Annotated in this window: 58 protein-coding genes and 1 other RNA gene (1 of these 59 running past the window's edge); 33 read left to right on the forward strand and 26 right to left on the reverse strand. The window is 62.7% G+C overall.

The window, feature by feature from the left end; all coding sequences use genetic code 11:
* Positions 1-5 precede the first annotated feature (5 nt).
* A complete protein-coding gene (locus CO655_RS06160; protein ID WP_097664240.1) occupies positions 6-989 on the forward strand; it encodes an NAD(P)-dependent oxidoreductase in 984 nt (327 codons plus the stop codon).
* A 202-nt stretch (positions 990-1,191) separates the two neighbouring features.
* Here the strand turns inward: CO655_RS06160 and ssrS are convergent.
* The 3 genes from ssrS to CO655_RS06175 all read right to left on the reverse strand — a co-directional run bounded on the left by ssrS (position 1,192) and on the right by CO655_RS06175 (position 2,089).
* A non-coding RNA gene (gene ssrS / locus CO655_RS06165) (6S RNA) lies at positions 1,192-1,350 on the reverse strand.
* A 69-nt stretch (positions 1,351-1,419) separates the two neighbouring features.
* Positions 1,420-1,797 carry a cell division protein ZapA gene (locus CO655_RS06170; RefSeq protein ID WP_097664125.1) on the reverse strand — a complete coding sequence of 126 codons (378 nt, stop codon included), beginning with the start codon at positions 1,795-1,797 and terminating at the stop codon, positions 1,420-1,422.
* A 16-nt stretch (positions 1,798-1,813) separates the two neighbouring features.
* Positions 1,814-2,089, reverse strand: a complete 276-nt coding sequence (locus tag CO655_RS06175; protein ID WP_009994078.1) for a DUF4164 domain-containing protein — start codon at positions 2,087-2,089, stop codon at positions 1,814-1,816.
* A gap of 334 nt (positions 2,090-2,423) precedes the next feature.
* Here CO655_RS06175 and tkt point away from each other — a divergent pair, with 334 nt between their 5' ends.
* From tkt to CO655_RS06215, 8 genes are all read left to right on the forward strand, one after another.
* Positions 2,424-4,397 (forward strand): transketolase, encoded by a 1,974-nt coding sequence (gene tkt / locus CO655_RS06180; protein ID WP_097664126.1) that lies wholly within the window; start codon positions 2,424-2,426, stop codon positions 4,395-4,397.
* 81 nt (positions 4,398-4,478) lie between these two features.
* Positions 4,479-5,489: a type I glyceraldehyde-3-phosphate dehydrogenase gene (gene gap, locus CO655_RS06185; protein ID WP_097664127.1), complete on the forward strand. Its 1,011-nt coding sequence runs from the start codon at positions 4,479-4,481 to the stop codon at positions 5,487-5,489.
* A 142-nt stretch (positions 5,490-5,631) separates the two neighbouring features.
* Positions 5,632-5,946 carry a hypothetical protein gene (locus CO655_RS06190; RefSeq protein ID WP_097664128.1) on the forward strand — a complete coding sequence of 105 codons (315 nt, stop codon included), beginning with the start codon at positions 5,632-5,634 and terminating at the stop codon, positions 5,944-5,946.
* Between the two features lie 132 nt (positions 5,947-6,078).
* Positions 6,079-6,258 (forward strand): hypothetical protein, encoded by a 180-nt coding sequence (locus CO655_RS06195; protein ID WP_097664129.1) that lies wholly within the window; start codon positions 6,079-6,081, stop codon positions 6,256-6,258.
* A 355-nt stretch (positions 6,259-6,613) separates the two neighbouring features.
* Complete coding sequence (locus CO655_RS06200; protein WP_097664130.1) at positions 6,614-8,488, forward strand: potassium/proton antiporter; 1,875 nt, start codon at positions 6,614-6,616, stop codon at positions 8,486-8,488.
* A 70-nt stretch (positions 8,489-8,558) separates the two neighbouring features.
* A complete protein-coding gene (locus CO655_RS06205; RefSeq protein WP_176539221.1) occupies positions 8,559-9,761 on the forward strand; it encodes a phosphoglycerate kinase in 1,203 nt (400 codons plus the stop codon).
* Positions 9,762-10,046: 285 nt separating this feature from the next.
* Positions 10,047-11,072, forward strand: coding sequence for a class I fructose-bisphosphate aldolase (locus tag CO655_RS06210; RefSeq protein ID WP_097664132.1), 1,026 nt, complete (start codon positions 10,047-10,049; stop codon positions 11,070-11,072).
* Positions 11,073-11,451: 379 nt separating this feature from the next.
* A complete protein-coding gene (locus CO655_RS06215) occupies positions 11,452-12,375 on the forward strand; it encodes a PhzF family phenazine biosynthesis protein (RefSeq protein WP_097664133.1) in 924 nt (307 codons plus the stop codon).
* Positions 12,376-12,397: 22 nt separating this feature from the next.
* Here the strand turns inward: CO655_RS06215 and CO655_RS33755 are convergent, their stop codons facing one another.
* Positions 12,398-12,562: a hypothetical protein gene (locus CO655_RS33755; RefSeq protein WP_097664134.1), complete on the reverse strand. Its 165-nt coding sequence runs from the start codon at positions 12,560-12,562 to the stop codon at positions 12,398-12,400.
* 173 nt (positions 12,563-12,735) lie between these two features.
* On the opposite strand from CO655_RS33755, the gene CO655_RS06225 reads away from it, so the two are divergent.
* The 3 genes from CO655_RS06225 (at position 12,736) to CO655_RS06235 (ending at position 15,264) form a co-directional block, all read left to right on the forward strand.
* Positions 12,736-14,016, forward strand: coding sequence for an MFS transporter (locus tag CO655_RS06225; protein WP_097580336.1), 1,281 nt, complete (start codon positions 12,736-12,738; stop codon positions 14,014-14,016).
* A gap of 151 nt (positions 14,017-14,167) precedes the next feature.
* Complete coding sequence (locus tag CO655_RS06230; protein WP_010031580.1) at positions 14,168-14,359, forward strand: DUF1192 domain-containing protein; 192 nt, start codon at positions 14,168-14,170, stop codon at positions 14,357-14,359.
* A 389-nt stretch (positions 14,360-14,748) separates the two neighbouring features.
* Entirely contained in the window at positions 14,749-15,264 is a 516-nt protein-coding gene (locus CO655_RS06235) for a DUF1465 family protein (RefSeq protein WP_004679442.1), read from the forward strand.
* Positions 15,265-15,401: 137 nt separating this feature from the next.
* Here CO655_RS06235 and rpmE read toward each other — a convergent pair whose 3' ends face one another.
* Positions 15,402-15,623, reverse strand: a complete 222-nt coding sequence (rpmE, locus tag CO655_RS06240; RefSeq protein ID WP_003566413.1) for a 50S ribosomal protein L31 — start codon at positions 15,621-15,623, stop codon at positions 15,402-15,404.
* Positions 15,624-15,815: 192 nt separating this feature from the next.
* On the opposite strand from rpmE, the gene CO655_RS06245 reads away from it, so the two are divergent.
* The 5 genes from CO655_RS06245 to CO655_RS06265 all read left to right on the forward strand — a co-directional run bounded on the left by CO655_RS06245 (position 15,816) and on the right by CO655_RS06265 (position 20,995).
* Positions 15,816-17,618: an ABC transporter transmembrane domain-containing protein gene (locus tag CO655_RS06245; protein WP_097664135.1), complete on the forward strand. Its 1,803-nt coding sequence runs from the start codon at positions 15,816-15,818 to the stop codon at positions 17,616-17,618.
* 141 nt (positions 17,619-17,759) lie between these two features.
* Complete coding sequence (locus CO655_RS06250) at positions 17,760-18,752, forward strand: tripartite tricarboxylate transporter substrate binding protein (protein ID WP_097603991.1); 993 nt, start codon at positions 17,760-17,762, stop codon at positions 18,750-18,752.
* A 207-nt stretch (positions 18,753-18,959) separates the two neighbouring features.
* Positions 18,960-19,148: a YegP family protein gene (locus tag CO655_RS06255; RefSeq protein ID WP_097603990.1), complete on the forward strand. Its 189-nt coding sequence runs from the start codon at positions 18,960-18,962 to the stop codon at positions 19,146-19,148.
* Positions 19,149-19,398: 250 nt separating this feature from the next.
* Positions 19,399-19,737 (forward strand): YciI family protein, encoded by a 339-nt coding sequence (locus CO655_RS06260; protein WP_097664136.1) that lies wholly within the window; start codon positions 19,399-19,401, stop codon positions 19,735-19,737.
* Positions 19,738-19,744: 7 nt separating this feature from the next.
* A complete protein-coding gene (locus tag CO655_RS06265) occupies positions 19,745-20,995 on the forward strand; it encodes a DUF6596 domain-containing protein (RefSeq protein ID WP_097603988.1) in 1,251 nt (416 codons plus the stop codon).
* Here CO655_RS06265 and CO655_RS06270 read toward each other — a convergent pair whose 3' ends face one another.
* The 12 genes from CO655_RS06270 to CO655_RS06330 form a co-directional block, all read right to left on the reverse strand.
* A complete protein-coding gene (locus CO655_RS06270) occupies positions 20,996-22,027 on the reverse strand; it encodes a peptidoglycan -binding protein (protein WP_097603987.1) in 1,032 nt (343 codons plus the stop codon).
* Between the two features lie 3 nt (positions 22,028-22,030).
* Positions 22,031-23,134, reverse strand: a complete 1,104-nt coding sequence (locus CO655_RS06275; protein ID WP_097603986.1) for a MotA/TolQ/ExbB proton channel family protein — start codon at positions 23,132-23,134, stop codon at positions 22,031-22,033.
* A 112-nt stretch (positions 23,135-23,246) separates the two neighbouring features.
* Positions 23,247-24,047: an inositol monophosphatase family protein gene (locus CO655_RS06280; RefSeq protein ID WP_097603985.1), complete on the reverse strand. Its 801-nt coding sequence runs from the start codon at positions 24,045-24,047 to the stop codon at positions 23,247-23,249.
* Between the two features lie 201 nt (positions 24,048-24,248).
* Positions 24,249-25,346 carry a chemotaxis response regulator protein-glutamate methylesterase gene (locus tag CO655_RS06290; protein ID WP_097603984.1) on the reverse strand — a complete coding sequence of 366 codons (1,098 nt, stop codon included), beginning with the start codon at positions 25,344-25,346 and terminating at the stop codon, positions 24,249-24,251.
* A gap of 116 nt (positions 25,347-25,462) precedes the next feature.
* Entirely contained in the window at positions 25,463-26,320 is an 858-nt protein-coding gene (locus CO655_RS06295) for a CheR family methyltransferase (RefSeq protein ID WP_097603983.1), read from the reverse strand.
* Between the two features lie 29 nt (positions 26,321-26,349).
* Complete coding sequence (locus tag CO655_RS06300; protein WP_003590275.1) at positions 26,350-26,826, reverse strand: chemotaxis protein CheW; 477 nt, start codon at positions 26,824-26,826, stop codon at positions 26,350-26,352.
* Positions 26,827-26,828: 2 nt separating this feature from the next.
* On the reverse strand, positions 26,829-28,625 hold the full coding sequence (locus CO655_RS06305; RefSeq protein ID WP_097603982.1) for a methyl-accepting chemotaxis protein: 1,797 nt from the start codon (positions 28,623-28,625) through the stop codon (positions 26,829-26,831).
* 422 nt (positions 28,626-29,047) lie between these two features.
* The gene (locus CO655_RS06310) at positions 29,048-30,757 is read right to left on the reverse strand and encodes a methyl-accepting chemotaxis protein (RefSeq protein WP_097603981.1); all 1,710 of its coding nucleotides are present in this window, start codon (positions 30,755-30,757) and stop codon (positions 29,048-29,050) included.
* 31 nt (positions 30,758-30,788) lie between these two features.
* The gene (locus tag CO655_RS06315) at positions 30,789-31,301 is read right to left on the reverse strand and encodes a chemotaxis protein CheW (RefSeq protein ID WP_097603980.1); all 513 of its coding nucleotides are present in this window, start codon (positions 31,299-31,301) and stop codon (positions 30,789-30,791) included.
* Entirely contained in the window at positions 31,298-33,346 is a 2,049-nt protein-coding gene (locus tag CO655_RS06320) for a chemotaxis protein CheA (protein ID WP_097664137.1), read from the reverse strand. The genes CO655_RS06315 and CO655_RS06320 overlap by 4 nt, the downstream gene beginning before the upstream one ends.
* Positions 33,343-33,711: a response regulator gene (locus tag CO655_RS06325; protein WP_010031191.1), complete on the reverse strand. Its 369-nt coding sequence runs from the start codon at positions 33,709-33,711 to the stop codon at positions 33,343-33,345. The genes CO655_RS06320 and CO655_RS06325 overlap by 4 nt, the downstream gene beginning before the upstream one ends.
* Positions 33,708-34,037, reverse strand: coding sequence for an STAS domain-containing protein (locus CO655_RS06330; RefSeq protein ID WP_097603977.1), 330 nt, complete (start codon positions 34,035-34,037; stop codon positions 33,708-33,710). The genes CO655_RS06325 and CO655_RS06330 overlap by 4 nt, the downstream gene beginning before the upstream one ends.
* 343 nt (positions 34,038-34,380) lie before the next feature.
* Here CO655_RS06330 and CO655_RS06335 point away from each other — a divergent pair, with 343 nt between their 5' ends.
* A complete protein-coding gene (locus CO655_RS06335) occupies positions 34,381-36,129 on the forward strand; it encodes a chemotaxis protein (RefSeq protein WP_176539226.1) in 1,749 nt (582 codons plus the stop codon).
* A 146-nt stretch (positions 36,130-36,275) separates the two neighbouring features.
* Here CO655_RS06335 and CO655_RS06340 read toward each other — a convergent pair whose 3' ends face one another.
* Entirely contained in the window at positions 36,276-37,358 is a 1,083-nt protein-coding gene (locus CO655_RS06340; protein WP_097664241.1) for a tetratricopeptide repeat protein, read from the reverse strand.
* 10 nt (positions 37,359-37,368) lie between these two features.
* A complete protein-coding gene (locus CO655_RS06345; RefSeq protein WP_097664139.1) occupies positions 37,369-38,022 on the reverse strand; it encodes a thiamine phosphate synthase in 654 nt (217 codons plus the stop codon).
* A gap of 108 nt (positions 38,023-38,130) precedes the next feature.
* Here CO655_RS06345 and CO655_RS06350 point away from each other — a divergent pair, with 108 nt between their 5' ends.
* Together CO655_RS06350 and CO655_RS06355 are read left to right on the forward strand one after the other, a co-directional pair.
* Complete coding sequence (locus CO655_RS06350) at positions 38,131-38,895, forward strand: sulfite exporter TauE/SafE family protein (RefSeq protein ID WP_097664140.1); 765 nt, start codon at positions 38,131-38,133, stop codon at positions 38,893-38,895.
* Between the two features lie 72 nt (positions 38,896-38,967).
* Positions 38,968-39,228, forward strand: a complete 261-nt coding sequence (locus CO655_RS06355; protein WP_003552646.1) for a metalloregulator ArsR/SmtB family transcription factor — start codon at positions 38,968-38,970, stop codon at positions 39,226-39,228.
* A gap of 198 nt (positions 39,229-39,426) precedes the next feature.
* Here CO655_RS06355 and CO655_RS06360 read toward each other — a convergent pair whose 3' ends face one another.
* Positions 39,427-39,600, reverse strand: a complete 174-nt coding sequence (locus CO655_RS06360; RefSeq protein WP_009996782.1) for a DUF465 domain-containing protein — start codon at positions 39,598-39,600, stop codon at positions 39,427-39,429.
* 228 nt (positions 39,601-39,828) lie between these two features.
* Here CO655_RS06360 and CO655_RS06365 point away from each other — a divergent pair, with 228 nt between their 5' ends.
* From CO655_RS06365 to CO655_RS06400, 8 genes are all read left to right on the forward strand, one after another.
* Positions 39,829-40,032, forward strand: coding sequence for a DUF465 domain-containing protein (locus tag CO655_RS06365; protein ID WP_010028538.1), 204 nt, complete (start codon positions 39,829-39,831; stop codon positions 40,030-40,032).
* A 43-nt stretch (positions 40,033-40,075) separates the two neighbouring features.
* A complete protein-coding gene (purE, locus tag CO655_RS06370) occupies positions 40,076-40,570 on the forward strand; it encodes a 5-(carboxyamino)imidazole ribonucleotide mutase (RefSeq protein WP_004679370.1) in 495 nt (164 codons plus the stop codon).
* The gene (locus tag CO655_RS06375) at positions 40,567-41,643 is read left to right on the forward strand and encodes a 5-(carboxyamino)imidazole ribonucleotide synthase (RefSeq protein ID WP_097664141.1); all 1,077 of its coding nucleotides are present in this window, start codon (positions 40,567-40,569) and stop codon (positions 41,641-41,643) included. Before purE ends, CO655_RS06375 begins: the two co-directional genes overlap by 4 nt.
* 164 nt (positions 41,644-41,807) lie before the next feature.
* Entirely contained in the window at positions 41,808-41,933 is a 126-nt protein-coding gene (gene ykgO, locus CO655_RS06380; RefSeq protein WP_003582204.1) for a type B 50S ribosomal protein L36, read from the forward strand.
* 108 nt (positions 41,934-42,041) lie between these two features.
* Entirely contained in the window at positions 42,042-42,656 is a 615-nt protein-coding gene (locus tag CO655_RS06385) for a hypothetical protein (protein WP_097664142.1), read from the forward strand.
* A gap of 120 nt (positions 42,657-42,776) precedes the next feature.
* Complete coding sequence (locus CO655_RS06390) at positions 42,777-43,862, forward strand: alpha/beta hydrolase (protein WP_097664143.1); 1,086 nt, start codon at positions 42,777-42,779, stop codon at positions 43,860-43,862.
* Between the two features lie 75 nt (positions 43,863-43,937).
* Positions 43,938-45,674 (forward strand): gamma-glutamyltransferase, encoded by a 1,737-nt coding sequence (gene ggt / locus CO655_RS06395; protein ID WP_097664144.1) that lies wholly within the window; start codon positions 43,938-43,940, stop codon positions 45,672-45,674.
* A gap of 120 nt (positions 45,675-45,794) precedes the next feature.
* Positions 45,795-46,769, forward strand: coding sequence for a threonine/serine dehydratase (locus CO655_RS06400; protein ID WP_097664145.1), 975 nt, complete (start codon positions 45,795-45,797; stop codon positions 46,767-46,769).
* Positions 46,770-46,773: 4 nt separating this feature from the next.
* Here the strand turns inward: CO655_RS06400 and CO655_RS06405 are convergent, their stop codons facing one another.
* A complete protein-coding gene (locus CO655_RS06405) occupies positions 46,774-47,667 on the reverse strand; it encodes a LysR substrate-binding domain-containing protein (protein ID WP_097664242.1) in 894 nt (297 codons plus the stop codon).
* Positions 47,668-47,784: 117 nt separating this feature from the next.
* Here CO655_RS06405 and CO655_RS06410 point away from each other — a divergent pair, with 117 nt between their 5' ends.
* Both CO655_RS06410 and CO655_RS06415 read left to right on the forward strand, forming a co-directional pair.
* Complete coding sequence (locus CO655_RS06410; protein WP_097664243.1) at positions 47,785-48,204, forward strand: tautomerase family protein; 420 nt, start codon at positions 47,785-47,787, stop codon at positions 48,202-48,204.
* On the forward strand, positions 48,201-48,752 hold the full coding sequence (locus tag CO655_RS06415; protein WP_097664146.1) for a DUF4865 family protein: 552 nt from the start codon (positions 48,201-48,203) through the stop codon (positions 48,750-48,752). Before CO655_RS06410 ends, CO655_RS06415 begins: the two co-directional genes overlap by 4 nt.
* Before the next feature lie 8 nt (positions 48,753-48,760).
* On the opposite strand, the gene CO655_RS06420 is transcribed toward CO655_RS06415, so the two are convergent.
* The 3 genes from CO655_RS06420 to CO655_RS06430 all read right to left on the reverse strand — a co-directional run bounded on the left by CO655_RS06420 (position 48,761) and on the right by CO655_RS06430 (position 51,445).
* Positions 48,761-49,396 carry a LysE family translocator gene (locus CO655_RS06420; RefSeq protein WP_097603967.1) on the reverse strand — a complete coding sequence of 212 codons (636 nt, stop codon included), beginning with the start codon at positions 49,394-49,396 and terminating at the stop codon, positions 48,761-48,763.
* 124 nt (positions 49,397-49,520) lie between these two features.
* On the reverse strand, positions 49,521-50,960 hold the full coding sequence (gene pyk / locus CO655_RS06425) for a pyruvate kinase (RefSeq protein WP_097603966.1): 1,440 nt from the start codon (positions 50,958-50,960) through the stop codon (positions 49,521-49,523).
* On the reverse strand, positions 50,960-51,445 hold the full coding sequence (locus CO655_RS06430; protein WP_012485172.1) for a DUF1036 domain-containing protein: 486 nt from the start codon (positions 51,443-51,445) through the stop codon (positions 50,960-50,962). The genes pyk and CO655_RS06430 overlap by 1 nt, the downstream gene beginning before the upstream one ends.
* Positions 51,446-51,647: 202 nt before the next feature.
* Here CO655_RS06430 and CO655_RS06435 point away from each other — a divergent pair, with 202 nt between their 5' ends.
* The 3 genes from CO655_RS06435 to CO655_RS06445 all read left to right on the forward strand — a co-directional run bounded on the left by CO655_RS06435 (position 51,648) and on the right by CO655_RS06445 (position 53,108).
* Entirely contained in the window at positions 51,648-52,436 is a 789-nt protein-coding gene (locus CO655_RS06435; protein ID WP_097604081.1) for an N-formylglutamate amidohydrolase, read from the forward strand.
* A gap of 15 nt (positions 52,437-52,451) precedes the next feature.
* Complete coding sequence (locus CO655_RS06440) at positions 52,452-52,757, forward strand: DUF1244 domain-containing protein (protein ID WP_010030106.1); 306 nt, start codon at positions 52,452-52,454, stop codon at positions 52,755-52,757.
* An 87-nt stretch (positions 52,758-52,844) separates the two neighbouring features.
* Positions 52,845-53,108 (forward strand): DUF2312 domain-containing protein, encoded by a 264-nt coding sequence (locus tag CO655_RS06445; RefSeq protein WP_003585771.1) that lies wholly within the window; start codon positions 52,845-52,847, stop codon positions 53,106-53,108.
* Between the two features lie 165 nt (positions 53,109-53,273).
* Here CO655_RS06445 and CO655_RS06450 read toward each other — a convergent pair whose 3' ends face one another.
* A complete protein-coding gene (locus CO655_RS06450; protein WP_097664147.1) occupies positions 53,274-55,115 on the reverse strand; it encodes a DUF882 domain-containing protein in 1,842 nt (613 codons plus the stop codon).
* Positions 55,116-55,294: 179 nt separating this feature from the next.
* Positions 55,295-56,102 carry the 3' portion of a sigma-54 dependent transcriptional regulator gene (locus CO655_RS06455; RefSeq protein WP_097664148.1) on the reverse strand. The gene runs 743 nt beyond the window's last position, so only the last 808 of its 1,551 coding nucleotides appear in the window; its start codon lies off the right edge, out of view; its stop codon occupies positions 55,295-55,297.

Here is a 56,102-nt window from a genome sequence, read left to right on the forward strand (position 1 = left end):
ATGCAATGACGATACTGGTGACGGGAAGCGCCGGCCACCTCGGCGAGGCGCTGATGCGCGTCCTGAAGGCGCAAGGCCGATCGGTGCGCGGCGTCGACATCAAGTCCTCGGATTTCACCGACGCGGTCGGCTCCATCGGCGACCGCGCCTTCGTCCGGCAGGCGATGTCGGGCATCAGCCACGTCATCCATGCCGCCACGCTGCACAAGCCGCATGTCGCCACTCACGACAATCAGGATTTCGTCGACACCAATATCGGCGGCACGCTGAACCTGCTTGAAGAGGCGGCCGCCGCACGCGTTGCAAGTATCGTCTTCACCAGCACCACCAGCACCTTCGGCGCGGCATTGACGCCGGCCGCCGGCCAACCGGCCGCATGGATCACCGAGGACGTGCTTCCGGTCGCGAGGAACATTTACGGCGTGACGAAGCTCGCTGCCGAAGGTCTGTGCGAACTCTTCGCCCGCAAATTCGCATTGCCGGTCGTTATTCTGAGGACGTCGCGTTTCTTTCCCGAAAGTGACGACGATCCCGACATTCGCAACGCCTATTCGCCGGCAAATGCCCAGGCCAACGAGTTGCTCCATCGCCGCGTCGATATCGCCGATGTGGTCGGCGCCCATCTGCTCGCCCTCGAAAGGGCGCGTCCACTTGGCTTCGGTCGCTACATCATCTCGGCCACCACGCCGTTTTCACCAGACGATCTCGCCGAGATCAGGCGCGACGCGCCTGCGGTCGTCGAGCGGCTCTTTCCGGGAGCCCGCGGCCTCTATGCCGAACACGGCTGGAAGATGTTCCCGGCGCTCGACCGCGTCTACGTCAACGAGCGCGCACGGCGCGAACTCGGCTGGCAGCCGCGCTATGATTTCCGCTTCGTGCTCGATTGCCTGCGCGAGAATCGCGAATGGCGCAGCCCATTGTCGCTCGACGTCGGCTCCAAAGGCTATCACGACGAGATTTTCGCCGAAGGCCCCTATCCGGTCGATTAATGACAACGACTTCCTGACGCAGGATGGTTTCCAGGTGGGCGCAGCCTACAAGGCGGAAGGCGGCGCCGACGTCGACACCATGTTCAAGGTCTTCCAGGTCACCCTTCCCGGCTAGAAGAAGTAGTCGCACCTGTTAAAAAAAAGGGGGACGCGCGCCGCGTTCGCCTATCGATCTGCTGCCTTTGCCGGCGATGGAGAGAAAGTGCGATCCACGACCACCGATGGATGTTTACGATCCTGGGCGCCTACAAACGTAGGTGGGCACCGTGTGTCCAGGCCCACGGGCCTGGCCAGGGACAGCTCCCTTTGGATCGAGTATGGCCCCAGGGATTGTGGTTCCTGTCGAGAGGCGCAGACCGCATCGCGATATATAAGGGCGTTTGCATCGACGCGCCAGTGGCGACGGCAGGCCGCGCCGATTTAATTGAGGTCAATTGAGCTCGGGGGCGGAGCGGCCATTCAGCTTGTCGGTGATGCCGCGGATGCGGCTCGACACCTCGCCGAGCGCTGCCGCCAGCGTTTCCTCGGTGCGGGCGGTCGCCGCAAGCACCGTGTCGCGGTTGCCGCGCAGCGACTCCAGCTCGGATTCCAGCCCGGCGATGCGGCGCGTCAGCTCGGCAATCTCGTCCATGATCATGATACCGGCCATGACGGTGATCCTGAGATCGCCGATCTCACCGAACTGACCCTTGAGATGGCCGACATAGCGATCGAAACGGATGGCAAGATCCGTCAGATGATCCTCCTGCCCTTCCTCGCAGGCCATGCGATAGGCCTTGCCGTCGATCGTTACCGTCACCTGCGCCATGTCATATTCTTTCTCATCAGCGATCCAGAACCGCGCGGATCGTTTCCATGGCCGTCACCAGCCGCCGCGATACTTCGCGATTGACCTCTTCCAGCCGATTGGCGCGGAATTCGGCCTGGTCGAGCTCCTGCGCCAGCCGGGAGCGGTCGGCATGCACGCGCCGCACCTCGCCCTCGATCTCCCCTTGCTCGCGCTGCCGCTCGATGCGCATGTCGACGGCGTTTTCGAGGCTCGAAATCGCCTGCCTCAGCTCGTTCAGCGCTGCTTCCATGGTTTTGCCTGTGGGCATCATGCCTTTCCGATTCCCGCGCAGGATCCGCGAATCGGCACTCTGCACCGATCCTGTGATTTCAAAAAGGATATGCAGCTCGCCAACGGCCCGTCAATAAATCCCCCCACCCGTCCGCCGGCCTATCTTGTGGATGAGCGTTTTATCGGTGCCTGCCGCATAAAATTTGTCATTTGTACAATCGCGCGAGCAAATGTCAAAAATCGCCGCAACCCCGCCGGATTCGGCCCGCCATTTATTGACTCGCCCGTCTTAACTGCTATGTCTCTGCCGCTTTCATTCGATGGTCTTGGAGGCTCGAGGCCATCCCCCGACACCCGGAGCTTGCGGAAAAGCCATGACCTCTCCCGAACAAAACGACCGGATGGCGAATGCGATCCGTTTCCTCGCCATGGACGCCGTTGAAAAGGCGAATTCCGGCCACCCCGGCATGCCGATGGGCATGGCCGACGTGGCAACGGTCCTGTTCACCAAATATCTGCGCTTCGATCCGAAGAAGCCGCACTGGCCGAACCGTGACCGCTTCGTGCTCTCGGCCGGCCATGGCTCGATGCTGCTCTACTCGCTGCTCTATTTGACCGGTTATCCCGACATGACGGTCGAGGACCTGAAGCAGTTCCGCCAGGTCGGCTCCAAGACTGCCGGCCACCCGGAATACGGCCATGCGACCGGTATCGAAACCACGACCGGCCCGCTTGGCCAGGGCATCGCCAACGCCGTCGGCATGGCGATCGCCGAGCGCAAGCTGCGCGAGGAATTCGGTGCGGACCTGCAGGATCACTATACTTACGTCATCAATGGCGACGGCTGCCTGATGGAAGGCATCAGCCATGAGGCGATCGCGCTTGCCGGTCACCTGAAGCTCAACAAGCTGATCCTCTTCTGGGACAACAACTCGATCACCATCGACGGCGCCGTCTCGCTGTCGGATTCGACAGACCAGATCGCCCGCTTCAAGGCCGTCCACTGGAACACCATCGAGATCGACGGTCACGATCAGGCCGCCATCGCCGATGCGATCGAGGCCGCCCACCAGTCCGACCGCCCGACCTTCATCGCCTGCAAGACGGTCATCGGCTTCGGCGCTCCGAACAAGGCCGGCAGCCACAAGGTGCACGGCAGCCCGCTCGGCGCCGATGAAATCGCCGCCACCCGCAAGGCTCTGAACTGGGATTACGAGCCCTTCGTCGTCCCTTCCGACATTCTCGAGGCATGGCGTTCGGCCGGCACCCGCTCCGACAATATCGTCAAGGCATGGGAAGAAACTCTGTCCAGATCGCCGGCCAGAGCGGAATTCTCCCGCCGTATGGCAGGCGACCTGCCGGAAGGTTTCGATGCCGCGATCAGCGCATATAAGAAGAAGCTCGCCGAGACCAGGCCGACGGTTGCAACCCGCAAGGCATCCGAGGACGCACTCGAAATCATCAACGGCTTCGTGCCGGAAACCCTCGGCGGCTCCGCCGACCTGACGCCGTCGAACAACACCAAGACCAGCCAGATGCACTCGATCACGCCGACGGATTTCGCCGGCCGTTACGTGCATTGGGGCATCCGCGAGCACGGCATGGCGTCCGCCATGAACGGCATTGCGCTGCATGGCGGCCTCATTCCCTATAGCGGCGGCTTCCTGATCTTCTCGGATTATTGCCGCCCGCCGATCCGCCTCGCAGCACTGATGGGCATCCGCGTCATCCACGTCCTGACGCACGACTCGATCGGCGTCGGCGAAGACGGCCCGACGCACCAGCCGGTCGAGCAGCTCGCCGGCCTGCGCGCCATCCCGAACCTGCTGGTCTTCCGGCCGGCCGACGCCACGGAAACGGCGGAATGCTGGCAGATCGCCATTAAGACGCACAACCGTCCGTCGGGCCTTGCCCTGACGCGTCAGAACCTCAGCCCGGCCCGCACCGAATACAGCGAAAAGAACCTTTGCGAACAGGGCGCTTATACGCTCGCCGGCAATGCCGATGCCAAGGTGACGATCTTCGCCTCCGGCTCGGAAGTCGAAATCGCCGTCGCCGCTCGCGCCACTCTTGAAGCCAAGGGTGTTTCGGTGCGTGTCGTCTCGGTGCCCTGCACCGAACTGTTCTTCGAGCAGCCGGACGCCTATCGCAAGGATGTTCTCGGCAACTCGCCGGTCAAGATCGCCGTCGAAGCCGCCGTCCGCGAGGGCTGGGACGCCTTCATCGGACCGGAAGGCACTTTCATCGGCATGAAGAGCTTCGGCGCGTCCGGCCCGGTCAAGGACGTTTACAAGCATTTCGGCATCACCGCCGACGCCGTCGTTGCGGCCGCGGAAGCAAAGCTTTAAAGAGGGCGCCTTGAGGCGCTCTCCATCTCCTCAATTCCAGGCCCTCTCTATCGGGCTCTATTCTATCGGGAGTGAATGCACATGACAGTCAAGGTTGCCATCAATGGTTTCGGCCGCATCGGCCGTAACGTCCTTCGCGCTATCGTCGAATCCGGCCGCACCGACATCGAAGTCGTCGCCATCAACGACCTCGGCCCGGTCGAGACCAACGCCCACCTGCTGCGCTACGACTCGATCCACGGCAAGTTCCCGGCAAACGTGAAGGTCGAAGGTGACACGATCACCGTCGGCAGCGGCAAGCCGATCAAGGTTACGGCGATCAAGGATCCGGCAACGCTTCCGCACCGCGAACTCGGCGTCGACATTGCCATGGAATGCACGGGCATCTTCACCGCCCGCGACAAGGCCGCCGCCCATCTGACGGCCGGCGCCAAGCGCGTCATCGTTTCGGCCCCTGCCGACGGCGCCGACCTGACCGTCGTCTACGGCGTCAACCATGACCAGCTCACCAAGGAGCACCTAGTCATCTCCAACGCGTCCTGCACCACCAACTGCCTGGTGCCGGTCGTCAAGGTTCTCGACGACGCCGTCGGTATCGACCACGGCTTCATGACGACCATCCACTCCTACACCGGCGACCAGCCGACGCTCGACACGATGCACAAGGACCTGTATCGCGCCCGCGCAGCCGCCCTCTCGATGATCCCGACCTCGACGGGCGCAGCCAAGGCCGTCGGCCTCGTCCTGCCGCATCTCAAGGGCAAGCTCGACGGCACCTCGATCCGCGTTCCCACCCCGAACGTTTCGGTCGTCGACTTCAAGTTCGTCTCCAAGAAGGCGACCACGGTCGGCGAAATCAACGAAGCCATCAAGGCCGCCTCCAACGGCGCGCTGAAGGGCATCCTCGGCTACACCGACGAGCCGCTGGTCTCCCGCGACTTCAACCACGACAGCCACTCCTCGATCTTCGCGACCGATCAGACCAAGGTCATGGAAGGCAACTTCGTGCGCGTCCTGTCCTGGTATGACAACGAGTGGGGCTTCTCCAGCCGCATGTCCGACACGGCCGTCGCCTTCGCCAAGCTCATCTGAGAGCCTGACGATCGAATCTTCGGAAACGGCCCGGGAAACCGGGCCGTTTTGTTATAGGTACCGCGCCGGATCGATTGCGAAACCTGATATGGTGCACCAAGCCCTGAACCGCTTCGCCGGCCGGGGAGATAGGGAGAGATGCATGGATTACTTTACCGTTGAGATCGCCGGCCGCGCCATTGCCAGCTTTCGTTCGAAAAACCATGAGGAAGCGACGCACTTCTTCGAGGCGGAAGATTTTCGCGACGACCTGACCATCCTGGAATCCGAAGGCAAGCCCCTGTGGGACCGTAAGGCCGCGCTCAGCCTGCGCAAGGCGACCGCCGAGGAAGCCAGCGAAGTCGAGCACGCCTATGAATTCGATGACGATCCGCAGAGGACCATCGACGACGAATTCGTCGTTTTCCTGGTTCCGGTCGAGGATCTGACCGGCGAGGGCGACGACACTGCAGACTGACAGCCGATCTGCCTCATCTTCCTGTTTTGAAAGCCGCTTCGAAGCGACGGGTTCGGGGTGGCCGCAAGAATCACGATTGGCAATCCACTGGCCAAGCGTGATAGATTGAGGAAATGCAAGTGGAGGCGATAAATGGCAGAGGCGCAAAAACGCTTGTCCCATACCACCCTCAAGCGGCGGCAGCGGTTTCATCGCAAGCGGGACGTCAGACCTGTCGTGCTGGCAAAGGCCAATCGTCTGGTCGTTCGGGCTGCCGTGTTCATCGGTCTTTCGTTTCTCGCCGTCATCACACTTCAGGCGGTGTTGGGATAGCACTCGCCCAAACCGCGGCTGCGATCCCTTCCTCTCGCCAGTGGACAAGACGAACGGGGGCGGCTCGCAGATACCGGCAGGAAAAATCGATCTTCCTGCCTTTCGCCCTGCTCTTGCCTGATTTGCTTATACATTCTTTGTAGAGAGTTTCTCCCGTAGCATTTCCGTGTCGGTGGCCGTCCGGCAGCCGTTCAGCAGCATGATGCAGCACGAGACGAGGTTAAGCCGCAAGGCCTACCCTTCTCTGCCGTTTTGCCGTTTACTGATGCATCGACGCGCGTGGTGGAGGGGTTGAGACAAGGCGGATCGGCCGGGGGTGGCCGCATCGGCAAGCATTCGATGGAAAGGGGTGGGCATGGAAGCGTTCTATATCGTAGTGCTGGTCGCGACGGCGCTCGTGCTTCTTGCCGCTTTTTCGAGCCTGCTCGCCTTCCGCTTCGGCGCCCCGCTGCTTCTGCTGTTTCTGATGATCGGCCTTGCCGCCGGCGTCGACGGTCTCGGCATCGAATTCAGCAACAACTATCTGGCCTATATTCTCGGCTCCATCGCGCTTGCCGTCATCCTGTTCGATTCCGGCTTTGGCACGCCGATGCAGGCTTTCCGGCTGGCAGCCGTGCCCTCTCTCACGCTCGCCTCCGTCGGCGTGCTGATCACCGCCTCGCTCTTTGCCTTCGCCGCCATGTGGCTTTTGAACTTCACCTGGCTGGAAGGACTGCTGCTCGGTTCGATCGTCGCCTCGACGGATGCCGCCGCCGTCTTCTTCCTGCTGCGCATCGGCGGCATCAACATCCGTGACAAGGTGCGCTCGACGCTCGAAGTCGAATCCGGCACCAACGATCCGATGGCGATCTTCCTCACCATCGCCCTTGTCGAGGTGCTGGCGAGCGGTGAGCGTTACGACGGCATCAATATCGGCATGCTCGCCATGTTCGTGCAGCAGATGGGGCTCGGCGTCATCCTCGGCCTGCTCGGCGGCATGATGATCGTGCTGATCGTCAGCAAGCTCGATACCGACCGCGGCCTGACGCCGATCTTCGTGCTGGCGCTCGCCCTGCTCGTCTTCTCCTTCGCCGGCACGGTCGGCGGCAGCGGCTTCCTGGCCGTCTATGTTGCCGGCATCTACGCCGGAAATCGCAAGATGCAGGCGATCGGCACCATCAAGCGCTTCCAGGACGGCATGACCTGGCTGGCGCAGATCATCATGTTCCTGGTGCTCGGCCTGCTCGCCACGCCGTCGCAATTTCCCGTCATCATCGTGCCGGCCATCCTGCTCGCCTTCTTCCTGATCTTCGTCGCCCGGCCGCTGGCGATCTGGCTGTCGCTGCTTCCCTTCGATTACACGCAGCAGGAAATCGGCTTCGTCGCCTGGGTCGGCCTGCGCGGCGCCGTCTCCATCCTGCTTGCCATCATGCCGATCCTCGGCGGGCTGGAGAACGGCCAGATCTATTTCAACACCGCCTTCATCATCGTGCTGGTCTCCCTGCTCGTCCAAGGCTGGACGATCAAGCCCGTCGCCAAGAAGCTCGGCCTCATCATTCCGCCGCGCATCGGCGCCGTCGACAAGGTCGAGGTCGACCTGCCGGGCGCCGCCAACCACGAACTGCTCTCCTATCGCGTCATCAAGGATAGTCCGGTGCTGCGCGGCGAGCGCATCCCGCGCTGGGCGACACCCTCGCTCGTCATCCGCGATGGCAAGTCGATGCGTTATCAATATGCCGGACGCCTGCGCGAGAACGACCTCGTCTACCTCTTCATCGTGCCGAGCTATTCGCGCCTGCTCGACCGGCTCTTCGCCAGCCGTGCGCCGGTCGATGAGGACGATGCCGAATTCTTCGGTGCCTTCGCGCTGTCGCCTGCCCGCCCCGCCGCCGATCTTGACGCCGCCTACGGTCCCGGCCTGCTCAACGAATCCGAAAAAGGCCTGACGATCGCCGAATTGATGCGGCAGCGCCTCGGCGGCAAGGCCGATTATGCCGACCGCGTCCGCCTCGGCTCGATCATTCTCATCGTCCGCGATCTCGACGAACACGACCACGTCACCTCCGTCGGCATGTCGCTCGAAGCGGTCGAACCGGCAATCACCCTGCCGATCTTCATCAATCTCAAGGACATCATCCAGCGCATCCGCGAGCGACTGAAGGGACGCCGGAATCGCGAAGCGGCAGCCTCCGAAGGCCCGCCGAAAGCATCGGCAGGAGGCGACGAAGCCAGGCGCGAAAACGGCCGTTGAACGCCTTGCGTCTCGAATGATCCTTGCTATGGTCGGCGCAACTTCCGCCAACCAAGACTGGATCCTCCCCATGCCTGCTTTCAAGACCCTCGACGATCTCACCGACATCAGCGGCAAGCGCGTTCTCATCCGCGTCGACCTCAACGTTCCGGTCAAGGACGGCAAGGTCACCGATACGACGCGCATCGAGCGTGTGGCGCCGACGATCCTCGAATTGTCCGACAAGGGCGCCAAGGTGATCCTGCTCGCCCATTTCGGCCGGCCGAAGGACGGCCCTTCGCCGGATCTGTCGCTGTCGCTGATCGCCCCTTCCGTCGAGGAGGTGCTCGATCACGCCGTGGCGACGGCTTCCGACTGCATTGGCGAGGCTGCCGCTTCCGCCGTCGCCGCGATGAATGACGGTGATATCCTGCTTCTGGAAAACACCCGCTTCCACAAGGGCGAGGAAAAGAACGACCCCGACTTCACCAAGGCGCTTGCCGCCAATGGCGATATTTATGTCAACGACGCCTTCTCCGCCGCCCACCGCGCCCATGCCTCGACCGAGGGCCTTGCCCATCACCTGCCGGCCTATGCCGGCCGCACTATGCAGGCCGAGCTGGAAGCGCTGGAAAAGGGCCTCGGCGCCCCGGCCCGCCCGGTGGTCGCGATTGTCGGCGGCGCCAAGGTCTCGACCAAGATCGACCTCCTGATGAACCTCGTGAAGAAGGTCGACGCGCTCGTCATCGGCGGCGGCATGGCCAACACCTTTATCGCCGCCCGCGGCACCCATGTCGGCAAGTCGCTCTGCGAGCATGACCTCGCTGAAACCGCCAAGCAGATCATGATCGAGGCCGCGACATCAGGCTGCGCCATCATCCTGCCGGAGGACGGCGTCGTTGCCCGCGAATTCAAGGCCGGTGCCGCCAACGAGACGGTCGATATCAACGCCATTCCCGCCGATGCCATGATGCTCGACGTCGGCCCGAAATCGGTCGAGGCCATCAACGCGTGGATCGAGCGCGCCGCAACGCTCGTCTGGAACGGTCCGCTCGGCGCCTTCGAAATCGAGCCCTTCGATACCGCAACGGTCGCTGCCGCGAAATACGCCGCCGAGCGTACGACAGCCGGAAAGCTCACCTCGGTTGCCGGCGGCGGCGACACCGTCTCGGCGCTCAACCATGCCGGCGTTGCCGACGATTTCACCTATGTCTCGACCGCCGGCGGCGCCTTCCTCGAATGGATGGAAGGCAAGGAACTTCCCGGCGTCGCCGTCCTCAACGCCGCCGGATAAGACCGAGCGCCTCGGCGCGAAAAAACGCATTCGGCGTCGCACCTTGCAATAGGCGGTGCGGCGCCGCAAACGCAATTTGGCAGATTTTACATGTGGATAGACCGCGGTGGCGAGAAGCCTTCCGCGGTCTTTTGCTCAAGGCTTGAAAAAAATCCCATTTTTTCAAACGATTGAATTGATTTCAATCGTTTCAATGACTTAGCCTTCCATTTTCCTCACTATAAACTTCTGTTATCGCCGTCCTATATTCTTAAACCGCCGATGTTAACGCTGTGGAGAGATCGAATGAGCGAACGACTGGAAGACATTGCAGTGCAGATGGTTGCAGGTGGCCGGGGGCTGCTTGCGGCTGACGAATCGACCTCCACCATCAAGAAGCGTTTCGACACGATCAATCTTGAATCGACCGAAACCAGCCGTCGCGACTACCGCGAGATGCTCTTCCGCTCCGACGAGGCGATGAAGAAATATATTTCCGGCGTCATTCTTTTCGAAGAGACGCTTTACCAGAAGGCCGCCGACGGCACGCCTTTCGTCGACATCATCCGCGCTGCCGGTTCGATTCCCGGCATCAAGGTCGATACCGGCGCCAAGCCAATGGCCAAATTTCCCGGCGAAACCATCACCGAAGGCCTCGACGGCCTCGGCGAGCGCCTTGCCCGCTATTATGAAGCCGGCGCCCGTTTCGCCAAGTGGCGCGGCGTCATCGCCATCTCGTCCTCGCTGCCGACCCGCGGCTCGGTCCGTGCCAACGCTCAGGCGCTCGCCCGCTATGCGGCTCTCTGCCAGGAAGCCAAGATCGTGCCGATCGTCGAGCCGGAATGCCTGATGGACGGCAAGCCGGGCGACCATAACATCGACCGTTGCGCCGAAGTCACCGAAGCCACGCTGCGCATCGTCTTCGAGGAACTGGCCGAAGCCCGCGTCAGCCTCGAAGGCATGATCCTGAAGCCGAACATGGTGATCGATGGCAAGAACGCCCGCAAGGCGTCGGTCGAAGAAGTTGCCGAGCGCACCGTCAAGGTTCTGAAAGCGACCGTTCCCTCCGCCGTTCCCGGCATCGCCTTCCTCTCCGGCGGCCAGACGACCGAAGAGGCGACCGCGCATCTTTCCGCCATCAATGCCACCGGCGACCTGCCCTGGCTTGTCACCTTCTCCTACGGCCGCGCCCTGCAGGACAGCGCCCTCAAGGCCTGGAACGGCAAGCCGGAAAATGTCGCCGCCGGCCAGCGCGAATTCACCCACCGCGCCGAGATGAACAGCCTCGCCGCCAAGGGCAGCTGGAAGAAGGACCTGGAAAAGGCCGCTTGACTTTTGGACTCGGGATTTGGGTGGGGGCGGCAACCACAACGTTGCCGCTCCCGCCAATCCCTTCGGCTCCCTCATTCCTGTGCTCGTCACAGGAATCCAGTGCGCCCAAGTCCTTGGGCGCACTAGTCCTTCCCCTCATGCGTTGATTCATTCACGGCGCAGACGCGCCATAGTTGGATTCCTGTGACATCCCTTGGGCGAAGTCCTGAGGCGCACAGGCATGAGGGAGTTCGGGGAGACGTTCTCCTCCACCAACGAGCCGGCGGATAAATAAGGCGCGCAGGCAAAGCCCGCACTCATTTGTCACGGCGACAAGAAACCGCTTCATTCCCTAAAAAACCATGCTTACTCATGACGGCCTGCCACAACAGGAGCCGCCATGAACACCATCTCCTACGTCACCGTCGACGTCTTCACCTCCACCCGCTTCGAGGGCAATCCGCTTGCCGTCATTTCCGATGCCCGGGGCTTGAGCGATGTGGCGATGCAGAAGATCGCCACCGAGTTCAACTATTCCGAAGTCACCTTCGTTCTGCCGCCCGAAGACGATCGGAATTCCGCTCGTGTGCGCATCTTCACTCCGACGATGGAGATCCCTTTCGCCGGCCATCCGAATGTCGGCACCGCCTACGTGCTCGGCCGGCAGGCCGAGATCTTCGGCAAGCCGGTCGGCGACAGGCTGCGCTTCGAGGAAAAGGCCGGCATCGTCGAAGTCGACCTGAAACGCAACGGCGGACAAATCGAGGCCACCGCCATCCGCGCGCCGCAGCCGCTGACGATCGGCGACACCATTGCCGAGGAAACCGTCGCCCGTTGCATCTCGCTCGATCCGCGCGTCATCGTCTCCACCACCCACGCGCCGGTCTTTGCCTCCGTCGGCCTGAACTTCGCCGTCGCCGAATTAAAGGGGCTCGAAACCCTGGCCGCCGCCCGTCCGAACCTTGCCGGCTTCCAGGCGGCCGCGGGCCGGCAGACGACGAGCGGCCACGACTTCTCGCTCTTCGTCTATGCCAGGACATCGGACGATCCGTGGCATATTCGCGCCCGCATGTTCGCGCCCCTCGATAACGTGCCCGAGGATCCAGCAACCGGCAGCGCTTCGGCAGCACTCGGCACCTATCTTGTCTCGCTTGCGCCGGACGCCGATATGGACGTCCGCATCACCATCGAACAAGGCGTCGAAATGGGCCGCCGCAGTATCATTGCCCTCGATGTCGTGAAATCCGGCGGGATCGTCACCGATGTCGTCATCTCGGGACGCTGCGTTTCCGTCATGCGCGGAGAAATCATCCTGCAGGACTGACGATCCGGGATGGAGTTCGGGCTTACATCAGGAAGTCGCGCGACAAGAGCGCCACGGCCCAGACACCGAAGGCGATGAGCGCGATCTTCCAGAAATCCATGCGCCGCCGGAGGCCGGGGAGCCCGAGCGGCTTGATCACCTGTATCGCCATGGCAAGCATGAGCAGCAAGGCTATCAGCTTTGTCATGCTTTATTTTTTCCATTTTTCGGAATGTCACAGGACGGACATTTTTCCGCGCGAACAAGAGCATCTCGACACGCCGTAAAGATATTCCGGGGCACAATCAATCATCTTGAGGCTGGCCAGGCGTAGGTCTTGCCTTATGTCCGTTTACAATCGCTGAGACCGAGTCTGGGGAAATGAAGAGAAATCTGCTGTCCGTCGCCGCGTTGCTCTTTGGCACGCTCTTCCTTTTCATGGGCAACGGCCTGCAGGGCATCCTGCTTCCCGTGCGCGGCAATCTCGAAGGCTACGCCACCACGACGCTCGGCCTGCTCGGCACCTCATGGGCCGGAGGCTTCGTCATCGGCTGCCTGGTGGCGCCGAAACTGGTGCGCCGCGTCGGCCATGTCAGAGCCTTCTCCGGCTTCATCTCGATCATCGCCATCATCGCGCTGGTCAGCGGCATCATCATCGATCCTATCTGGTGGGTGGTCCTGCGCGCCGTCACCGGTTTCTCCACCGCCGGCACCTCGATGATCATCGAGAGCTGGCTGAACGAGCGCGCCAGCAACGAAAGCCGCGGCGCGATCTTCTCGCTCTATATCGGCATCACACTGCTTGGCGTCGTCGGCGGCCAGATGATGATCCCGCTCGAGGATGTGCGCACGCCGGTGCTGTTCATGATCTGCGGCATCTTCTATTGCATCGCCATGCTGCCGACGACGCTTTCGACCGCCGCCTCGCCGCAGCCGCTGAAGGCCGTGCGTCTCGACCTGCCGGCGCTCTACCGCAATTCGCCCGTCTCCTGCCTCGGCATCCTGCTCGTCGGCATCGCCAACGGCGCCTATGGCACGCTGGGCGCCGTCTTCGGCGCCGGCGCCGGCCTTTCCGACACCAGCATCGCCGTGATGATGAGCGCCACCATCTTCGCCGGCGCCATGATGCAGTTGCCGGCCGGGCGACTTTCCGATCGTATCGACCGGCGCTACGTGCTCGCCGCCATGTCGGCGATCGCCGCCCTCGCCGGCCTGCTGATCTTCATGCTCCACCCGACATCGCCCGCCTTGCTGATCGGGCTGGTTGTCCTTTACGGCGCGGTGGCCAACACGCTCTACCCGATCGCGGTCGCTCACGCGAACGACTTCGCGGCATCGGAGGATTTCGTCAAGGTCTCCGGCGGTCTGCTGCTCCTCTACGGCATCGGCACGGTCATCGGCCCGACGCTCGGCGGCCCCGTCATGTCGGCGATCACACCGCATGCGCTTTTCCTGGTCACGGCCATCGCCCATGTGCTGATCACCGTTTATGCGATTATCAGAAGCCGCATCCGCGCCGCCGTCCCGGCCAGCGACCGCGACGCCTATACGACGATCCCGACCGGCACTTCGCCGATGCTGACGCCGGAAAGCATGTCCCTTGCCGACCGCGGCACCGGCAAGTCTCCCGAAAGCAGCGATCCTGCTGTAAAGTTCGGATAGAGCGTCCCGCAGGACTGCGCTGCGTTTTTTTTCCGTAACTCATGAACGGGAAGCTCAGGACAAGGGTGCGTTTAGGCCGGATCGGTCTAAATTTCCCTTCCGTATCACCCGTATTTTTCGCCATCATGCTGCAGCAAAAGGAGGAGAACCGATGAGCTTTATCGATGACGACCGGCCGCAGAAGAAAACCGCCCATGAGATCGGCGCCGATCTCTCCCTGCTTTCGGTGGACGAGCTGAAGGCGCGAGTGGAGTTGCTGAAGACCGAGATCACCCGCCTGGAAGCCGAGGCCGCCCGCAAGGCCTCCGGACGACAGGCGGCGGAAAGCTTCTTCCGATCATGATCCGTAAAAACCTCAAAAAACAACAGCATGGCTGACCAAACGAGCCAGCCTCAAGTCTTCATTCGGCACAATGTTAATAAAATATTAAGCTTTATAAGGTATTACTATATTCATCCAGATTTCCTCTGGGTCTCAGACAGTTTTCCATGCGGTGAATTGGTCTGATTTTTCTCCCTGTTTTACCTTGAGAGCCGCTTTTGCGGCTCTTCTTTTTGCTGCGGCCGGCGCATTTCCATGAAACTGTGGAGATTAACCCTTTCTTAAGAAACGGCTTGCGCATTTGCGCTAATGATACCATCTTAAAGTCATAAAGACCGGCTCGGGAAACTTTTCCGTCGGCGCCGGCGTTACCTGACCATAAGTAGCTGCGTGCAACAGGGACTATTGCGATGTCGGAAGTTGGATTGAACACGATCAGTTTTGCGGGCCGCGCGGCTGCATCCTCACAGTTCAAGGCGCTTTATGCCGAAGGCATGTCGCTGGTCGAGGAGACCGCCGCCTATCTCGACGGCCAGGGCCGCGCAGCCTCCAAGGTTCTGCCGCGCATGGCGTCCGTCCTCTATGCCGCGGAATCGATGCGGCTGACCACCCGCCTGATGCAGATGGCTTCCTGGCTGCTGCTGCAGCGCGCCGTCAACAACGGCGAAATGTCCCGCGATCAGGTGCTGGCCGAGAAGAACAAGGTTCGCCTGGACGGCTTCAACGTCGACCGCGCCGCACCGGGCTGGGGCGATTTGCCGGAATCCTTCCGCGATCTCGTCGAGCGCTCGCTGCGCCTGCAGAACCGCATCGCCCTGCTTGATCGCGAAATCTATCGCCCGGCCGAAGCCGTGATCGTTCACGACAATCAGAACAGCGTGCAGGCCCAGCTTTCCCTGCTGCAGACGGCCTTCGGCAACAACTGACCGATCTGACAAATTCCATTTGAACCGGCTGCGCCTTGCGCGGCCGGTTTTTCATTTGTTACGCTACCGCGCCAGCCTGCAAACGCAAAAAGCCCGGCAGAACCGGGCTCTTTTCAAATTCCGTCGAGCAGAAGCGATTAGAGGCCGAGGCCGCCGAAACGCTTGTTGAACTTGGAAACGCGGCCACCGCGGTCCATCAACTGCTGATTGCCGCCGGTCCAGGCCGGATGCGACTTGGAATCGATTTCGAGGTTCATGACAGCACCTTCCGAACCCCAGGTCGAGCGGGTTTCGTATTCGGTGCCATCGGTCATGACTACCTTGATCATGTGATAGTCGGGATGGATGCCTGCCTTCATAACAATCTTCCTGCGATACCGGAGTTCAATTTGCCGCATGCAGTTGCGGCCACCGAACCGATTGAATAAATGAAGCCGCAGTCGTGATGGCTACGGCTTCCCATTAGGATGGCGTGCCTATACATGAAGGACGCCGGGATAACAAGAGCCAACAGGCCGCATTAGCGGGTCCTCGCGGCGATCGGAGATGATTTGGCAGAACAGGGACGGGCTGGGGAAAACAAAGGGCGGTCGTTGCGGCCGCTTGGCAGACTGACGCCTTATCTCATGCGCTATCGCGGCCTGGTGGCGGGTGCGCTGATTTCGCTGACGCTTGCCGCCGTCACCTCGCTGGCGCTGCCGCTCGCCGTGCGCCGCATGATCGACCACGGCTTCACCCAGTCGGACGGCCGCTTCATCAACAGTTACTTTGCCATGCTGATGGTCATGGCCGTCGTGCTCGCTGTTGCAAGCGCCATGCGCTATTATTTCGTCATCACCATCGGCGAACGCATCGTTGCCGACCTTCGCCGCGATGTCTTTGCCCATGTGACGCGGCTGTCGCCCTCCTTCTTCGACGTCAACCAGTCCGGCGAAATCATCTCGCGTCTGACGGCCGATACGACGCAGATCAAGTCCGCCGTCGGCGCCACTGCTTCCGTGGCGCTCAGGAACCTCATCCTCTGTCTCGGCGCCATGGGCATGATGGTCGTCACCTCGCCGAAGCTTTCCAGCCTCGTCATCGGGGCGATCCCGCTGATCGTCTTCCCGCTCGTTGCCTTCGGCCGCTCGGTGCGCAGGCGCTCCCGCGCCGCCCAGGATACGCTCGCCGAAGCGTCCGCCTTTGCCAACGAGACGATCGCCGCAACCCGCACGGTCCAGGCCTTCAACGGCGAAGATGCCGCAGCGACGCGCTACGGCGGCGCCGTTGAATCCGCCTATGAGGCCGCCCGCGCCGCCATCCGCTCGCGCGCCTTGCTGACCGGCATCGCCATCACGCTGATCTTCGGCAGCGTCGTCGCCGTGCTCTGGGTCGGCGCCCACAGCGTGCTTGCCGGCACGCTTTCGGCCGGCACGCTCGGTCAGTTCCTGCTCTATGCCGTCATTTCGGCCGGATCGCTTGGCGCACTGTCGGAGGTCTGGGGCGAACTCTCGCAGGCGGCCGGCGCGGCCGACCGTCTGACCGAGCTTCTCGACGAGGTCTCGCCGATCGCCGCCCCTGCCAGCCCCGAAGCCCTGCCCTCGCCCAGCCGCGGCCGCGTCGAATTTTCCGACGTGCATTTCGCCTATCCCTCGCGTCCCGGCAAATCGGCGCTGCATGGCTTGAACTTCGCCATCGCGCCGGGCGAAACCGTCGCCATCGTCGGCCCCTCCGGCGCCGGCAAGAGCACCGTCTTTTCGCTGCTGCTACGCTTCTACGATCCGCAGCAGGGCAGCGTGATGATCGACGGTGTCGACGCCCGGCTGACGACACCGGACGAGTTGCGCCAGCGCATTGCCATCGTGCCGCAGGACGTCACGATCTTTGCCGCTTCGATCCATGACAACATCGCCTTCGGCCGCCCCGGCGCCTCGCGTGAGGAGGTCCGCGCCGCAGCCCTTGCCGCCCAGGCCGACGAGTTCATCGCCCGGCTGGAGAGCGGCTATGAGACCGAGGTCGGCGAACGCGGCGTCACCCTCTCGGGCGGCCAGCGGCAGCGCATCGCCATTGCCCGCGCCATCCTGAAGAACGCGCCGGTACTGCTGCTCGACGAGGCGACGTCTGCCCTTGACGCCGAAAGCGAGACCCTGGTGCAGAAGGCGCTCGACGGCCTGGTCGACGGCCGCACGACGCTCGTCATCGCCCATCGCCTCGCCACCGTGCTGAAGGCCGACCGCATCCTCGTCATGGATCAGGGCCGCGTCGTCGAGGAGGGCACGCATCAAAGCCTGATCCGCCACGGCGGCATCTATGCGCGCCTCGCCCGGCTGCAGTTCGACGCCGCCAACGAGGATGTACTCGCTCCCGCGAAATGACCGGCATCCACTTTTCCCAGGACAGCAACTAAAGTCTGACCTCTCTTGCACTCTATCGCGGTTGTCTTTCCCGCCTCCTGCCCTACCCTCTTCATGCCCCCGGGTAGGGGGTTGCTGTTGAAATCGTGGGAGGAGATAGGAATGGCGCTTTCCAACATGACGCGACGCACGGGCCTTGCGCTCGTTTTCGGCCTGGCTGCAACGCTCGGTCTCGGCACGGCTTCCGTTGCCGCGGATTTTCCGGATCGTGCGATCACCATGGTCGTGCCCTTCGCGGCCGGCGGCTCGACCGATGTCGTCGCCCGCATCGTCGCGCAGAAGATGTCGGAAGATCTCGGCCAGCAGGTGATCGTCCAGAACGTCGCCGGCGCCGGCGGCAATCTCGGCGCCGGCAACGTCGCCCGCGCCGACCCCGACGGCTACACCATCCTGATGGGCACGGTCGCGACCCACGCCCTCAATCCGCTGGTCCTCAAATCGACCCCCTATGACCCCGAGAAGGATTTCGCGCCGATCTCGCTGCTCGTCGTCGTGCCGAACGTGCTGGTCGTCAATCCGGAATTGCCGGTAAAGACAGTGCCGGAATTGATCGCGCTCTTGAAGGCGGAGCCCGACAAATACAGTTACGCCTCGTCGGGCAACGGCACGCCGCTGCATCTTTCCGGCGAACTCTTCAAATCCATGGCCGGCGTCAGCATGCAGCACATCCCCTATAAGGGCGCCGGCCCGGCTTTGAACGATGTCATCGGCAACCAGGTGCCGATCATGTTCGACAACCTGCCCTCCTCATCCAGCCACATCAAGGCGGGCACGCTGAGGGCGCTGGCGGTGACGACGGCGGAGCGCGCCCCCTCCTTCCCCGACGTGCCGACGGTCGCCGAATCCGGCATTCCAGGCTATGAGACCTATACTTGGAACGCACTCTTCGCGCCGGCAAAGACGCCGAACGAGGTGGTAATGCGCCTCAATGCCGCAGCCAAGAAGGCGCTCGCCGATCCCGCCGTTGCCGAACGGATGAAGGAGTTCAGCGCCACCATTGTCGGCTCGACCCCGGAGGAACTCGCAGCCCATGTGAAAGCCGAGCTCGCCAAATGGGGGCCGGTCGTCAAGGGCGCGAATATCCAGATGGAATGACGCGGCGGCATCCCACCGGATATCCCATCCGCTTGCGTCCAATGGAATGCTGACGATGGGACGCGGCAAGCCGCGTCCACAGGATGACTCAATCAAACCAGGAGAGGCTTCAGGCACGCCAATTCTCATTAAGGTAGTGGAAAAGCTCGCCATTTTGATCTAGCCTCTCGACGCTGATGGTACAATTCAGCGTTTCGGGAGACATCCATGTACAAATTCGAAGTTTACAAGGATAAATCAGGCGAATTCCGCTTCCGCTTCAAGGCATCGAACGGGGAAACCATGTTCCTGTCCGAAGGCTACAAGGCGAAGGCCTCGGCCATGAGTGCCATCGAATCCATCAAGAAGAACTCGCCCGGCGCCGACGTCGTCGATCAGACGAAGGCCGAAGCCTGAGCAGGACGGCACGGGCGGCGTGAGCGCCGCCCTGCCTTTTTTGCGCCCTTGAGCGGCGCTGGTGCCTTTGAGCCCGGCTCACCCGCGTTCGGATTTCCGGCGCCGTTTTCTTTTTCAAGTATTTTTCAAAGCCATGTCGAAACGACCGCCGCTCGCGCCTCATTGTCTCGGAACGGCTGAGCCGCTCCACCAGGCATAACGGCTTTCGTCGACCTGCCTGGAAGGCCAACAACGAGATCAGGAGTTTTCCATGCAATATGCTCTCATCATTCGAGAAGCCCCCGAAGATTTCGCCCGCCGCAGCGATCCTGCCTATCGCGACGGTTGGGTCGCCTACAGCAAGGCGCTCGCGCAGGCAGGAATCATGACCGGCGGCGCCGGCCTGACAGCCCCCGAGACCGGCACGATCCTGCGCCGCAAAGGCGAGGATCACGATGTCCAGGACGGTCCTTATCCGGAAGGCAAGGAACAGCTCGGCGGCTTCTATCTGATCGAGGTCCCCGATATCGACACCGCGCTGGAATGGGCGACCCGCGTTCCGATCTCCGACAAGGGTTCGGTCGAGGTGCGCCCGCGCCTGCAGATGTGAGGCGGCAATGTCCGCCGATGCCGGACGCGCCGCCGAACAGGTAGCACGTCAGTCTTACGGCAAGCTGATCGCCTTTCTCGCCGCCCGCTCGCGTGACGTGCCGGCGGCGGAAGACGCATTGTCGGAAGCGCTGGCTTCGGCCTTGCGCGTCTGGCCGGAGCGCGGCATTCCTGGCAATCCGGAAGCCTGGCTGCTGGTCGCCGCTCGCCGCAACCTCATGCAGGCGGCCCGCCACCGCACCGTCGAGGCCAACGTACGAACGACGATATCGCTCGCCCTCGAGGAAGCGGAGGAGCGCATGAACGAGGCCGGCAATTCCGTTTTTCCCGATGAGCGGCTGAAGCTGCTCTTCGCCTGTACCCACCCTGCCATCGACAGCTCCGTGCATACGGCGCTGATGCTGCAGACGGTTCTCGGCATCGAGGCGAGAACCATCGCACGGGCCTTCGTCGTTTCGCCGCAAGCGATAAGCCAGCGGCTGGTGCGGGCCAAGGTGAAGATCCGTGATGCCGGTATTCCCTTCGCCGTTCCGCCTTTACCCACCCTGCCGGGGCGACTCGCCGCCGTGCTCTCGGCGATCTACGTTGCCTATGGCCTCGGATGGGATGGGCTTGACGGCGAGGAGGCGCACCAGTCGCTTGCCGCCGAAGCGATCTGGCTCGGCCGGGCGCTTCTGATGGTGCTACCCGACGAGCCGGAAGCGATCGGCCTCCTGTCGCTGATGCTTCACTGCGAAGCCCGCTGTGATGCCCGACGCGACGGTGGGGGCCGATATGTGCCGCTGGACGAACAGGACACGGCGGTCTGGAACGCGATCATGATCGCCGAGGCAGACGCATTGCTGCGCAAGGCCGGGAGCTTCGAGCGTTTCGGCCCTTTTCAGTGTCAGGCGGCAATTCAATCCGTGCATGCTGCGCGCCGGCTTTCCGGGACGACCGACTGGCAGGCGCTGACGACGCTCTATGCCGCGCTGCTGGAGATGAAGCCGACGCTCGGCGCCCGCGTCGCCGAGGCGGCGGTGATCGGCAGGGCCTCAAGCGCTGCCGAAGGCATCAGCCGGCTCGACAGGATCGATCCGCGCGCCATCGCGGCCTATCAGCCCTACTGGGCCGTGCGTGCCTTTCTTCTGGCACGGGCCGGCGACAATACCGCCGCGGCTGAGGCTTACGTGACGGCGATCGGCCTCAGCGACAGTACAGCCGTTCGCGCCTTTCTCGCCGACAGGCTCGCGGAGTGGCGGCAGGCAATATCAAGCTGATTATTTCTCGGTCAGCTTCAGCTCGATGCGGCGGTTGGTGGCACGCGCATCCGGCGCATCGCCGGGTGCGATCGGCTGGAACTCGCCGAAGCCGGCGGCAACAAGCCGGTCGGCCGGCACGCCTTGGCCGATCAGGAACTTGACGACCGACGTCGCGCGCGCCGAGGAAAGCTCCCAGTTGTCGCGATAGCGGCCCGTTCCGGCAAGCGGCACATTGTCGGTATGGCCGTCGACACGCAGCACCCAGTTGATCTCAGGCGGAATTTCCTTGGCGAGGTCGAGCAGGGCGGTTGCAAGCTTCGCCATCTCCGTCTGCCCCTCCGGGTTGAGATCGGCGCCGCCCGAGGGAAACAGCACCTCCGACTGGAAAACGAACCGGTCGCCGACGATGCGAATATTCTCGCGGTCCGAAAGGATCTCGCGCAAGCGGCCGAAGAAGTCGGAACGGTAACGGTTCAGCTCCTGCACGCGGGCGGCGAGCGCAACGTTGAGACGGCTGCCGAGATCGGCGATCTTGGTCTGCGAGACCCGATCCTTCTCCTCCGAGGCCTGAAGGGCTGCTTCGACGGCGGCAATCTGGCTGCGAAGCGCTGCGATCTGCTGGTTCAGCAGCTCGACCTGGCTGAGGGCCCGTTGGCTCACCTGCTTCTGCTCGTCGAGCTCCTGCGTCATCGCGCCGATCCGCTTCTGCGCCGCGTCCTGGCCACCCGAACCGGCACTCAGCAGCGCCTGCAGCCGCGAGCGCTCGCCTTCGACGTTGGCAAGCGAAGCCTGCAGATTGGCGACCGAGTCCTGGAGATCCTGATTGCTGCCCTTTTCGAGCGCCAGAAGCTGCGTTAGCTCGTTGATCTGGCTGTTGAGGCGATTGAGCACCTCGTCACGTCCTGTGATCTCGCGGCTGAGAATGAACTGCCCGACGACGAAGACCGTCAGCACGAACATGATCGAGATGAGCAGCGTCGAAAGCGCATCGACGAAACCCGGCCAATAGTCGACCGTGCGTTCGCGGCGGCGGTTGCGGGCAAGAGCCATGGCTTATTTGCCCTCGCTCTTCTCTGTGTGGCTTGTGCGTTCGCGGTGGCGTTCGGGTTTCTCACCGGCCCGCTCCTGCAGGCCGATGCGTTCGGCCAGCCGGTCGAGCGTGCGGCGCATTGCTTTCGCCTCGTCCTGCTGTGCCTCGATCCAGTCGCGCAGCATCTGCTGCTCGTTGCGCATATTCTTGACGAGCCCCTGGATGCCTTCGGCAAGGCTCGCCATGGCGGCGACCGAGCGCTGGCTGCCGACACCCCCCTCTTCGGAGGCCTTGCGCAGATATTCGGAGAGCGCACGCATGTCCTCAGAGGACGAACCGGACACGGCGTCGAGCGCCGGCGCAAGATCCGAACCGACATCGGTAACGGAGGAGAGCCAGTTTTCCAGCTCCATGTAGAAGCGGTTCTGCGCGCGGCCGGCCTGCAGGTCGAGGAAGCCGAGAATGAGCGAACCGGAAAGGCCGAGCAGCGAGGACGAGAAGGCCTGGCCCATACCCGAAAGCGGCGTGGACAACCCGTCCTTCAGTGCCGAAAGCACGTCACCGGTGCCGTTCGAGCCGGCATCAAGCGATTGGATCACACCACTGATCGAACCGATCGTGCCGATGAGGCCCCAGAACGTGCCGAGCAGGCCGAGGAACACCAGGAGGCCGATCAGGTAGCGCGAGACGTCGCGCGATTCATCGAGGCGCGTCGCGATCGAATCGAGGATCGAACGCAGCGCCGTCGTCGATAGCGCCAACGAGGTCTTGCGATTGCCGATCAGTGCCCGCATCGGCGCCAAAAGCCGCGGATTGCGATTGACCTTGTCGGCGCTGCCGGCGGCACGGAAGGAGTTGAACCAGCGCACTTCGGGACGAAGCGCCAGCACGTGACTGAAAACAAGGATGATGCCGACCGCGAGAACGCCGACGATCAGGCCGTTGAGGCCCGGATTGTGCATGAAGGCAGTCTGCGTCTGCCGGAAGAGGATGGCGGCAATGAACCCGACGATGACGAGGAAAAGCAGCATCGTCCAGAGGAAGGGCATGGGGCTCGAAAGCCTGTAGACATAACCGCCGGGCGTCTTTTCGGTGGAGCCGATCTCCGCCACATTCACATTTTCCATAGGTTCAGCAGCCTCCGAACTCATTGCTGGCGGAGACTAGAGCAACATTGTGCCGAATTGAAGTATCTGGAGGCGAAAACCGTGACTTTACAACAGCCGCGTTTTCTCTCGCCTACTTGGCGGGAATCGGTCGCTTGATGACCTCGATGAGCGCCTTGTGGATGTGTTCGTTGCCGGCGACGATCGCGCCACCCTCCAGAATGGCCGCTCCGCCTTCCCAATCGCTGGCAAAGCCGCCGGCTTCGCGGATGAGCAGGATCCCGGCCGCCATGTCCCAGGGTGCAAGCTCCGCCTCCCAGAAACCATCGAAACGTCCGGCGGCGACATAGGCGAGATCAAGCGTCGGCGAGCCCAGGCGGCGAATGCCCGCCACCTCGCCCATCACGTGGCGAAGCTCGACCAGGAATTTGCCGTGATTGCGCTTGCCGAGCGCCGGCACGCCGCAGCCGATGACGCAATCCGACAACACGCGGCGTGCGGCAACGCGCAGGCGCCGGTCGTTGAGGAAGGCGCCGCCGCCGCGCTCGGCAGTATAGAGCTCGTCGGTCGCCGGATTGAAGACGACGGCCGCAACGATCTCGCCGTTGCGTTCGAGTGCGATCGAGACGGCGAAGGCCGGGATGCCGTGCAGGAAGTTCGTGGTGCCGTCGAGCGGATCGACGATCCAGCGATGCGCGCCGTCGGTGCCCTTGATCTCCTCGCTCTCCTCGCCGAGGAAACCGTAGGTGGGGCGCGCCTTGAGCAGTTCTTCCCGGACGATCTTTTCGGCCTTGCGGTCGGCGGCGGAGACGAAATCGCCCGGTCCCTTCACCGATACCTGCAGGTTCTGCACTTCGCCGAAATCACGCCCCAGCGATTTTCCTGCCTTGAGGGCAGCCTGAACCATGACATTGAGAAGAGCTGAACGGGCCATCGGCGCATTTCCTTGGGACTGATACGGGACGCGCTGCCAGGGGCGGGAAATGTCCCTGAACATGCATGACAGGCAGCGCTGCAAAGATTGGCGGCCTCAAGACCACAAAACCAGGGAAATTTCAAGAGGAGGCGCGCACGGCTGCCTTTCCTCGTCGGGAACCCGCGGTTTTATTCGAAACGGATCGGTTCAAAACCGGTCTCAGAATTTCCGATGCGTGTTCATCACTTCGCGAGCGATCTGATCGAGCGGCAAGACGCGGTCGACGCCGCCCTTGGCGATCGCCTCCTTCGGCATGCCGAAAACGACCGAACTCGCCTCGTCCTGCGCCACCGTATAGGCGCCGGCCTGATGCATTTCCAGCATGCCGCGCGCGCCGTCATCGCCCATGCCGGTCATGATGATCCCCATGGCATTCGAGCCGGCGGAACGCGCCGCCGAGCGGAAGAGCACGTCGACGGAAGGCCGGTGGCGCGACACCAGCGGCCCGGTCTTCACGCTCACATAATAGCGCGCGCCCTGGCGTTCGAGCAGCGTGTGCTTGTCGCCGGGTGCAATCAGCACATGCCCGCGCAGCACCGGGTCGCCATCGACGGCCTCCTTGACCTCGACCTCGCAGAGCCCGTTCAGCCGCTTGGCAAAGGCGTCGGTGAATTTTTCCGGCATATGCTGGACGATCACCATGCCGGGCGCATTGGCCGGCAATTCCTCGAGAAATTCACGCAGCGCCTCCGTGCCGCCGGTGGAGGCGCCGACGCAGACGACCATCTCGGTCGTCTTCGCCATGGCCTGTCCGGTTGGCGGCGGCAGCATCGCGTCCGCCGTCAGCTTCTTGGTCGGCCCGTCGGCCGAAGCCGAGCGGATGGTTCCGGCGGCGCGGCGGAGGGTGGTAAGCCGTGCATGCGAAGCACTCTTGACGATTTCGCGAATGCGTATCGCATCATCGGAAAGACTGTCGGCGGCTCCGATCTTCGACTTCAGAATGACGTCGACGGCGCCGGCCTCCAGCGCCTGGATCAGCGTTTGCGAACCCGCTTCCGTCAGCGACGAGCACATCACGACAGGGATCGGCCGCTGCGCCATCAGCTTGCGCAGGAAGGTGATGCCGTCCATCCGCGGCATCTCGACATCGAGCGTGATGACGTCGGGGACTTCCTCCAGCAGCTTGCGCGCCGCCACGAAGGGATCGGATGCCACCGCCATGATCTCGATATCGGGATCCTGCTTCAGCACATGCGCCAGTGTCTGACGGATGCTGGCGGAATCGTCGATGATGAGAACGCGGATTTTCTTAGCCATGAATGCCCCTAGAGCAATTCCAGGAAAAGTGTGAAGCGGTTTTCCCAGGCAAAGCGCTTTTCCCGGGCAAACCGCGAAGCGGTTTTGCCGGGAATAGCTCGGAAAACCGACATGCACTAGATACGCTGAAATACCGTATTGGAGACCTGCTTCAACGGCAGGTCGAAACCGGTGATCGATTCGGAATGGCCGATGAACATGTACCCGCCTTTCGCCAGACAATCGCACAAGCGGTTGAGCACGCCCGCCTGCGTCTGCTTGTCGAAGTAAATCAGCACATTGCGGCAGAAGATGACGTGCATCGCATCGCCGATCGGGTATTTCTCGTCCATCAGGTTCATCCGGGCAAAACCGATCCTGCTGCGCAGTTTCGGCGTGATGCGCACCTCTCGCCGATCCGGCTGCTTGGCCGTCAGCACATATTTTCGCTGCAGGTCGCGCGGCACCGGTGCGATGAGATCTTCCGGATAGACGCCCCGGCGCGCCGTCTGCAGCACGTCGGTCGAAAGATCGGTCGCCAGCACGCTGTAGGAGACGTCGTTGCGGCCTTCGGTGAATTCCGCCAGCACCATCGCCATCGTATAGGGTTCGGCTCCCGTCGAGCAGGCCGAACTCCAGGTGCGAATGGTGCGGACGCCGCTGCCGACGATCGCCGGCAATGCCACGCTCTGCATATAGTCGAAATGCTTGGCTTCGCGGAAGAAGTCGGTTTTGTTCGTCGTCACCACGTCGATCAGGTAGACGGTTTCCTGGGCAAGACCATCTTGATTGAACAGGAAGTCGCAATAATCGTCGAAGGTCGCATGATTGGTTGCCCGAAGGCGGCGCCTCAGCCGCCCCTCGAGCATCGTCAGCTTGGTCGGCGGCATCTTGATGCCGCTATAGTCGTAGATAAACCGGGCAAGCCTGTCGAAATTGCGCTTGCTGATCCGGTCGCCCGGCAATTGGGTTTCCACCGCTGCTGCCATACTCATAAAATGCAGTACTCCGGGTTGACGCGCGGTCAGGCCGCCGATTGCAGGGCAGAGGCGTCCTCGCGCGACAGCAGCCGCGCGAGATCGATGATGACGACAAAGCCGTTTTCACGGCGAACGACGCCGGCAATATAGTCCGAACGCCAGCGCACGCCGATATCGGGCGCCGCCTCGATCTGGTCACGCCGAAACGGCGTGACCTCGAAGACGCGGTCGGCAACGAGGCCGAGAGTGAGAAGCCGGCTTTCCATCGGCACGTCGAGGACGAGCACCCGCGTATGCGGTGTCGGCTCGGTCTTCGTCATGCCGAGCTTCAATCGAAGATCGATCGTCGGCACGCCCTGCCCGCGCACATCGCGCAGGCCGAGCAGATAGTCGGGACCATTCGGAATTTTGAAAGCTTCCGCATAGTCGAGGATTTCCCGGACGACCTCGACCGGCACGGCGAAAATCTCCTCGCCGAGGCTGAAGGTCACGAATTGCGCTTCCAGAGATGTTGGAGCCATGATCAGGCGCTTTCCTTGAATTCGACGTCCCCATCATCGGGGCCGCCCATGGAGAGATCGAGAGCGAAGCCCTTTGCCCGCGCCTGCTGACCGGCGACGCTGTTGGCAGCGAGCTTCCTGCGGCCGGCGGCGGGCGCCGGGCTGCGGACCGTCACCCTGGCGGCCGGCATGCGGGATTGGCGATCGCCAGCCGTATCGACCTTGAAGAAGGCGATCGACGTCTGCAGTTCTTCCGCCTGGGAGGCGAGCTCTTCCGAGGTCGCAGACATTTGTTCGGAGGCGCCGGCATTCTGCTGCGTCACCCGATCGAGCTGCTGGATCGCTTCGTTGATCTGGCCGGCACCGATATCCTGTTCACGGCAGGCGGCGCTGATTTCCGAAACCAGCTCGGCCGTTTTACGGATATCGGGTACCAGCCGGCCGAGCATGTCGCCGGCATCCTGGGCGGCCTTGACCGTATCGCTCGACATCGAGCTGATTTCGGCGGCGGCCGACTGGCTGCGTTCGGCAAGCTTGCGTACTTCCGAAGCAACGACCGCAAACCCCTTGCCGTGTTCGCCGGCCCGCGCCGCTTCGACAGCGGCGTTGAGCGCCAGCAGATCGGTCTGACGGGCGATTTCCTGAACGATGCCGATCTTCTCGGCGATGGTCCGCATCGCCTGCACGGCGCGCGACACCGCCTCGCCGCTCATCTCGGCGTCCTTGGCCGACTGGCGGGCGATCTTTTCCGTCTGGGCGGCATTGTCGGCGTTCTGCTTGATGTTGGCAGCCATCTCTTCCATCGAGGCGGAGGCCTCTTCGGCCGAAGCCGCCTGTTCGCTGGCCCCCTGCGATACCTGTTCCGAGCTTGCCGAAAGTTCCTGGCTGCCGGCGGAGACGTTCTCGGCGGCAGAGATCGCATCGGCGACGACGCCACGCAGACGCTCGACCATCTGCTCGAGCGCGATGCCGAGCGTATCCTTCTCCGAAAGCGGCTTCGGGGACACCGTTAGGTCGCCGTCAGCGATCTGCCTGGCGATGCCGGCGGTGACGCGAAGGTTATCCGTCATGACATTGATCGTGTTGACCAGATCCTTGATCTCGTCGTTGGTTCTGATCTCGACCTTCTGGTTCAGGTCTCCGATCGCGACAGCGCTGGCAACGTTCATGATCTTACGCAGGCCGCTGTTGACGCCGAGGGCGATCCAGAGCGCGGCGGCGATCGCAACGAGGGAAGCCCCGATCGCGATGCCCACCAGCATGTTCCTCGTCGAACTATAAAGAGCGTCGGTGTCCCCATCGGCTTTCGACATGGCCTTCTGCTGCAGCGTGACGAGCGTCTCGAAAACCTCTTCTATTTCCGCAACCAGCGCGACAACCTCTCTCAACGAAAATGCAGTGGCGGCTGCCCTGTCGCCGCTCTCCTGAATGGAGGCAACCTTCGCCGACTCTTCACCGAAACGTTTGCCCAGTTCAATCAGCCGGTCCCAGGTGGGTTTTGCCTCGGCGGTGGCGAGCTGTTGGCCGTTTGTCGCCAAGGCGAGCATCTCATCCACGCTTCTCGCCGAATTCAGATAGTACTTCTTGACCGTTTCTGGATCCATTTCCAGAAGCGCGTTCTTCTGCCAGCGGACGGCATCGAGCTCGGCAGTTTTCGCTTCCAGAGCCAGTTCCAGCCTTTTTGCAGGACCGGAAATGAGGTTGCTGACGGCGTCGTTCAGCGAGCTGAGGCTGATGATTCCGTAAACCGCGCTGCCCACCAGCAACAATATGACAAAGCCGAATGCAGCCGCGAGTTTGAGTTTGATCGTAATACGCATCTCAATATTCCTCTCAGAGAGCGAAGCAATAAATATGGTCCAGGTGTCGCGGCATCATGCAGCAAAGAAATTCCATCCGGCGAAAGCCGATGGCAGACATGAATAGGCTTCCATATCGCTTCCCCAAGCGCCGAAAGCCTGAGTCGTGGGCCGTGCCAGCCGGTCCACAACGGTTGCGGAAGGGAGCGCCTAAACCTCCTCGTCCACGGAACGTCGAATTTCAAAGTGATGTGTCTGAAAGGGGGAAAGCGACTACATTCACTTCCCGGCAGCCGGACATCTATCGGTCGCAGCGCCAACGCCTACACGCGTTGGGGATATTCCGCCTCGGGCCACCGGCGCAGCCCGAGGGATCAGATGAGGGTGAAGGCGCCTGGGCGGCTTCCCCGGAGAGCGCTTACGCGCTTTCCCCAGGGGAGTGCTCAGGCACTCTCCCTGAAATCGTCGTCACCGGCGTCCGGGCCGCCCATCGACATGTCGAGAGCAAAACCCTTGAGACGCTGCTGCTGAGCCGAGACCGTCTGGCCGCGGCCCTGGCTGCGGGCCTGTGGGGCGGGCTTGCGGGCAGCCGCCGAGACCTTGATCCCCCTCGCCGAAGCGTTCGGCTGCGGCTTGTGGGCGTCGGGCCGGGCGCTGCCTGCCGTATCGACCTTGAAGAAGGCGATCGACGTCTGCAGCTCTTCCGCCTGGGAGGCGAGTTCCTCGGAGGTTGCCGACATCTGCTCGGAGGCGCCGGCATTCTGCTGCGTCACCTTGTCGAGCTGCTGGATCGCTTCGTTGATCTGCGAGGCGCCGATATCCTGTTCGCGGCAGGCGGCGCTGATCTCGGAAACCAGTTCGGCCGTCTTGCGGATATCGGGCACCAGCCGGCCGAGCATGTCGCCGGCATCGGCTGCAGCCTTGACCGTATCGCTCGACATCGAGCTGATTTCGGCCGCAGCCGACTGGCTGCGTTCGGCAAGCTTGCGCACTTCGGAGGCGACGACCGCAAACCCCTTGCCGTGTTCGCCGGCACGCGCCGCTTCCACCGCGGCGTTGAGCGCCAGCAGGTCGGTCTGGCGGGCGATTTCCTGAACGATGCCAATCTTCTGGGCGATCGTGCGCATGGCGTCGACAGCACGCGTCACCGCCTCACCGCTCATCTCGGCGTCCTTGGCCGACTGGCGGGCGATCTTTTCCGTCTGAGCGGCATTGTCGGCGTTCTGCTTGATGTTGGCGGCCATCTGCTCCATGGAGGCGGAGGCCTCTTCGGCGGAAGCCGCCTGTTCGCTGGCGCCCTGCGATACCTGTTCCGAGCTTGCCGACAGCTGCTGGCTGCCGGAAGAGACGTTGTCGGCGGCCGACAAGGCGTCGGCGACGACACCGCGCAGGCGTTCGATCATCGTGTTGACGTTGCCCAGAAGCTCGCCGATTTCATCGTGGCTGGTAATATCGGCCATCTTCGTCAGATCGCCTTCCGACACTTCGCGCACCACGCTGTTGGCGCGGTTGAGGCCCTTGCTGATCGAGCTGGCGATCCAGAAGGCGGTGACGGCGGCAACTAGCAGGGCGCCGGCGGCCACCGCAATCATCGTCGTGCGTGTCGTCATATACTGCGCTTCGGCACCCTCGTCGGCAGCCTTCATGCGCTGCTTTTCAAGTGTCAGAATTTCGCTCAGCGTTGCGTCGATGTCGTTGGCAGCAACCCGCGCCGTGGTGACGGAGATGGCATTCGCGCCTTCGGCATTGCCGGCTTTCACATAGTCGCGGATCTGATCGTCGGCAGCATTGAAGGTCTTGGAAAGCTCGGCGATGCGCGCCCAGCGCACCTTGCCTTCTTCCGTTGCCAGCGCCAGCACCTGGCTGAACGCGTCGGCGAAGTCCTTGCGGGCCTGATTGCCCTTGGCGATCGAAGCGGCCGTCTCGTCCGCGTTGCGGGCGGCGAGCAGGTTCTTCTGCTGGCGGATGGCCTCGAGCTGGGCAATGTTGATCTGCTGCGCGAGATCGAGGCGGGCTGCCGGACCGGAGAGAAGCTTATCGATCGTATCGTTCAGCGATCCGAGGCTGAGGACACCGTAGGCGGCGGTGCCGACCAGCATCAGAATGATGAAGGTGAACGCGGTCACCAGTTTCGTCTTTATTGTCAATCGCATTGTCAAACCCCCAAGTTGAATTCATCCGGCGTCAGCCGGCGACCCCCGCCGCCTTGTGCTTAGATGAAAAAATTGCCTGCAGATTCGGGAGAATGATGAATTCTCCACCCCTCTTCACCAGGCAGTTGATGTAGTCGGCTCGCCAGCGCATGCCGACGCTCGGCGGTGCCTCGCTCGCGGATTTCGCCAGCGTCGTCACCTCGTTCACCTTGTCGGTTCTGAGCCCGACGAGCGTCTGCTCGCCCTGCAGATCGATTTCGATGACGATGATGCGGCTGTCGATCGTGGCCTCCGCCGCCTCCATCCCGAAGGCGAGGCGCAGGTCGGCCAGCGGAATGACCTTGCCGCGAAAATTGATGACGCTCGCGACGAAGGGCTGGCTGCCCGGCACTGCGGTTTCCGGAAGCAGGTCCAGGATTTCCTGGACGATGACCGCTTCCAGCGCGAAGGTCTCGCCGTTGAGATCGAAGGTCAGCACCTCGACTTCCTCGGCATAGCTCCAATGATTGTCGAACCGTTCGGCTGTTGCTGCTGTTGCACTCATCCTGCTACCCGCAATTGCGCCTCCTGCTGCTGACCCGCGGCAACCAGGTGCCCGACGTCGAGAATGAGGGCGACGCTGCCGTCGCCGAGAATGGTCGCGCCCGAAAAGGTCGCGACGTCGTTATGCAGTTTCGACATCGACTTGATGACGGTCTGGTGGTCGCCGATGATCTGATCGACGACGAGGCCGACGCGTTCCGTGCCGGTCGAGATGACGACCACCTTCTGGTGCACGTCGGGCTTCGTGCCGGTGCGGAAGAGGTCGCGCAGGCGCAGGAACGGCACCAGGCTGTCGCGCAGCGAGATGAAGCTGCGGCCGCGCGAGCGGAGATCTTCCTCCAGCGACAGTTCGAGGCATTCCTCGACTGCCGAGAGCGGGATGACGTAGCGGCCGGAACCGACACGCACCAGCAGGCCGTCGATGATGGCAAGCGTCAGCGGGATGCGCAGCGACACTTCCGAACCCTGTCCCGGCACGCTGACGATGTCGATCGCGCCGCGAAGCGCTTCGACCGTCTTCTTGACCACGTCCATGCCGACGCCGCGACCCGATAGATTGGTGATCGTCGCAGCCGTCGAGAAGCCGGGAGCAAAAATCAGCTGCAGCAGCTCGGAATCGGAGAGTGGCTGGCCGGGATGGATAAGGCCGGAGGATTCCGCCTTGGCGCGAACCCGTTCGCGGTTGATGCCGCGGCCGTCGTCCTTGATCGAGATAATCACCTCGCCGCCGGCCTGGCGGGCCGAAAGGATCACCGTGCCGGCTTCGGTCTTGCCGGCGGCAAGGCGGTCGGCAGGCATCTCGAGACCATGATCGATCGAATTGCGCACCAGATGCACCAGCGGATCCGCCAGCCGTTCGATGACCGTTTTGTCGACTTCGGTCGTTTCACCCTCCATCACCAGCTCGATCACCTTGCCGGTCTCGCGGGCGAGATCGTGGACGAGGCGGCGGAAACGGGAGAAGAGGGTTGCGACCGGCACCATGCGCAGCACCATCATGGTGTCGCGCAATTCACCGGACAGGCGTTCGATTTCTTCCGAGACGGAGCGCAGCGCAATATCGGCGCTGGCGCTGGCGAGCTGGCTGAGGCGCGATTGCGCGATGACGAGCTCGCCGACCCGGTCCATCAGCTCGTCGAGACGCTCGGCCGGAACGCGGACATTCTCGGCCGTCTTCGCCTGGCTGGCGGCCACGGGCGCCTCGCGCCGAACCGGAACCGCCTCGACCGGGCGAAACTCCGGAACGGCAGCCGGCGGAACGGCCACCGAGACAGCGGCGACAGGTGCAGCCGCGGCCTTTTCCTCGATCGGAGCAGCAGTTGCCGGCCCGTCGATCTCCTCGACGCTGAGTTCCATATCGTCGAGCACGAAGATGAAGACGTCGTCGATTGCCGAGCGATCCTGCTCGCTGGTCAGCATCACGTCCCACGAAATATGGAGCTCTGTCGGTGTGAGCTCGTCGAGCGGCGGAATGGCCGAGGTGTTGGCCCGCACCGTGCATTCGCCGAGATCACGCAGCTCATCCAGCAGGCCGAGCGGGTTGGTGCCGTTGGCCATCGAATTGGCGGGCAGACTGAAGCGGATCCGCCATCTGTTCTTCTTCTTCGCCGATACCTCACGCACGACCACGGGTGCGGCAACAGCAGCCGGTACAGCTGCAGGCACCGCCGGCTTGCCGCCGACGGCCGCCTGCAGCTGCACCAGAAGCTTGCTGCCGGTATCGCCGTGATCGGCGTCCGGCTGGTCGACGAGGGCGCGCATATGGTCCTGGGTGGCAAGGACGGCGGCGACGAGTTCGCTAGTCGCCGCGACCTCGCCCTTGCGGACGCGGTCGAAGGCGGTTTCGCAATGATGGGTGAAGGCGGCGAGCGCCTCGAAACCGAACATCGCGCCGGAGCCCTTGAGCGTGTGCAGCCCGCGGAACACGGCGTCGACGAGATCCTTGTTGTCGAGCTGGTGGGTCAGGTCGAGAAGACCGGCCTCGATCGCTTCAAGGCATTCGGCGGCCTCCATGCGGAACACGGCAACGGGATCGAGCGTGCTCATCGTCCGAGTACCTTCTTCACGATCTTCACGAGATTTTCCGGATCGAAGGGCTTGGTCAGCCAACCCGTAGCGCCGGCGGCCTTGGCGCGCGCCTTGAGATCGGCATCCGATTCCGTCGTCAGGAAGATGATCGGAACGCCGGCCTGCCCAGGCAGCTTCCTGAGTTCCTCGATCATCGTCAGCCCGTCCATAACCGGCATGTTGAGATCGGTCACGATCAGATCGAAGCTGCGGCTCTTGGCCGTCGCGAGGCCTTCGGCCCCATCTGCGGCCTCGGTGACGTTGTAACCGGCATTGCTCAGCGTGACCTTGGTGGTCAGGCGGATGCTGGCGGAATCGTCAACTGTCAGGATGTTTGCACTCATAACGTTACCTCTTTATGCAACCAAAACTTGGAATCTTCTCGATCGAAGGATTCTATAAAACCTGCACGCTCAAGTACCTTCAGGACCGAGCCGCGGGCAGGTGCAGAAAGTTTGAATGTCTTCCCGTCAGCTTTTGCCTGCCGGCGCGATGACTCTATGAGTTGAATGAAACTCAGATCCGCCTCCGCACTTTCGGGAATGCTGATAACGATTGTATCGCGAGCCTGAAATTCATCGGTAAACTTTGAATATAGTTCTGACACCGAGCGAATACTCAGCGCCTCCGGCAAATTTATAGATTCGCAATATTGTTTAGGAGTGTCCAACGCAGCCTCCCCGGCCCGAGAAATACTTGACGACCCCAAAAGGACTCTCACGGCAGCGTTAATGCAGGGTAAACAGCGGTTGTATGAAACTGTCGTATAACGAGTCCCGGGACTCCCAATTTCTCATCCGGGATAACTTGTATTTTCTTCTCCAAATTTAGAAACAAATAAAATAAAAGCAACATGTTAAGCAATATTAACCAACCACCAGGTTCGGGCCGCGCCCGCTCCACATCTTTCGTTAATCACAACGTTGACGAGTCCGGCGCGTTTACCGGACGTTTCCATCCTTCGCGTAGAAATAGTGTCAGATAAGCCTGTGTTTTAAGAAAAGGTATAAATGTTGGCACACGCTCTGGTATCGCCGACCGCTGCAGCCTACACCTCCGGGCGGGACATTGGCCGGACCCTGGAATCCGCCCGCAGCCGGGTCGAGGAACGTTTTCTCGAAGGCGGCACGGTGCTGCTGTCGGTGATGGATGTTCTCAACCGTTTGTTGAATTCTCTCGAGAGCGTCACGGCGGCGCTCGACAATGGGGAACAGAGCGATACCGGCGCCGATCTCCGTGCCACGGTGGAGAGCCTGACGGCGCTGCCGGTCACCGAAGAAAATCGTCAGCAGGCACTCGTCTCACTGGCGCAGACCGGCAGGGAGCTGCGCAAATACGTCTCCGATATGCAGGAGACGATGCGTTATCTCAGAACTTTCGCCGTGACCGTGAAGATCACCGGCGCCGGCCTTGCCGAATTCGCCGGCTTCGCACAGGAAATCCTGGAGCGAATCTATTCCGGCACCGATGAAGTCAACCGTTTCGCCGCGCATCTCGACAGCCTCGACAAGGAGGTCAAACTCGCCGCCTCCTTCGGCGCCAGTGTCTCCAAGGGCTACGCCGATACCGTTCCGGCCGTTGCCGCCGCCCTGCGCGGCGACGCCGCCAAGATCGCCGAACACCGCAAGCATCTCGGCGTCGTCGCCCGCGAGGTCGGCGCGATTGCACGCGGCGTTCAGAGCAAGGTCGCCTCGACGCTCTCTGCCCTGCAGATCGGCGACATCACCCGCCAGCGCATCGAGCATGTACAGGCCACCCTTTCGCTGCTTGAGGAGTTCTTTGCCGGCGAGGAGGGCGCCAAGCTCGATGCCGGTGCGCGCAAGCGCCTTCAGAACGTCATTCACCATCTGACCGCGGCGCAGATGAACGACATGTGCGTAAATTTCCAGCGGGAATCGGAAAACGTCGTCACGACGATCGCCAGTTTCGACCACGACATGCGGGAGATCCTCAAGCTGCGCGACCAGATGAGCGGCGCGAGCGGCGAATCCGCCGGCAACTTCATGCGCGCGCTGGAATCGAGCGTTTCGGCCGCCCACGAAATCGTCCGGCAGGTCGATACGGCAAGCCGGCAGGCCGACCAGGTGAGCCAGTCGACGATCGACACGGCCGCCAAGCTCTCCCAAGCGATCGCCAATATCCGCGCCGTCAAGACCGACATCCATTATATGGCCTTGAACACCAATCTGCGCTGCAGCCGTCTCGGCGAGGAAGGTCGGTCGATCAACGTCGTCACGGCCGAATTGCGCATCTTCGCCGGCAAGCTTGACGAATCCGCCGATGCCATCGTCACCGGCCGGCCGGCGCTCGAAGCCGCGGCCGGACGCATCGCCCCCGCCACCGATGCCGGGGCGGGCGGCCTGGGAGAGGGCCTGACGTCGGCCGTCGGCAACATCCGCGCCGCAGCCGACGTCATGGAAAACGAGCTGAAAGTGCTTGCCGAAAACGGTCGCGAGGTCGCCACCAAGATCGGCCTGCTGATCGGCAAGCTCGATTTCCAGCGTGACCTCGGCGAGGTCTTTGCCCGCTGCGCCGATGTGCTGGATGAGGCCGCCGGCACCGAGGTCGCCGATATCTCCGATCTCGCTGAGGCGATCGCCCCGCTCGACCGCAAGATCTTCAAGCACTATACGATGGTTCAGGAGCGCAACATTCATCGCGACATCATCCCGGCCTGCGAGGAAAGCGCTGCTGCCCCTGCTCCCCCCGAGCCTGCCAAGATCGAAAACGACGAGGATCTTTTCGCCGACGCGCTGTTTTAAAGTCGCCCCGGTTGGGACGCTAGAGCATGATGCCGAAAAGTGTGAGCGGTTTTCGGGCGACATCATGCTCTAACTCTTTAATTTAGAACAGGATTCATACTTTAGGCCAAACGGGCCTAAAATCATCCTGTTCTAGGCGCTATTATTTAGCGTCGGCGGAACTTGTTGGCGGCGTCGATCGCCGCCTTCTGCTGCTCGTCCTCGATGCCCAGGTAAAAATCCTCGAGCGCCGGATCGGCAAGCCCGGCGCGGCGCGACAGCACGTACCACTTCGCCGCCTCGACCGGATTGGGCGGCGTGCCGATGGCATTGACATAGAGGTGGGCGAGCTTGTTTTGCGCCGCGACATTGCCGCCATTGGCGGCAAGTTTCAGCCATTCGAAACCTTTGACATAATCCTTCGGGCCGCCGACGCCGTTGACGAGCCAGATGCCGAGATCGAGCTGGGCCGTGTCGAAGCCGGCCCGCGCCGCGCGCGCCATCCACTCGCGGGCGAGTCGCTTCTTGTCCTCCGGCAGGTCTTTGAGCGTCGCGTAAAGCTGCGCCACCGCATATTGCGAATCGGCAATGCCCTGCTCGGCCGATTTCTCATAGAATGGCAGCGCCAGCTTCAGCCCCTTCTCGCCGGGATTGTCGGCCACGAGGATCTGCGCCCAGTTGAATTCGGCTGAAGGGTTGCCGGCCTCGGCCGCTTTGCGCATGTAGTCGTCGGCCTTGACCTTGTCGCGCGGCACGCCTTCGCCTTCCATCAGCATCAGCGCATATTTGAACATTGCCGCCGGATCGCCGCCTTCGGCTGCCTTGCCGTACCAGAAGGCCGCGTTCTTCACGTCCTGCTTGACGCCGAGACCCTGTGAGAGGATTTCGCCGATCAGCGTCTGCGCTGCCGGATCGCCGAGTTGGGCGCGCGGCAGCGCCTTATCCATCGCTGTCAGGTAATAACCGCGCTGGTAAGCGCCGTAAGCCTCGTCGATCGGTCCCTTGTAATCCTTCTCCGGCGGCAGGTCCGGTAGTTTCGCGCCCATCCGGTCGAAAACCCCGACGCCATCGGAGGGTCGCACGCCGGGACCGGCGGGCCGGTCGGTGCGAAAGGTCGAAGCCGGCGCCGTGCCCGGCTGGCTGATGACGCTGTCGGTTGCCTGCGCCAGGGCGACATCCGGCCCGGCTGCAAGGAGAACGGCGATGCTGGCGAGCAGATACTTCAAGTGGCGGGCGGGCGGGATCGGCATGAGCGCGATTTCAATCCTCAAACCGTGGCGCTTTTTCGTCAAGCAGCGCGTTGATTTCGGCAATGACGGATGGCGCCCGGGCGGGCTCGCCGAAGACCGCCAGCCGCAGCGCCACGAACTCCACTCCGGTTTCGGCAACGGCGAGCGCCGAGGCCGGATCGGTGCCGCCCATGACGATGCAGGGGATTTCGATCATCGAAGCCCACCATTCGCCAAGCGCAAGGTTCTTCGGATGGGCCTCCGGCTTGATGTCGCCATCGAGCTTGCCGAAGAAGATATAATCCGGCCTCACTTCGCCGATCTCCAGCGCCGTGTGCCGGTCGGCCGCATTGCCGCCGCCGACGATCAGCTTCGGCGCGTGCTTGTCGATCGCCTCCGACAGCACCTCGGCATTGCCGGAAAGATGCAGGCCATCGGCCTTTGCCCGTCCCGCCACGCGGCTGTCGCCTGCAATCAGCGCCGCCGCCCCGGCATCCTGGATCAGCGGCACCAGCTTTTCGGCATGTTTTTGAAAGGCGCCGTCGTCGAGCCCGTATTGCGGCACGATCACCGAGGCGACATCGCCGCCTTTCAGCGCGTCGGCGACGATCTTTGCCTGTTCATCGGCATCGGCGATATCGGGGGCGATGAGCACAAGGCGGCAGCGGTTTTCCGGTTCGGTCATGAGGTCTTTCCGTTTCCAGCGAATTCCCCTTTCGAAAGGACGGATCCGCACTCGTTTTGTGTGAGTAGTTCCGTTAGAGGAGGCTTGCAAGAGGAGGACGCCGAAAGCATGCCGCAGGATTTGTCATTCTACTACGCCGCCGTGCCCGCCGTCCTCTTGGTCGGCCTCGCGAAAGGCGGCATGGGCGACGCTTTGTCGCTGATCGGCCTGCCCTTTCTCGCTCTGGTCGTCTCCCCGGTCAAAGCGGCGGCGATCCTGCTGCCGATTCTGATCTTCATGGATATGATTTCGCTCGTCATCTGGCGCAAGCATGGCGATTGGACGACGCTGAAAATCATGCTGCCGGGCGCAATCTTCGGCATCGGCCTCGGCTGGGCGACGTCGGCGCTGGTTCCGGGCAACATGCTGCGCATTGTCATCGGGGCGGTTACCATCCTCTTCTGCCTGCGTTATTTCTGGAGCAATTTCGGCCCCGGCATCGCCAAGGTGATCCCGCCGCGCGGCCAGCGGTCGGTTGCCGCCAGCCTCTGGGGGACGTTTTCCGGTTATGGCAGCTTCGTCGCCCATGCCGGCGGCGCGCCCTTCCAGGTCTATGCCCTGCCGCTCAAGCTGCAGCCGCGCGAATATACCGGCACCAGCGTGCGCTTCTTCGCGATCCTCAATGCCGTCAAGCTGATCCCCTATTTCGCGCTCGGCCAGCTCGACACGCAGAACCTTGCGACCTCGGCGACGCTGCTGCCCTTCGCCCCGCTCGCCACGCTTGCCGGCGCCTGGTGCGTGCGCCGCATGCAGTCGGCAATCTTCTACCCCTTCATGTATGCGATGGCCTTGATCGCCGCCTTGCTGATCGTGCGCGAGGGCCTTGGCGGGTAAGGGCGGCCCTGCTCCACGCTGCAACGCACAATTTTCTTGCCGCCGCGGCCGGTTTGCCGTAGCGTTCCCGCCATGTCGAACACGGACCCCTTCTCTGCGATTGCCGATCCGAACCGGCGGTTTCTGCTGGAAGAATTGCGGCGCGCGCCGCGAACAGTCAACGAGCTCGCCGAGGGCCTGCCGATCAGCCGGCCGGCGGTGTCGCAACACCTGAAGGCGCTGCTCGACAGCAACCTCGTCTCGGTGACGTCGGAAGGCACGAAACGCATCTACGCGGTCAATAACCGCGGCTTCGACAAGCTCAATCTGTGGCTGGATCAGTTCTGGGCCTGATCGCCCTCCGACAAGACCCCAAACCTAATCCGATGAACGCGATCGGCGGCGGGAGATGCAAAAGCGCCAGCCGCGATGCCGCGAGCATCGGGCTGGCGCAATTCTGGTGTCAAATCACCGGGTCTTGCAAATTTTAGGCGGAATGGATGGATTTACCTCTTCATGCGCAAGATGATCGGCCGGCGACCCTTGGGAAGATCAGTGGACGGATGACTTGAGACGCTGAATCTCGTCCTTGATGCGCAGCTTGCGGCGCTTGCATTCGGCAATTTCCGTGTCGGAGATAGAGGGAGCTGTTCTGAGCGCGTGCAGCTCCTCCTCGAGAGCAACATGCTTTTTCTGGAGTGATTCAAGATGAGCTTGAACTGTCATTTGACCCTTCCTTCCTCTTACCCTCCCCGGCCATCATCGTCGGGGATCAAGGTGTCAACGCGCCGGACTGTGACATATTTTTGAAGGCTTGTCGAAGGCGAAAAGATGAAGATGAGATGGCAAATTCATGATCAAGACTAACTAGCCGTTACCCGTATTTGGTGATAGGAGCTTGCGGAAATCATCGGCAGATCGGACAAGATCCGAAGACGACAACGGGGAATGCATATGGCCGATCAGGAACAGGCGGAAATCAGGCTCATGGTGGCGCGGTTGCGTCAGGAGCACGAGGATTTCGACGCCGCGATCAACGCCATGATCGAGACCGGATGCGACGCTCTGCGAATCCAGCGCATGAAAAAGAAGAAGCTCGTCATCAAGGACAAGCTCTCCAAGCTGGAAGATCAGATCGTTCCTGATATCATCGCCTGATCGCATCGCCCGATCGCATTGCTTGAGAGGAATAGCGGCAACGATGACAGACAGACCACCCGTCGCCATTATCATGGGCAGCCAATCCGATTGGGAAACCATGAAGAACGCGGCCGATACGCTGGAAGCCCTGGAAATCCCTTATGATGCGCGCATCATCTCGGCGCACCGCACGCCCGATCGCATGGCGAATTTCGCCAAGGGCGCGCGCGCCGAGGGCTTCAAGGTCATCATCGCCGGCGCCGGCGGCGCTGCCCATCTGCCGGGCATGACCGCATCGATGACGCCGCTGCCGGTCTTCGGTGTCCCGGTCCAGTCGAAAACCATGTCCGGCCAGGATAGCCTCCTGTCGATCGTGCAGATGCCGGCCGGCATTCCGGTGGGAACGCTCGCCATCGGCAAGGCAGGCGCGGTCAACGCCGCCCTTCTCGCCGCCGCCGTGCTTGCCCTTTCCGACGAAGAAATCGCCGAGCGGCTCGACGAATGGCGCGAACGTCAGAGTGCCAGCATCGCCGAATACCCGATGGACGACCAATGACTGTAAGCACGATCGGCATTGTCGGCGGCGGCCAGCTCGGCCGCATGCTGGCCATCGCCGCCGCCAGACTGAATTTCCGCACGATCATTCTCGAGCCGCAGGCGGATTGCCCGGCCGCTCAGCTCGCCAACCGGCAGATCGTTGCCGCCTATGATGATCCGGCGGCGCTGGCCGAACTTGCCGCTGCCTGCGATGTCGTCACCTACGAATTCGAGAACGTGCCCGTTGCCGCCGCAGAGACGCTTTCGGCAAGCATTGCCGTCTATCCGCCGCCGAAGGCGCTGGAAGCCGCACAGGACCGCCTGGTCGAAAAGCGCTTCCTCAACGATTGCGGCATCACCACCGCCCGCTTTCACGCGATCGACAGCCAGGCCGATCTCGAGGCGGCCCTGAAGGATTTCGGCGGTCAGGGCGTGTTGAAGACCCGCCGTCTCGGTTATGACGGCAAGGGCCAGAAGGTTTTCCGTTCAGTGGCCGACAGCGCTGACGGCGCCTATGCCGCGCTCGGCGCCGTGCCGCTGATCCTCGAAAGCTTCGTCGCCTTCGAGCGCGAGGTTTCGATCATCGCCGCGCGCACCGCCGACGGCGCGGTCGTCTGCTTCGATCCCGCCGAAAATATACACCGCAACGGCATCCTCCATACCTCTACGGTTCCCGCCGCGATCTCCACAGCGACGGGCGAAACCGCACGTCGGTCGGCCGAAAAAATCCTCGCGGCATTGAACTATGTCGGCGTCATCGGCATCGAATTCTTCGTGCTTGCCGATGGCAGCCTGATCGCCAACGAGATGGCCCCGCGCGTACACAATTCCGGACACTGGACGGAGGCGGCCTGTACCGTCAGCCAGTTCGAGCAGCATATCCGCGCCGTCGCCGGCCTGCCGCTCGGCAATGGCGAGCGCCATTCCGACTGCGTCATGCAGAACCTGATCGGCGACGATATCCTTGCCGTTCCCGACTGGCTGCGACGCCCCGATACGCTGGTCCATCTCTACGGCAAGACGGAGTGGCGCCCCGGCCGCAAGATGGGCCATGTCACCACCTTGGCGCCGAAATCCCCGCTTTCCCGGTGAGAAAACACCCTCTCGCCCTGGGAAAAACACCGTCACGTGGTTGACACGGAAAAGGTGACGGGGTATCTGCTCCCCACCTAAAGAGCGCGCCCCGACGGCGCGCTTTTGATTGTTAAAGATACGGGCGAATGTGAATTCCCCCACAGAGATCGCGGATCAGAAAAATGAAGATCAAGAATTCGCTCAAGTCGCTCAAGGCTCGCCACCGTGACAACCGTCTGGTTCGCCGCAAGGGCCGCATCTACATCATCAACAAGCTGAACCCGCGCTACAAGGCTCGTCAGGGCTGATTGCGCGCATCCGGATCGCCGCGCCGCGCAGTTGCGCCGTCGGACATCTGGTAGGTCGCTGCGGTGATCACGTCAAATTTGTTTGATCTTCGGCGTTGGCGGGCTAATATGTCCGCCATGCGCTTTTTTGCTTTGATGCCAGCGGCTTTGCCGCTCTTCCTCGTCCTCTCCAGCTCTCCGCTTCCGGCCATCGCGGCGGAAAAGGATGTCATCGTCGAGCAGAGCAATGCCGCCAGTTCGCCGAAGCAGCGCCTCGATCAGCTCTTCAGCCAGCTGAAGCGCGAGCGCGATCCCGACAAGGCCAGCAGCATCGCCAACGAAATTCGCCTGGAATGGAATGATTCCGGCAGCGCGACCGTCAACCTGCTGATGCAATGGGCCGACAAGGCGATTGAGGAAAAGCGCAATCCCGCCGCGCTCGATTTCCTCGATGAGGCAATAGCGCTGAAGCCCGATTACGCCGAAAGCTGGAATCGGCGCGCCACGCTGAATTTCGTCATGGGCAATTACCGCAAGTCGATGTCCGACATCGAACATGTGCTGGATCTCGAGCCGCGCCATTTCGGCGCGCTCTCCGGCATGGCCGCGATCCTCAGCAATTCCGGCAACGATCAGCTGACGTTGAAAGCCTGGGAGCGGTTCCTCGATATCTATCCCGCCGAGCGCACTGCGCAGGAACAGGTCAATACGCTGTCGGAAAAACTTGCCGGCAACCGCACGTGATGTCGGCTCGCCCAATCTTGAAGCCCGGCCGGACCGCACAATTTTAGCATTATCGAGGGAGCCACGCGGCGCTTCGCCCACCGCTCTCGAGATCCGCCGCAACCATCGCCCGTAAAGATCATGCTTGCAGAAGTTTCCGCTCTTCTCGCTCCCCTCGCCGCCGCCATCGGTTACTCCTCCTACAAGGCGCGGCGCTTCGAACAGACCTATCCCAATATCGGTGAGCTGACGGATGTCGGCGGCTACCGCATGAATGCCGTCCATATCAAGCGTCCGGAACATGCCGACCTGCCGGCGCTCGTCTTCATTCACGGCGCCAGCGGCAATCTGCTCGACCAGGTCGTCGCCTTCCGCGCAGCCCTCGAAGGCCGGGCGGAAATGCTCTTCGTCGACCGTCCCGGCCACGGCTATTCCGAACGCGGCGGCCCTGAAAACGCGGTCCCTTCCGGCCAGGCGGATGCGATCGCCCGGCTGATGGAGGCCCGCGGCATCGAGAAGGCGATCATCGTCGGTCATTCTTTCGGCGGCGCGATCACCGCAACCTTCGGCCTGCGCCATCCCGAAAAGACAGCCGGCCTGCTCTTTCTGGCACCCGCGACCCATCCCTGGCCGGGCGGGATCGACTGGTATTATCACGTCGCGACGGCGCCGGTCGTCGGCTGGCTGTTCAACCACGCCATCGTCGTGCCGCTGGGGCTCAGTCGGCTGGAGCGCGGCACGCTGAATGTCTTCCGTCCCAATCCGCGCCCGCTCGATTACATCGAAAAGACCGGCCCATCGCTGGTGCTGCGGCCCCGCACCTTCCGCAACAACGCCGTCGATTTCAAAAGGCTGCTTGCCTATCTGAAGGAGCAATCGCCGCTCTATGCGCAGATCACCGCGCCGACCGTCATCATAACAGGCGACAGCGACGAGATCGTCTGGGAACACCTGCATTCACGCGGTCTTGCCCGCGATATAGGCGGCTCCGAGCTCATCACCGTCCGCGGCGTCGGCCACAAGCCGGATTATCTCGCGACCGATGTCGCCATCGCGGCCATGGAAAAGATCGCCGGCAAGCCGTGCGACCTGCAGGCAATCGCCCGCCGGGCCGAGGAGCGGCTCGCCGCGGCGTCACGCGATCGGACATCTCTGCCGTCGCTGGAGCCGGGCGCCCCGCGCGGGCATGATCCTTCAGCCGAAAACTCGATCGAACGCCTCGCATAAAGCCGATCGCGCGCATTGCCTCGAGCCGGCGCAGCCCCATATGTTTTTCCGTTGTTGTCCATAGGAGGGGAAATCATGGGCCGCCTGCATATCGGGACGATCTCGGTCATATCGGCATTGTCGCTCTGCCTGACCTCGGCTTTCGCGGCCTCGCCCGCACCTGTTGAAGCCGAACACGGCATGGTCGTTACCGCTCAGCATCTGGCGACCGATGTCGGCGTCGAGGTGCTGAAGAGCGGCGGCAACGCCGTCGATGCGGCCGTCGCCGTCGGTTATGCGCTGGCGGTGGTCTATCCCTCGGCCGGCAATCTCGGCGGCGGCGGCTTCATGACCATCCGCCTGAAAGACGGCACCAAAACCTTCCTCGATTTCCGCGAACGCGCGCCGCTCGCCGCGACGAAGACCATGTATCTCGATGCCAAGGGCGAGATCGTGCCGCGCGCCAGCCTCGACGGTTATCTCGCCGTCGGCGTTCCCGGCTCGGTCATGGGTTTTGAAACCGCGCGCGAGAAATACGGCACCCGCTCACGCCAGGATCTGATCGCGCCGGCGCTTCGCTTCGCCAAGGAAGGCTTCACTCTGGAACAGGGCGACGCGGCCATCCTCGCCGGCGGCGCCAAACGCCTCGCCAAGGATGAGACGGCGGCGAAAATCTTTCTGAAACCGGATGGCAAGCCCTATGCATCGGGCGAAAAACTTGCGCAGCCGGATCTCGCCGCGGTCCTCGCCGCCATCTCCGAAAAAGGTCCGGACGCCTTCTACAAGGCCGCACCCGCCGAGGCGATCGTCACGGCAAGCCAGGCCAAGGGCGGCATCCTCGCCAAGCAGGATTTCGAGCAATATGCCGTGCGCGAATTGAAGCCGATCGAGTGCAATTACCGCGGCTACGACATCATCTCCTCGCCGCCGCCCTCCTCCGGCGGCGTCATCATCTGCGAAATCCTCAACGTCCTCGAAGGTTATCCGCTCTCCTATCTCGGCTACGCCTCGGCCGAAACCGTGCACGTGATGGTCGAGGCGATGCGCTACGCCTATGTCGACCGCAATGCGGCGCTCGGCGATCCTGATTTCGTCGAGAACCCGGTCGAAAAATTGCTCGACAAGGGCTACGCCAAGGAGACCGCAGCAAAGATCGATCCCTACAAGGCCGGCACATCGGCGAATTTGAAACCGCTCGGCGGCAAGGAAAGCAACGAGACGACGCATTATTCGATCATCGACGACGAGGGCAACGCCGTCGCCGTCACCTACACGCTGAACGGCTCCTTCGGCGCCGCCGTCGTAGCACCCGGCACCGGCGTTCTGCTCAACAACGAGATGGACGATTTCACCTCCAAGCCCGGCGTGCCGAACCTCTACGGTCTGGTGCAGGGCGAGGCGAACGCCATCGCCCCGAAGAAGACGCCGCTCTCCTCGATGAGCCCGACGATCGTCACTCGCGACGGCAAGCCCTTCATGGTGATCGGCAGCCCCGGCGGCTCGCGTATCATCACCATCACGCTGGAGGCGATCCTCAATGTCGTCGATTTCGGCATGGATATCAGCCAGGCGGTCAATGCGCCGCGTTTCCATCACCAATGGCAGCCCGACAAGGTCTATCTCGAGCCCTATGCGCTTTCGCCGGATACGGAAAAGGCCCTCGCCGCCATGGGTTACAGTTTCGACGGCGGCAATGATGCGCCGGTCTGGGGCCAGGCTGCCGGCATCCTCGTCGGCGGCAAAAGCCTTGCCGCCATCGCAAAGGGCGGTGGCGCCCGCTACAACGGCGCCATGGATGCCCGCGCGGTGGAAGGCTCGGCCGGCGGCTATTGACGGGCGCCAAGAGCTGTAGGCAGCGTATATCCATTCATGTCACGGTGACAAAGTCGACGTTCACAAACGGCGTGCCGCATCCTATGCATGTGCGAACTCTCCAAGCAGGACGATTCCCGAATGGCAAGCATTGAAATGATTGTCGCCGCCCGCGCCCGTCTGCGCGGCCATGCGCGCCGCACGCCCCTTCTCTCCTCCCCCTTCCTCAACGACATCGCCGGCCGGCGCCTGTTCGTGAAGGCGGAATGCCTGCAGCATTCCGGCTCCTTCAAATTTCGCGGCGGCTGGTCTGCCCTCTCTGGCCTCGATCCGGCCGTGCGAGCGCGCGGCGTCATCGCCTTCTCCTCGGGCAATCATGCGCAGGGTGTGGCGCTGGCAGCCAAGCTGCACGGCGTGCCCGCCGTCATCATCATGCCGAGCGATGCGCCGAAGCTGAAGATCGCCAACACCCGCGCCTTCGGCGCCGAAGTCGTGCTCTACGACCGCGCCAACGAGGATCGCGACGAAATCGGCGCCCGGCTTTCAGCCGAGCGCGGCCTGACGCTGATCAAGCCCTTCGACGAACCGCTGGTGATCGCCGGCCAGGGCACGACCGGCCTCGAGATCTCCGAACAGGCCGAAGAAGAGGGTGTGACGTCAGCCGAGGTCCTCGTGCCCTGCGGCGGTGGCGGATTGACCTCCGGCATCGCCCTTGCCCTCGAAGCCAGTGCCCCCGGCCTCCGCGTCCGGCCCTGTGAGCCCAAGGGTTTCGACGACACCACCCGCTCGCTCGCCTCCGGCAGGATCGAACGCAACGCGTCGATATCAGGCTCGATCTGCGATGCGATCCTGACGCCACAGCCCGGCAACATCACCTTCCCGATCCTCAAGCGCCTTGCCGGCGCCGGCATCGTCGTCACCGACGAGGAGGCGCTGCGCGCCATGGCGCTCGCTTTTACCCGGCTGAAGATCGTCGTCGAGCCCGGTGGTGCCGTGGCGCTCGCCGCCGCCCTCTTCCACGGCGAGGCGCTGGAAAGCGATGCAGTCATCGCCGTCACCTCGGGTGGCAATGTCGATGCCGATCTCTTTGCCATGGCGCTGGAGCGCTTCGGCTGAGATATTAGAGCCTTTGCTGCAGCGCGCCCTCTACCGACTGCAGCACAAGCTCGCCGAGCCGCGCCGCAGCTGGCGGCAGCTCGGCTTCGGCCCGATGCAGAACCAGGCCAAGCTTCGGCAGGTCGGGCAGGCCGACGGCCTTCGGCATAAGCGGCCGGAGCTTCGCCGGCAGGCCGACCGGCGTGCGGATTGTGAGACCGAGGCCGGCTGCCGTCGCCGCCCAGAGGCCGCCGAGACTGGCACTGACGAAGGCGAGCCGCCAGGAAATGCCGGCCGCATCAAGTGCCTTTGTCGCCGCGCTGCGCAACAGGCACGGCGCCTCCAGTGAGGCGAGCGGCATCGGCTCGCCGCTGGCCGCATGCCAGCCGATCGGCCCCTCGGCAGGCCCGATCCAGCACATCGGCACTTCGCCGATCCGCTCGCAATGTGCCGTCAGCGCGCCGTCGCTCCAGGCAAGCGCCAGATCGAGCTTGCCTGATGTCACGCGCTCGAGCAGTTCGGTATTGCGTGCCACCCGCGCCTCGATGCGGACCTTCGGATGGGCGCGGGCGAAACGGCCGAGCACCTCGGGCAGCAAGGTCTCTCCGAAATCCTCCTGCAGCCCAAGCCGCACCCAGCCCTCCAGCTCGATGCTGTGCACGGCGGCGGCCGCCTCGTCGTTGAGCTCCAACAGCCGCCTGGCATAGCCGAGCATCGTCTCGCCGGCATCGGTCAGCGCCAGCCCGCGCCCCGCCTTGCGGAAGATCGGCGTGCCCGCCTGTTCCTCCAGCTTCTTCAGCTGCGCGCTGACCGCCGAAGTCGACCGTCCGAGCCTTTCGGCCGCCTTGGCGAAATTGCCGAGCTCCATGCCGGTCGAAAAGGTTCGAAGCACATCGAGATCAAAGATGGTCCGCCGCATCAGATAGTCCATATTTTCAGGATTATTTGTCCAAAATATTCTGATTTTCAGCATCATCGTGCCGTGCGATGGTGTTGTTGTCAAGGCCGGCGGACGGCCCCAACCATGGAGATCCCGATGCCCTTCGTTCGCATTTCCCTTCGCAAAGGCAAGTCGCCGGACTATCTCGCGGCCCTCGCCGACGCCATCCAGCGCGCCCTGGTCGAGACCTTCGACGTGCCTGAGAACGATCGCTTCCAGGCCATCCACCAGCATGACGAGAACGAGCTGATCTTCGACAGCAGCTATCTCGCCGGCCCGCGCTCCGGCGATTTCGTCTATATCTCGATCACCATCGGCCGGCCCCGAACCGCCGAAATGAAGGCGGCGCTCTATCGCCGGCTTGTCGATCTCGTGTCGCAATCGCCGGGTCTTCGGCCCGAGGACGTGATGATCGTCATCAGCACCAGCGCCCCTGATGATTGGTCCTTCGGCAACGGTATCGCGCAGATGACGGATCCCGACTGGCGGCTGCGGGCAGCAGGGGAACGCTCATGATTGCCATGCAATACAGCTTCACCCTGCCCGCCGATTACGACATGTCGATCGTCGACCGACGCATCCGCGATAAGGGGCCGCTGCTCGACGGTTTCCCCAATCTCGGCTTCAAGGCCTATCTCAGCGCCCGCCAAGGCGAATGTGCCAGCCGCGACAATCTCTATGCACCCTTCTATCTCTGGCAGAAACCGGAAGGGGCAAGCGACTTTCTCTGCGGCCCGGGATTCGAAGCCCTGACCGGCGCCTTCGGCTGGCCCACGGTCAGAAGCTGGATTGTCTGGCAGGCGGAGCTTTCGGCTGAGATCGCTGCTGCCCGGTTTGCGACCCGCGATATCCTGCTGACCGAGCCTTACGCGCCGCTCGCTGATATCCGGCGGGCCGAAAGCGCTGAGGCTGAAGCCGAGGTCGCGGCAGGCGGCGCACTCGCCTCCGTCTCCGGCTTCGAACCGACGACATGGACGCGGGTGCGCTTCAGGCTATGGCGCGAGATGCCGGAGATCGGCCCGCAGACGCTGGCCTATCGCGTCGGTCACCTGTCCCTGCCCTGACGCTGGCGTCAAACGGTTGCCCGGCGGTAGAAGGCGAGCGACCCGGCAAGCGCCAAGAGCGCACCGCCGCAGGCTCGCTCCAGCCAGAGGGCGCCCGACGTCTTCAGAAAACGCACCGCCTGCGAACCGAAGAAGGCGTAGCCGAACATGATGATGAAATCGAGCGCGGCAAAGACCAGCGCCAGCAGCGCATATTGCCCCGCCTGCGGCAGCGTCGGGTCGATGAACTGCGGCAGAAAGGCCGAGAAGAACAGGTAGCCCTTCGGATTGGTCGCCGCGACCATGAAACTCTTCAGGCCGATCGAGAAGGTCGATGTGGCACCCGCCGGCGCGCCTGCTTTCAACGCCGCATCGATCCCGCCTTTCGAGCGCAGCAGCATGATGCCGAGAAAGGCAAGATAGGCAGCACCTGCCCATTTCAGCATCGAGAACCAGAATTCCGATGCCGCGAGCAGCGCGCCGAGCCCGACCGCCACGGCGCCGATCAGCACGAAATCGGATAGTACCGCGCCGACCATGCCGGCGATTGCCGGCCGCAGGCCATGCCTCGAACCATTCGTCAGCGCCAGCAGCACTGTCGGGCCCGGCGTCGCGATGCCGACGAACGAAACGGCTGCAAAGGCCAGAAGCGTGACGGTGTCCATAATGATCCCTCCCAGGTCAGAGGAACGAAACTTGCACGCGCCACAAGCCCTGGCAATGCCGGACCGTCAACAAAAAACCCGCATCCTCTGTCGGGCTGCGGGCTCTCGAAGCAATGCGATCGGATCAGATACCGCTCTGGCCGTCGGAACCGATATAGGCGATGCGGATCATGTTGGTGGCGCCGGGCGTGCCGAGCGGCACGCCGGCCGAGATGATGATGCGGTCGCCCGGCTTGCCGAAGCCTTCATCCGCGACGATGCGGCAGGCACGGTTGACCATGTCGTCGAGATCGGTGGCGTCATGGGTAACGACGCAATGCAGACCCCAGACGATGGCAAGCCGCCGCGCCGTCTTGATGATCGGCGACAGCGCCAGGATCGGCACCTGCGGACGCTCGCGCGAGGCGCGAAGACCTGTCGTGCCCGACGAGGTATAACAGACGATCGCCGACAGTTTCAGCGTTTCGGCGATTTGGCGCGCGGCAAGCGAGATCGCATCGGCGCCGGTCGCTTCCGGCTGGGCCCGCTGGGCATAAATGATGCCAGGATAATGCGGCTCGCGCTCGATGGCAGTGGCAATCGACGCCATGGTCGAGACGGCTTCGACGGGATAGTCGCCCGAGGCCGATTCGGCCGAGAGCATGACGGCATCGGCACCTTCGAAGACGGCGGTCGCGACGTCGGAGACTTCGGCGCGCGTCGGCACCGGCGCCGAGATCATCGATTCCAGCATCTGCGTGGCGACGACCACCGGCTTGCCCGAACGGCGGCAGGCGCGAATCAGCTGCTTCTGGATGCCGGGAACCGATTCGAGCGGCATTTCGACGCCGAGATCGCCGCGGGCAACCATCAAGGCATCGGAGAGCTCGATGATTTCCTCGATGCGTTCGAGAGCCTGCGGCTTTTCGATCTTCGACATCAGGCCGACGCGGCCGCGGGCGATCTTGCGCACTTCGGCAAGGTCGTCGGGACGCTGGACGAAGGACAGCGCCACCCAGTCGACATCGTCGGTGGCGAGCACCGCGTCGAGGTCGGCGCGGTCCTTATCCGTCAGCGCACCGACGCCGAGCAGCGTGTCGGGAAGGCTGACGCCCTTGCGGTCGGAGATGCGGGTGCCCGAAATAACCGTCGTGACGATGCTCTTGCCGTCACACTTTTCCGCACGCAGCGCGAGCTTGCCGTCGTCGATCAGTAGGCGATGGCCGGGCTGCACCGATTCCAGGATTTCGGGGTGCGGCAGATAGACACGGGTCTGGTCGCCAAGCGCCTCGTTGTTGTCGAGCGTGAATGTCTGGCCGGGCTTCAGGTCGACTTTGCTGTCGACGAACTTGCCGACGCGCAGTTTCGGCCCCTGCAGGTCGGCGAGAATGCCGATCGGCCGGCCGGAGCGCGCTTCGACCGAGCGGATACGCTCGATGAGCGTCCGCATCAGGTCATGGCTCGCGTGGCTCATATTGATGCGGAAGACATCGGCACCGGCCTGGTGCAGCTTCTCGATCATCGATTCCTCGGAGGAGGCGGGCCCGAGGGTGGCGAGGATTTTAATTTTGCGATTACGCTTCATCAATTCTGGCTTTCTTGCGTCCCTGGGGTGTCGGAGAGTTGGACCATCCAGCTGCCCTGGCGGCCCGTGTCGTATTCCTTGAAACCCATCTTCTGGTAACCGCGGGCATAACAATCCTGCACACCCGAGATCTTGAACTCGTTTTCCGCCACGCACATCTGCACGTCACCCGTCCATCGTCCTCCCCGGGCGGCGTCCTCGGCGTAGAGGTAATAATAACGCGACTGCAGTTCTCCCTCGATCAGCGTGGCGCAGGTGGTTGCCGGCACTTGCCACCAGCCTTCCGTCACCCAGCCATCCTTGGCCCGGTATCCGATCGCGACGCCGACGAGATTCTGTGTTCCGTTGCAGACGCGAAAATCGGCGCGTGCGGCATCTGCGATGAAGAACGGCATAAAAGCTGCAAGAGCGAACAGAGCGAGTCGGACCAGCGGTCCGGACCGCGTGAGGAAACTTGGCGCGGCTTGAATCAACACGGCTCCCAAATAGCTCCACGGTTATTCGTATCCGTGTCTTCTTGCGCCGCCGTCATGCGAAAGTCAACGCGATGCTAATCGATTATATTTCCTTTCACAAACTGCGCATCCAGGCTTCATCTTCGCTTCCCGCCGCCTGTCGCGCTTGAACCGGCGGCAGCCCCATGCGATCACTGCGCCCGACTGCGCAATGACGAACGGCAATTCCTTCATGGACGACTTCCAATCCTTCGAAAGCCTACCGGGAAAACATGACAAAGGGATGGTGATCCTCGCCGATCACGCGATGAACCGCCTCCCCGCGCAATACGGCCGGCTCGGCCTGCCCGAGGCGGCCTTTGCCCGCCACATCGCCTATGACATCGGCATCGAGGGCCTGACGCGGCAGCTCTCGGCGAGACTCGGCGTGCCCGCGGTGCTCGGCGGCTTCTCGCGCCTGCTGATTGACCCGAACCGCGGCGAGGATGATCCGACGCTGATCATGAAAATTTCCGACGGCGCCGTCATCTCGGGCAACCATCCGATCACACCGCAGGAGTGGGAGTATCGCATCGAGACCTTCCATCGCCCCTATCACAATGCCGTGGCGGACACGATCGACAAGGTGGCGAACGCCACCGGCCGGGCGCCGCTGGTCCTGTCGCTGCATTCCTTCACGCCAGCGTGGAAAGGAATTCCTCGCCCCTGGCATGCCGCAGTCCTCTGGGACAGCGACCGGCGCGCGGTCGGCCCGCTGCTCGACATGCTGCGCGCCGATCCCGATCTCTTGGTTGGCGACAACGAGCCCTATGACGGCGCCCTGAAGGGCGATACCATGTACCGGCACTGCATGATGACCGGCATCCCGCACGCGCTGCTCGAAGTGCGCCAGGATCTGATCGCAGACGAGACCGGGATTGCTGCATGGGCCGAACGCCTGGCGCCGATCTTTGCGGCGATGAACGCCGATCCTGCCTTGCACGACTTCGACGTCCATCCGTCGCGCACCGGTCCCTATTGAAGGAAGGAATGCGAGATGACCGCGCTCAGTAAAGAACAGCAGACCGAATTCGAAGCCGCCGCCTTCCGCCGCCTTGTCGCGCATCTTCGTGAGCGCAGCGACGTGCAGAACATCGACTTGATGAACCTCGCCGGTTTCTGCCGCAACTGCCTGTCGAACTGGTACCGCGAAGCGGCCGAGGCCGAGGGTGTCGCGGTAACCAAGGACGAATCGCGTGAAATGGTCTACGGCATGCCTTACGAGGACTGGAAAAATCTCCACCAGAACGAGGCCTCGCCTGTGCAAAAGGCCGCTTTTGAACTGAACAACCCGCACAAATAGCCCGTCACCGAGCGAATAGGCTTGACCCTCGCGCCGCTTCGCGGCAGTCACGGGCATCCAAAATGATCATCCAATCAGGAGAACACGATGTCTGATGCTCATGGCGTCGCCCGCGACCAGCTTCGCGCTTTCATCGAGCGCATTGAACGGCTGGAAGAAGAAAAGAAGACCATCGCCGACGACATCAAGGACGTCTACGGCGAAGCCAAGGGGATGGGCTTCGACACCAAGATCCTGAAGAAGGTCGTGGCGCTGCGCAAAAAGGACGAGCAGGAGCGCATGGAAGAGGAAGCGATCCTCGACACCTATCTGCACGCGCTCGGCATGATCGAGTCCCCGCCGGAAGGCTGATCCGACTGGCATCACCGATGTCGACAAGCCGCTGGAGCGATCCGGCGGCTTTTCTTTTGCGGAGAACGCGCCGGGCCGAACATCGACGGTGTCCGATCGAAACGACCAAAAGAAAAACCGCCGGATCGCTCCAGCGGTTTTTCGATATTCCGATCATCGGCACGCTCAGTTCGTATTGAACTTGCGCACCTCCATGAAGTTGACGGCCGTGCCGCTGAAGCGGGCCGGGTCGACCGAAGCGGTCTTGACGTTGAAGCCTTCGGCATAGACGGCGGTCGGCTGGGCGCGCATCGTCTGGCTGACGAAGCGCGGCGCCTTGACCTGCTTGGAGGCCATTTCGAGACGGGCATTGGTCAGCGCCCACTGCGAAATCATCTTCTGCGTCAGCTTCGGCTCGGTCCGCACCGTCGCGCGGCTGGCGTCGGCGGCGGCGGCTTGCTTCTGCGTCGGGCGGCCACCCTTGGTGGGAAGAGCCGGCACCACGGCGTTTTCGGCGGCCGGTTCGTCGAAGGCGTCGCCAAAGCTTGCCGACTTCGTTGCTGGCGCCAGGGCTGCGAGCTGAAGCGACGGTTTCTGGGCAGGCGCCTGTTGCGGCATCGCCGCATTGATCGCCTGCTCCACCGTCATCTCGGGCGCGTGCGCGGCGACCTGGTTTTCGTCACCCTTGTTCTGCTGGTCGAGCGCATCGGCAAGGGCAGGAGACAGTCCGCCGTCCTGATCGGCCTCGTCGGCCTCTGCTTCCGGATCGGCATTGGCGGCAGCGAGAAGCTTCTCGGCAAGCGCCGGACGTTCGACCGGCGTCGGAACCGGCATTCCGCTCAGCATGGCAGGATCGGTCGACGCGACTTCGGCATCGCCGGGCGCGCGGCGCTGGCCAAGAAGCGAGGGAACCGGGATGCTGTAGGCGCTGAGATCGGCGAATTGCTGCGGCTGGGCCTGATCGGCCGGGAGCGCGGCGGCCAGAGCCTGCTGCGCAGCATTACCCGAAGGCGGCGCGACCAGCGCGCTTGCCACTTCGCTGCCGGCCGGCTGGTTGCTGAATGCCGGACGAACCTGCGGCACCGGCGCGTTCACATCGGCGACCTCGGTCTGCTGCGGCTCGGCAGGGGCAGGCTCGGCCTTCGGCGGCGTCGCCTTGGCGACGGCGACCGGGGCCGAATCGTCGGAATCGTCTTCCTGCTCGTCGGCGCCGCCGCCGAAGAGCGCCTCAAACAGCGTCTTGTGCTTCGGTGCCGATTCGGAAGCGCTGGCGATCTCGATCTGCGTGCTGTTGCCGCGGCGCTTGTAGTCGGCCATCGCCTGCTGGTAGCCCGGCAGCGGCTTGCCGTCGGCCGGAATATGGATGGTATTGCCGTTCGGGAAAAGCCGGACAAGCTCGTCGCGGCTCATGCGCGGCCAGGCGCGAACACCGCCGACATCCATGTGCACGAAGGGCGAACCGGACTTCGGATAGAAGCCGACGCCGCCGACCTGCATCTTCATGCCGATGGCGCGAATCGTCGCCAGCTTGACGTCGGGAATGAAGAAGTCCATCGCCTTGCCGAGCATGTGCTGGCTCTTTTCGGCAACGCCGGATTTGCGCGAGCGGCCGCGCAGCATCTCGTTGGTCGCCGGCGAGCGGAAACCGCAGACGACGTTGATATAGTCCCGTGAACCGCTCTGGCGATAGACTTCCCAGATCAGGTCGAACAGGCGCGGATCCATCTTCGTCGGCTGGTTCTTGCGCCAGTCGCGCAGGAAGCGGTTCAGCTGCTCCAGACCCTTGGGGTCGAACTTGCCGTTACGCTTGTAGGTAATGACGGCTTTTTCGCCGGTATGGATGAAATAGAGCTTGAGGCTGCGGGTGTCGCCCGCGGCCTGAGAAGGCGTACTGACGAATACCGGCGAGGAAACCGCAAGCGCAAGAAGGGCGGCCGCCGCCGTCCTCACTGCCTTTCCGCAGATGTCGGCGCACAAAGAACGCCAGCTCAAGCGCGAAGGCTTGGAATTCCCATTCAGATTCGGCAACTCGATCCCCGTCAGACAGACAATGTCCCGTACTGTCCCAGATGACTGTCAAATGCGGTCACACGATGGCAAAAATGCCACACATGATCAACCTTTTCTTTACATAGTGAACGAGCCACTAACAAGTGGTTTATGAACAGTAACAAATCGTGGTTGCCCGAGTCTTAACAAATGCGGGCTTAGGCCGCATCTTTCTGGGGATTATCGGGATCTATGCCGTAATCTTTGAGCTTGCGATAAAGTGTGGACCGCCCGATGCCAAGCTTGCGTGCCACTTGACTCATCTGTCCGCGATAGAATTTAAGCGCGAATCGGATGAGTTCCTCCTCGACATCGGCAAGCTTGCGCACGTCGCCTGAGGGGTTGACGCTGGCGATTGCATTTTCGGAGGTCTCGGACAGGCGGTGGTGGTGGTGAACCTCCCCGTGCGTCGCAACCCGGTAGTCTTCGCTATATGCCTCGTCCGGGTCGAGGCCGGTATTGTCGGCCACGAGCGCCAGGTGATCCACCACTTCATATTGCGGAAGCTGGGCGGCGATCTGCGGGAAGTCCGCCTCGGTCAGCTCCGGCCCCTCGGCCAGAACGACCGCGCGGAAGATCGCGTTTTCGAGCTGGCGGATATTGCCCGGCCAGTCATAGGCGGTCAAAAGCGCCAGCGCGCCCGAATTCACCGTCATTCGGCGGCCGTTCTTCTGCTCGCTGGAGAAACGGTCGGCAAAGACGCGCACCAGGTGCGGAATATCTTCCTTGCGTTTGCGCAGCGCCGGAATGGTGATCGGGAAGACGTTGAGGCGATAGTAGAGATCTTCGCGGAAATGGCCGTTCTTGACCTCCTCGATCAGATCCTTGTTGGTCGCCGAGATCAGTCGGACATTGACCTTGTGGGCGGTGCGCGCACCGACGGTCTCGATCTCGCCCTGCTGCACGGCGCGCAGCAGCTTCACCTGCACTTCGAGCGGCAGGTCGCCGATTTCGTCGAGGAAGATG

Source organism: Rhizobium sp. M1 (genome assembly GCF_002531805.1).
Taxonomy (GTDB): domain Bacteria; phylum Pseudomonadota; class Alphaproteobacteria; order Rhizobiales; family Rhizobiaceae; genus Rhizobium; species Rhizobium etli_C.

Coding starts and splice junctions, on each gene's coding strand:
- CO655_RS06320 (WP_097664137.1), bottom strand. CDS start 33,346: ATGAGCACGCTCGATCCCGTTGCCGTGTTCCGCATGGAGGCCGCCGAA.
- CO655_RS06175 (WP_009994078.1), bottom strand. CDS start 2,089: ATGATGCCCACAGGCAAAACCATGGAAGCAGCGCTGAACGAGCTGAGG.
- CO655_RS06235 (WP_004679442.1), top strand. CDS start 14,749: ATGTCGGAAGTTGGATTGAACACGATCAGTTTTGCGGGCCGCGCGGCT.
- gap (WP_097664127.1), top strand. CDS start 4,479: ATGACAGTCAAGGTTGCCATCAATGGTTTCGGCCGCATCGGCCGTAAC.
- CO655_RS06170 (WP_097664125.1), bottom strand. CDS start 1,797: ATGGCGCAGGTGACGGTAACGATCGACGGCAAGGCCTATCGCATGGCC.
- CO655_RS06365 (WP_010028538.1), top strand. CDS start 39,829: ATGGCCGATCAGGAACAGGCGGAAATCAGGCTCATGGTGGCGCGGTTG.
- CO655_RS06255 (WP_097603990.1), top strand. CDS start 18,960: ATGTACAAATTCGAAGTTTACAAGGATAAATCAGGCGAATTCCGCTTC.
- CO655_RS06275 (WP_097603986.1), bottom strand. CDS start 23,134: ATGGAAAATGTGAATGTGGCGGAGATCGGCTCCACCGAAAAGACGCCC.
- CO655_RS06410 (WP_097664243.1), top strand. CDS start 47,785: ATGCCCTTCGTTCGCATTTCCCTTCGCAAAGGCAAGTCGCCGGACTAT.
- CO655_RS06300 (WP_003590275.1), bottom strand. CDS start 26,826: ATGGCTCCAACATCTCTGGAAGCGCAATTCGTGACCTTCAGCCTCGGC.
- ykgO (WP_003582204.1), top strand. CDS start 41,808: ATGAAGATCAAGAATTCGCTCAAGTCGCTCAAGGCTCGCCACCGTGAC.
- CO655_RS33755 (WP_097664134.1), bottom strand. CDS start 12,562: ATGACAAAGCTGATAGCCTTGCTGCTCATGCTTGCCATGGCGATACAG.
- rpmE (WP_003566413.1), bottom strand. CDS start 15,623: ATGAAGGCAGGCATCCATCCCGACTATCACATGATCAAGGTAGTCATG.
- CO655_RS06445 (WP_003585771.1), top strand. CDS start 52,845: ATGTCTGATGCTCATGGCGTCGCCCGCGACCAGCTTCGCGCTTTCATC.
- CO655_RS06420 (WP_097603967.1), bottom strand. CDS start 49,396: ATGGACACCGTCACGCTTCTGGCCTTTGCAGCCGTTTCGTTCGTCGGC.
- CO655_RS06260 (WP_097664136.1), top strand. CDS start 19,399: ATGCAATATGCTCTCATCATTCGAGAAGCCCCCGAAGATTTCGCCCGC.
- CO655_RS06340 (WP_097664241.1), bottom strand. CDS start 37,358: ATGCCGATCCCGCCCGCCCGCCACTTGAAGTATCTGCTCGCCAGCATC.
- CO655_RS06265 (WP_097603988.1), top strand. CDS start 19,745: ATGTCCGCCGATGCCGGACGCGCCGCCGAACAGGTAGCACGTCAGTCT.
- CO655_RS06315 (WP_097603980.1), bottom strand. CDS start 31,301: ATGAGTGCAACAGCAGCAACAGCCGAACGGTTCGACAATCATTGGAGC.
- CO655_RS06225 (WP_097580336.1), top strand. CDS start 12,736: ATGAAGAGAAATCTGCTGTCCGTCGCCGCGTTGCTCTTTGGCACGCTC.
- CO655_RS06295 (WP_097603983.1), bottom strand. CDS start 26,320: ATGAGTATGGCAGCAGCGGTGGAAACCCAATTGCCGGGCGACCGGATC.
- ggt (WP_097664144.1), top strand. CDS start 43,938: ATGGGCCGCCTGCATATCGGGACGATCTCGGTCATATCGGCATTGTCG.
- CO655_RS06355 (WP_003552646.1), top strand. CDS start 38,968: ATGTCGAACACGGACCCCTTCTCTGCGATTGCCGATCCGAACCGGCGG.
- CO655_RS06435 (WP_097604081.1), top strand. CDS start 51,648: ATGGACGACTTCCAATCCTTCGAAAGCCTACCGGGAAAACATGACAAA.
- CO655_RS06160 (WP_097664240.1), top strand. CDS start 6: ATGACGATACTGGTGACGGGAAGCGCCGGCCACCTCGGCGAGGCGCTG.
- tkt (WP_097664126.1), top strand. CDS start 2,424: ATGACCTCTCCCGAACAAAACGACCGGATGGCGAATGCGATCCGTTTC.
- pyk (WP_097603966.1), bottom strand. CDS start 50,960: ATGAAGCGTAATCGCAAAATTAAAATCCTCGCCACCCTCGGGCCCGCC.
- CO655_RS06205 (WP_176539221.1), top strand. CDS start 8,559: ATGCCTGCTTTCAAGACCCTCGACGATCTCACCGACATCAGCGGCAAG.
- CO655_RS06195 (WP_097664129.1), top strand. CDS start 6,079: ATGGCAGAGGCGCAAAAACGCTTGTCCCATACCACCCTCAAGCGGCGG.
- CO655_RS06440 (WP_010030106.1), top strand. CDS start 52,452: ATGACCGCGCTCAGTAAAGAACAGCAGACCGAATTCGAAGCCGCCGCC.
- CO655_RS06345 (WP_097664139.1), bottom strand. CDS start 38,022: ATGACCGAACCGGAAAACCGCTGCCGCCTTGTGCTCATCGCCCCCGAT.
- CO655_RS06200 (WP_097664130.1), top strand. CDS start 6,614: ATGGAAGCGTTCTATATCGTAGTGCTGGTCGCGACGGCGCTCGTGCTT.
- CO655_RS06270 (WP_097603987.1), bottom strand. CDS start 22,027: ATGGCTCTTGCCCGCAACCGCCGCCGCGAACGCACGGTCGACTATTGG.
- purE (WP_004679370.1), top strand. CDS start 40,076: ATGACAGACAGACCACCCGTCGCCATTATCATGGGCAGCCAATCCGAT.
- CO655_RS06325 (WP_010031191.1), bottom strand. CDS start 33,711: ATGAGTGCAAACATCCTGACAGTTGACGATTCCGCCAGCATCCGCCTG.
- CO655_RS06305 (WP_097603982.1), bottom strand. CDS start 28,625: ATGCGTATTACGATCAAACTCAAACTCGCGGCTGCATTCGGCTTTGTC.
- CO655_RS06405 (WP_097664242.1), bottom strand. CDS start 47,667: ATGCGGCGGACCATCTTTGATCTCGATGTGCTTCGAACCTTTTCGACC.
- CO655_RS06215 (WP_097664133.1), top strand. CDS start 11,452: ATGAACACCATCTCCTACGTCACCGTCGACGTCTTCACCTCCACCCGC.
- CO655_RS06250 (WP_097603991.1), top strand. CDS start 17,760: ATGGCGCTTTCCAACATGACGCGACGCACGGGCCTTGCGCTCGTTTTC.
- CO655_RS06360 (WP_009996782.1), bottom strand. CDS start 39,600: ATGACAGTTCAAGCTCATCTTGAATCACTCCAGAAAAAGCATGTTGCT.
- CO655_RS06385 (WP_097664142.1), top strand. CDS start 42,042: ATGTCCGCCATGCGCTTTTTTGCTTTGATGCCAGCGGCTTTGCCGCTC.
- CO655_RS06190 (WP_097664128.1), top strand. CDS start 5,632: ATGGATTACTTTACCGTTGAGATCGCCGGCCGCGCCATTGCCAGCTTT.
- CO655_RS06400 (WP_097664145.1), top strand. CDS start 45,795: ATGGCAAGCATTGAAATGATTGTCGCCGCCCGCGCCCGTCTGCGCGGC.
- CO655_RS06210 (WP_097664132.1), top strand. CDS start 10,047: ATGAGCGAACGACTGGAAGACATTGCAGTGCAGATGGTTGCAGGTGGC.
- CO655_RS06350 (WP_097664140.1), top strand. CDS start 38,131: ATGCCGCAGGATTTGTCATTCTACTACGCCGCCGTGCCCGCCGTCCTC.
- CO655_RS06230 (WP_010031580.1), top strand. CDS start 14,168: ATGAGCTTTATCGATGACGACCGGCCGCAGAAGAAAACCGCCCATGAG.
- CO655_RS06390 (WP_097664143.1), top strand. CDS start 42,777: ATGCTTGCAGAAGTTTCCGCTCTTCTCGCTCCCCTCGCCGCCGCCATC.
- CO655_RS06415 (WP_097664146.1), top strand. CDS start 48,201: ATGATTGCCATGCAATACAGCTTCACCCTGCCCGCCGATTACGACATG.
- CO655_RS06375 (WP_097664141.1), top strand. CDS start 40,567: ATGACTGTAAGCACGATCGGCATTGTCGGCGGCGGCCAGCTCGGCCGC.
- CO655_RS06280 (WP_097603985.1), bottom strand. CDS start 24,047: ATGGCCCGTTCAGCTCTTCTCAATGTCATGGTTCAGGCTGCCCTCAAG.
- CO655_RS06290 (WP_097603984.1), bottom strand. CDS start 25,346: ATGGCTAAGAAAATCCGCGTTCTCATCATCGACGATTCCGCCAGCATC.
- CO655_RS06310 (WP_097603981.1), bottom strand. CDS start 30,757: ATGCGATTGACAATAAAGACGAAACTGGTGACCGCGTTCACCTTCATC.